The organism is Paenibacillus sp. JNUCC 34, from assembly GCF_058269055.1.
In genome coordinates this window covers 2,873,752-2,931,422 of the sequence record NZ_CM177770.1, presented here as the reverse complement: position 1 = coordinate 2,931,422, position 57,671 = coordinate 2,873,752, and the positions used below count along the sequence as shown (strand labels likewise).

The following is a 57,671-nucleotide window of genomic DNA, read 5'->3' as shown; positions in this document are numbered from 1 at the left end:
TGATTGAATGTAAGCATCTATGAACTTCCCTTCTGTCGGTACCATGTAGCGAAGAATGCGTCGATGTTGTCTTCGGAAAAGACAGGCTGAGGTTTTTGCCATTTTGTCACCTTAGAGCCGTTCACACCAAATATTTCACCTGTTAACTCTGGATCAGGCTGTGCTAATAAAGCGGCCACGAAACGAGCGATATCCTCTGCTTCTCCTACCCGCCAGAATTCTGGAAATGGCTCATTACGCTGGTTGTACTTTTTCGTTAGATGATCAATGATAGGCTTCGTCATATCTGTTAAGGCTGCTGGTGCAATGGCATTTACCCTGATCTGATGTTTCTTCAATTCGGCTGCGAGCGTCCACACGATGCCGAGTATTCCAGCTTTCGCAGCACTATAATTCACCTGCCCAACAGAACCTGTTAACCCCGCAGTAGAAGTCATCAGAATGATGTCTCCTCCGTTCTTCTGCATATGCGAAAGGACCCGCTGAATCGTATAAAAGGCTCCATTCAAATGAACATCCAGTACAGAATTCCACTCTTCATCGGTCATACGGACCATTTTTTGATCATGTAAATTGCCGGCATTATGGATCAGCACATCAATGCGTCCATATTCAGCGATAACAGTATCTATCATGGCTGTAACTAAGTTCGGATCAGCAATATCGGCACAGTAGCCCATCCCAACGCCACCCGCTTCATGAATTTCCTGTACGACTTGGTTGATAAACGTTTGATTGGTCCCATTCACAACAACCTTATAACCGGACTGCGCTAGATGTACAGCAATACTGCGCCCTATTCCCCTCGTTGATCCTGTTATGATCGCTACTTTTTTCATGGTAGCTTCTCTTTCACTGACAATGTACCGGATGCAATCATTTCGCCATCTACTTCTGAAACGGTTACTAGAATATGGCTTCTGACATCTTTAAAATCAAAAATCACTTCCGAATCTACTAAAAGTGGATTTAGAAATTTCAGTTCATACGTTGTGATCCATTGTTCTGGATGCTCACGAATATAAAGGGATTGCGCCAATCCCATGATATACATACCATGTACGATAGGCCGCTTAAATCCTGCATTTCCAGCGGCTTCAGCATCTAAATGAATATCTGCTGTATCTTTAGAAGCAGCAGCATAACGATGAATTGCTTCAACTGTTATTCGTTTCTTCAATGCTCATCACCTACCCGAATTAACACCGTTTCTGCTGTGACAATATGCTCACCTTCACATGTACATATAAGCGTATGTGTATACAAGGTCAATATCCCTTGTCTCCCGGATTTTCGCTCAACCTTTGTTAAGGCTAACTCACAGTCTAAGATCATGCCCGCCGTAATCGGGGCCTCATATGAAAAATTCTGTGAACCGTGAATGAAGGATTCACTCCCATCTATCCATGGAATATCAAATTCTTGCCAGAAAATGATAGGCATTGTCGCAGGAGCAACAAGATTACCCTGTATGCTCTGCAGAGGGGCTTCAATACTGTGTGCATACTGAGTAATCCACTCTGCTGTAATATATAGCTGATGCTGCAGCCTATTCATTCCATGGCCTCAACGATCGTAGCGATCCCCATACCCCCGCCAATACCGAGCGTGGCAAGTCCTCTTTTGTAAGGATTATATAGCATTTCAGCACATAAACGCGTCATTAATATAGCCCCTGACGCACCATAGGGATGACCAATAGCGAGTGCGCCGCCTCCCAGATTGACTTTCTCCTCTGGAATCTGAAGCTGATGAAGTGAAGCCAATACTTGTGAGGCAAATGCTTCATTAAATTCCACGATGTCAAGATCAGCCACCGACAGCTGTTGACGACCCAGCACCTTTTGAACAGCAGGAACCGGACCCATACCTAAAAGATTCGGATCTATTCCAGCCGCTTGAGCATCCACTATACGCAGGATAGGCTTTAGCTTATACTCCTCACATTTATCACGAGACATGATTAATACAAGAGCGGCTCCATCATTGAGCGGACAGGTATTTCCAGCAGTTACCGTACCCTGCTCCAGAAATATAGGTGGTAATTTTTGTAGCTTATCGAGGCTCGTATTGGCTCTTGGACATTCATCCTCGGTGATCCAATCGCCATGAACATGAAGAGGCACGATTTCCTGCTGAAAACGACCTGTTTGCTGAGCATGAATCGCTTTTTGATGACTTTTCAGGGCATATAGGTCTTGATCTTCTCTGGATATGGCGTATTTATTGGCGACATTCTCTGCGGCTATACCCATATCGGGATCGCCATAGGAGCTTGGGGTAAAATGAGCTCGTGTATAGAGCCTCGGCACACCCATTAGTGTTTCTGGCTTGGCCATTTTCCATGGTGCTCGGCTTGTGCTTTCCACACCACCTGCTAAATAAATCTCCCCTGCGCCACTTTGTATAAGACGTGCCGCTATATTTATAGCCTCAAGGCCTGAACCGCACTGCCGATCAACCGTAACTCCAGGCACAGAGACCGGCAGGCCTGCTTCCAGTGCTGCAACTCTTGCTATATTCCCACCTGGACCGACGACATTGCCTATGATCACATCATCAATGGATTCCTGAGGCAATTTCGTTTCTGCTACAATATGCTTAATAAGAGGTGCTAATAAGCCTTCCGGTTCAAGCTGACTTAGAACGCCGCCCATTCTGCCGATCGGCGTACGTTTTGCCATGACAATCACAGCTTCTGTCATACCATCACTCTCTTTATGTAATTTTTCATTGCTTGGCGAGCTAATTTGCCGCTGCTGGTGTAAATGAATTCATCTACTGTGATGAGCTGCTTAGGTGCTTTGTAACTTGCTAAATGCTGACGGCAATATTTTTTTATTTCTTCAATAGATAACCGATGTGGACCTTTCCATTTCACAAGTGCCGTCACCTGATCTCCCCAATAAGGATCTGACATTCCCAGCACCATGACTTCATGAATTTCCGGAAGTTGCAGCAGCAAAGACTCTATTTCCTCCGGGAATACGTTGAGCCCGCCGGTCACCATCATATTTTTGGAACGTCCCGCTAAATACAAATAGCCATCCCCATCCAGATATACATAATCTCCAAGGATAAGCCAACCGTCTTTAAAAACTTTTTTCGTTTCTTCGCGCAAATGATAATAGCCTGTGAACATCATCTCACTTCGTATGTAGAGCTGCCCAACGACCCCAAAGGGAACCTCCTGAGAATATTCATCCCGAATGGATATCTCCACACCCGAAAAAGGCTTGCCAATTGAATTCACTTTACGCTCGTCATGAACATCCAAATAACTAATGTAACTTGCTTCAGAAGAGCCGTAATATTCATAAATCTTAGCACCGCTAAACACTTCTTTACTCCTATGCTTGGATGCTTCGGTCCACTTCCCACCTGAACTAATGATGGCTTGAATTTGCGTCTTTCCCGGCAGTGCCTGCTGCAGCATAGATTCAATCATTGTAGGCACGACAAACAAGATTGTATTTGGAAACTTCCCGCACAGCTCTAAAACTTCTTTTGAGTCAAATTGTTGTACCATGTGAAAGGTCGCACCACTATATAAACTCTGCATTAATGCGAATAATGATAAGGAGTGAACGAGAGGACCTGGTGCGACTATATCCTCGATCGTATCCAGTTCAAATGCTTCGCTTGTTGCCTTAAAGCTTTTGATCCAGGACAAGTGAGTACGCATGAACCCTTTAGGCGTTCCAGTTGTTCCTGAAGTGAAACCAATGAACAATAATGGATTCGTTTCATCCATTTTAGCTTCCGGCTTTAAAGCTTCCATCCAGTCATCATAAGAACCAATATCTTTATCGCCAAAAGTTAGTATTGCTGGTTCTATAGCCTGAAAGACTAGATTCTTAATGAATCTAGTCTCTATAAACATTATTTTCGGCTGGCACTCTTGTATTATTGCATTTATTTCTTTACTGCTCCATTTCGGATCTAGAGGAATAGGTACGCACCCTGCATAAATAGCCCCCAGAAAAACTTCCACAAATTCGATGCGATTCCCAGACAAAATAGCTACTTTATCATGGATGAGACCATTTTGCTGTAGTCCCCGGGCGATTTGCTTCACTCGCTGCATTAATGCCGAATACGTACGACTCTCTTCACAATGAGATAACGCCACTTTATCCGGTTGCCTTGCTGCATTTTCCAGAAATTGTTCTACTAAATTCATCTCTCATCACACCCATTAACATTATGTAATTGAATGATTGGAAATCGCTTATCTAGGCGTTGTTTACCTTATCTTCAATCGGGCTAATAGCTTTCAATTGAAGCGCAATAATGGCTGCAATGACTGCTTTAATACAATCCCCTGGTAAGAATGCCGTAGCACCCACAAGTCCGGCCCAGATCGATGTACCTGTCATAAGAGCCATCACCGGAGCGCCAATTAAACTAATCAGTACTACACCAAATACAAAATTGATGATGATCAATTTCCAAATAGTTAACTTTGGCCATACCTTTTCCGTGGCATATCCAATACAGAATACGGCGAATGGCCAGCTTAGAAAATACCCGACCGTCGGCGCTACGAAAACCGAAGCTCCTCCACGGCCACCAGATAATAAAGGTAAACCAATAGCAACCAAAACGATAATTAAGATCAAGCTAATCGTTCCCGTCTTTTTCCCTAAAAAGCAGCCCGCTAACATGACGCCTAGCGTTTGTGCGGTTATTGGTACGGGTATAAAGCCTAGTGGAATCGGTGGAATCAAGCCCAATACCCCAATTAACGCAGCGAATAATGCTGCAAATACCATCTCTTTTGTCTTCACATTTCTTCCTCCATCACTATGTCTCGAGTTAAACATCTACAAGAGTCGACATCTATGTATGGATAAATCATATACTGATACCTCTACATTGTAAACCCGATATTTATATTTTTGGTTAACGATAATATCGAATGATACAATAACATCAGCTTCTTTATAACGTAATACAGATAACATCGTCAGGACGTGTGATATAATATTTTCACAAAATATAGTAATGCTTGTAGAAGGTGATTTGTTGAAGATTGATAGGTTGATAAGTATTGTTAGTGTATTAACAAATAAAGAACGAGTTACTATACAAGAATTAGCGGATAAATTTGAAGTATCTAAACGTACAATATTTCGTGATATAGATACATTAAACATGGCTGGAATTCCAATTGTTTCTTTTCCCGGGATTGGAGGCGGAATTTCAGTAGCAGAGGGATATAAGGTAAATCGAAGTATTTTATCAGAGGAGGATATTAAAAACCTATATGTCGGATTAAGTGGATTGAGAAGCATTAAAAGTGAAGGCTCAATACAATATTTAATAAACAAGCTTTTGCCTAAAGATGAAAGCTTGATACTTGCTGAAAGTGATATCATCATTGATCTGTCATCCTGGTTTGAACAAAGTGAAATGCATAAAAAGGTCAAGCAATTACATACCGCAATTTTGAATAGACAGTGCATTGAAATGGACTATATAACGAAGCATGCTCAATCCAAGAGAATAGTTGAGCCTCATAAACTTGTTTTCAAGCAGACATATTGGTATCTATATGCTTTTTGTTTGGAGAAAAATGATTTTCGCTTATTTAAATTGTCTCGAATCTTATCTTTTGAGGTATTGGACAGCACATTTAGCTATAGACCGAATTGTGAGATCGACTTTGATTTCATAAACACGATTTCTTCTACCTCGGAATACTCGTCGGAATACGCTATAGAAGTAATATTAGAGTGTAACAATGAGGACAAATTTTATATAGTAGACAAAATAGGTTCAAAATATTTACAGCCTTGTGATGACAGTGAAGTTAAAAAATGCTTGATTCGCTTTTATACGTCGAACATAGATTGGGTCGCAGATTTCGTTATTAGCCTTCAAGGAAAGGTTCGTGCAATTGAACCCGCTTCCCTACGTCAGACAGTGAAGAGTAAACTTGAAAACATGTATTCCTTCTATAAAGATGACATATAGCTGTCACCTATTGCCCTGTAGAATGACAATAAATAAAGAAAGGGAGCTGAGAGCATGAAAAAAGAAGTACTTGTGTTTATTTCAGAAAATTTTGCGGACTGGGAAAGTGCGTATATTTGTGCAGTGCTGAATAAACCAGAAACAGGATTCATCGTGAAAACGTTAGCAGTTAAGAAAAACCCAATAAAATCAATGGGTGGTTTCACGGTTATTCCAGACTACTCAATTGCTGAAATTCCAACACATTTTCATATGCTTATCTTAGTAGGTGGAACTTCGTGGATGAAGAGTGAGAATGATGATGTGAAGCAAGTAGTTGATTTGTGTGTGGAAAAAGGAATTCCGGTTGCGGCGATATGTGATGCAAGTACGTTTTTGGCGGATAAAGGATATTTAGATGATATCGAGCATACAGGCAATTCACTCCCCTATTTAGAGGAGTATGCACCAGGCTATAAAGGCTCAGAGCACTTTATTGAAAAACAAGTGATTTCAAAAGAAGGGTTCATTACGGCAAACGGAACATCAGCGGTTGAGTTTGCTAAAGAAATTCTGAAATATTTACAGTTTATGCCTGAAGACCAACTAGAAGAGTGGTATCACATGTTTAAAGTCGGCTTTTACAAATAAAGGTCGACAGTTACCAGTAAATAAAAATGGCTCATGATTGATTCGTGGGAATCAATCATGAGTTATTGTGCGGACTAATTTTGGCTTATAAATTCAAAAATCTCATCAACAGCCTGTACATACCCACCTGATTTTCGTAAGGATTGTTGCATATTTGCTGCAGCTTTCTTGAAAGATGAGACGCTTAACACATGATCTGCAGCCTCGCGTAGTTGATGTGCAGTCAAACTTTGCATTGGTAAGGTAATGCCCGCTCCGATATTGGCGACTTGTCCCGCAATGATCGGCTGATCCGCGCTTTGCGGGATTACAAGGAGCGGTACCCCATAATAGAGACCTTCATGGGCACTATTCATTCCACCATGTGTTATAAATAATTTAGCGTATTGCAATACATCTGTTTGCGGCACAACGTTGTTTACGATGAAGTTTGGAGGAATCTCCCCTAAATCAGAAATATGGGCTTTATCCCCTATAGACATGACAATCGTATGCTCCGTGTCCCCCAATGCCTCAAAACACAGCTTATAGAAATCAATCGCTTGGTTAAAGACGGTACCGAGTGAAATGTAAATGAGGCTTTTCCCCTCGATTGCCGTAAAGTCGAAGTCTTTCTGATTTACTCGTGAAGAGATGGATGGGCCTACAAATTTATAAGAATGATCGAATGCTTCTCCATCAAGTTGGAACTCCTTTGTTGTATACACGATAGTAAGCGGTGCCGGATTACAAAATACTTCGTAAGGAGAATGGATCTCCACATGATAGGTTTCCTTCACCTTTTCTGATAGACTTTGAAATGTATCATTGATAGGCTTAGCGATTTCTGCTGGGACACTTGTATGAAACTGTTCCAGCATGCTGTCGAATGATACCTTTGTCTGCGCAAAAGAAGTGCAGGAATTGATTGCAGGCAGCTTCAGCATTTGAGCAATTATACGTCCACAACCGAACATGGAATCATGAATGATGTAATCAAAATGCTCACCTTTGATCTGTTCAAGCACATTTGGTATGACGATATCTGACGTAAGTAACAGGCCGTTGATTCTTTCGAGTACATAATTTCGCCCGCCTGATATAAAGGCTTTAATCAATTTTTGACCATCAAATGTTCGTACGGTTGCTCCCGTTTCTTCCATTCGCTCCCGATAAGCTTCTATACAAAAGTATACGACCTCTTCACCACGCGAAATAAGTTCCTGCACAACTCCAATCGTAGGATTGATATGTCCCTCTGAGCCGCCATTTATAAATAAAACACGCGCCATTTCCATCACTCCTTAAGTATACGGTTGACTTACATTCACTCTTGATGTAATTAGTGAAAATCCTATTATAAATGAGCCGTAAGCAAAAACATGCAAAAGCACAAAAGCAAAAAAACATCTCCCCAAATGAATGGGGAGATGTTCAGATATGACTAGTGAGTAATGGATGATTTCGGATATAACGTTGTTCCCCAAATCGAAACGTTAGTATTGCTAGTTAACGGAACGTTATACTCATCAATAACTGTTCTCCACCATTCCCAAGCAAGACCTGTACATTCTCTCGCAAAAATTCTTATGTTCTTGGCATTAGGTGGAAGTGGAATCTCTGTCGAGAAATGCGCTGTTTTATCGCGCCAGTTTCCTTCCCAACCTTTACGAGTAATGATCTCTTGTCCATTTTCATCAAATGTGAATTCATCCCAATATACTTCGAACTGAGCAACATATGCACCACTATGATCAAGGGTTATTTTACCCTTCGTATATTCTGTCGTTTTCGTCTCGATATATTCTGTATTGTTATGAACCGCAGCTATGGAATTGTCTTTCAAGAAGACACTAGTATATGAAATCGGGTAACCTGGGTTTTTGCTGCTGAATTGTGCATTGTCTTTGATTACATTTTGAATAACATTGAAGTCTTTCGTGACGACTTGGTTATGTGTCTGTGCGTCGCCGCCTAATACAACCGCAGTAAACGAACTGTTTTCATAAATATCTTTGTACTGTCCGCTAGTTTGTACGCTAGGGTTATTGAGCAATAATTTAAATGCCGTTTGTACGTCGTTGCTCTTGGAGGTCGTCTCCAATTTTACGTAAATGGTTCTGCCATAAGCTACGTTAGATACCATCAGTGGCGGAGTCTCATTGCTTACCCCTTTGCGGGCTAACTCAGCAAACGTCACACTGTCATCAAACAAGTCCGATGGATTGTTAGGTAGTCCCGCACTTACGGTATAAAAGATTTGCTTATAAGCAGCAACCATCACTTTTTTCTCGCCGTTGGCAACCGCGTTAAAGTCGATTCCCAGCGTACCGTTAAGCACTTGTGCGTTTACATTCAGTGCGCTGGAAATTTGATTTTGGCTGTAAACCATAGATTCAGCGTACTGCAATCTCGCTGGCAGTGTATGCGTGCCGGAATACTTCTCGCCCCAAGTCGATATGAGCTGATCAACGGCACTAGAAACATTTCCGTAATTTGGATTTTGAACGGTAATTGTATTCTCATTCTTCAACCCAGGCAGATCAATGCTTATATCTAACGGTTTTCTCGCAGCCATAACCAGACTAGGCTGATTATCCGCAAAATCCTGATTTGCAAGCTGTATTGCACCTGGATAAGTGCGATTTGTGATCGAATCAATGATTGAAATATCTACGGGTGACGTTGTGAGTGATTTTTTGTCCCGTTCAACCACGATAAATTTACCATTGGATTGAATGCCTTCTTTGGGAACAAAACTACTGATTTGATCCCCTTGTACAGCCAAAACCTCATTGCGATTATAAGTCAGGCCTGCGATCCCAATATCAATATCATTGGGGCCGTTTGTTGCAGCATAGGAAATACTCGAAAAGGCGAACACTTGTAAACTCATTAATAGACTTACGAGTACTTTTGCTCCCTTCACATGTTTTGAATTCCTCATACAGATCTACCCCTTTTTATGTATAGTATAGTGCTATAGTACTATACTGATTTTATCGGTATTTTAGCGCGAAATTATTAGATTTATATGACAAAGAACTCCGTAATTTTTATAGCACAAGATATTTCTAGCATATTCCCCGATGGCTTTGCCCTATCGCTCAGGTAGGTTTCAATCCACTTACGTTTCTTTAAAAAACCGTCTTGTCAATTGATTGTCCGCTAGGGCATTATGTTCACCTACATACACTTTTTCTAAATTGTTACATAGGCTAACGGAAAGAAGCATTTTGGAGGGTTATTATGAGGTATCGTTGTCCCTTATGCGGCAATTGGCGATCTGACCATACAATCATCGATGAATGGAATAATGTTATCCCCCCACCTGCACCTGAGTTACAAGCAGTCTATATTAACCCTAGAAATACTGCACTCCTTATCTTAGATATGGAGAATTCTATTTGTAACAATCATCGCTGTATTGCGTCCATCTCTAAGATTAACAATTTATTGTCTGAAGCACGTGAGGTAGGTATGTTAGTCGTTTATAGTCTTACGCATGCAGGGAAAGCTTCCGATATAAATCATCAATTAACCCCTTCCCTGATTGATCCAATTGTGAAATCGAACGTAGATAAATTCTACAAAACCGATTCCTGTTGATGGAATGTCTGCTGCCAACCCGTATGCCGAACAATATACAGCATGGCATATGCTTAATAGTCCGGGAACACGTAACCGAGCAGTATTAACGAATACTGATTTCATAACACTTGTCCCAAGTTTATGTTAGATGGTACGACAAGAACTTGGAACATAATTAAAAGCCGCGTTTTCCGCGCCAACAAAAATCCCCCTGCTGCAACACGCGCGGTGTTACCGACAGGGGGAACGACTGATTCTCCAATGGAACAAGATTAGAATTTCGTTGTTGGTTCCTTCACTTTATCGAAGACGATGATGCCGTCGAACTGCTCTTTCGGAACGAATCGCATTGACATAGGAATGATAATCTCGGAGGTCATGCCATCCTCCGCTGCATAGATCGGCTTGAACATCCATGAGTTGCTCTGGTTCGGGGATTTGTGCTTGGATAGATCGGCAAAGGCAATTTTATAGCCGCTGCGCATCATCAGTTCCTCCAGACTTCCCTTCGGCATCGGCTTGATATCGAAGTTCTTTTGCGTCGTAATGGTGCTGGCCTTGCCGCTGTTCATATATAGTCCGACCACATAAGCTTTATCCTTCAGCTTCTTATGGAGCAGTTCGCCCATGCTGGTAAAGCTGCCGATCCATTTCCCTTGCTCTTTCGTCTGAATCTTGGATGTATTCTTCGCCAGATGATCATTATGTGCCCATAAAATCACTTTCTTACCAGGGTACATCACTTTCATTAACCACTCGACGTTGTCGGCCATAATCCGGTCGCGGAATTCATAGCTTTCCTTCGTATCGTACATTCCCATCTCGATGAACTTGATCCGATCTTCGAGCGTCTTGAACGCAATATCCACCATATGCGGGTTGGCTGGGTAAGCTGCGGCGAGTTCTTTCTTATGCTTTTGGATGAATTGGATCAATGCCTTATATTTCGGTTCGTACGCTTCCTTGACCTTCTTGATCTCCGCCTTCGCCTCCGGATGGCTATCGTCCATGCCGTATTGGTTAAGCACTTTATACAAATCCGTCATTGCTTGCATTTCGAAGTTGAAATACTGCTCGCCTTGCTCTTTGTCCACCTTGGCAATCCAACCGGCAATAAACTGCGTGAGATAACCCGAAGTGAATTGCATGTCATAACCCGCAAGATAGAGTGGATTTTTGGTTCCCTGCTGCTTCTTAATGTAATCGAATAGATTCAGCGTCTCCTTGGAATGCCAGATCGGGAAAATCGAACGCTGCATCATCTCTGCCGAGGTCAATGTGTCGACATTCTCGCTCGTCATGAAGGCATCCCCAAGTCCTGATTCAAATGCGATCACGTCAAAACCGAGCTCTTCGTGCAAATACTTGATCAGTCTCGTCTTCATGCTGCTGTATTCCGCAACACGGTGGAAGTTCTCGCCGAGGCTCACGACCGTCTTATCCTTCAATATCGGCTTCAAGAACGCCAAATCCTTGTAGTCTGAAGACGTGAGCGATGTAATCTCTCGTACATTCTCATTCATTCCGGCGTTCTTTTGTGGTGCTGCTGCTGATGCGTTGACTGGGGATAGAATAAGCGTAAATGCCAGTCCCAGAGCTATCAATCTTTTTAATCGTTGTACTGCTTGCATGCTGAATATTCTCCTCCTTAGAAGTCCATTATCGTTACTCTCTTATCTGCAGGAACATCGTAACAAGAATTTCTAAGGAAAGTATAAAGTTGGAGCTCTTTCTAATGACTTCTATATTCTGAAAGTTTTCATTAAACCGGCTGCATCACTTGCATAAACCTTCCCATCCGCTCCAGCGCTTTCTCCAAATCGACGAGAGAGGTTGCATATGAGCAGCGAATAAAGCCCTCTCCGCCTGATCCGAATACATCCCCGGGTACGACTGCCACCTTCGCTTCCTTCAGCAGTCGAAGAGCAAACTGCTCAGATGTCATACCAGTAGAAGTAATTGAAGGGAAGGCATAGAATGCCCCCTCAGGCTCGTGACAGGCCAGCCCGATTGCATTCAAGCCAGCCACAAACAGCTTGCGGCGTTCATTGTAGCTCGCCATCATCTCGTCTTTGGCAGCCAGGCCATGACGCAATGATTCGAGCGCGGCAATCTGTGCAATAGTAGGAGCACACATGGTCGTATATTGGTGGATTTTCAGCATGCCGGCAATCAGCTCACGCGGACCGCACGCATAGCCTACCCGCCAGCCTGTCATCGCAAAAGCTTTGGAAAAACCGCTGATGACAATCGTGCGCTCCTTCATGCCGGGCATAGAGGCGATACTGACATGTTTTCTCCCATAAGTCAGTTCGGCATAAACTTCATCCGAAATGACAACCAGATTATGTTTGATAATAAGTTCCACAATCGGCAACCAATCCTGCTCTGTCATAACTGTTCCGGTCGGATTACACGGATAATTGATCATCAAAGCCTTTGAATGAGGCGAAATTGCCGCTTGCAGCGCTTGAGGAGTCAGCTTGAACTGCTCTTCAGCAGTAGTCGTCACCTCCACAATTTTACCACCGTGCAGATGGGTAATTGGTTCATAGGCAATATAGCTTGGCGCCGGAATTAGTACCTCGTCACCAGGATCGATCACTGTCCGCAGAGCTAGGTCGACGGCTTGACTGCTTCCCACTGTCACGACAATTTCTTGCTCGGGATCATAGGAAAGCGCGAAGCTGCTAGAATAATAAGCCGATAGCTCCTCACGCAGCTCCATCAAGCCGGCATTCGAAGTGTATTTCGTCTTCCCTTCATGCAATGCCTGAATGCAAGCTGCACGTACCTGTTCCGGTGTAACGAAATCAGGCTCACCTACCCCAAGGGCGATTGTATCTCCGCCTGCTGCATTCAGATCAAAAAAAGCGCGAATTCCCGATGGCCGAATATCCCTAACGCGTGAGGATAATAATCGCCCCGTACCCTCTTCACTATACATATTGCACCATCTCCCATTCCAGTTTTCGCTCATGGAGTGAGCTGGCAATAATGCGGTCCAGCAGCTGTGAAAAGGTTATACCCGCAGCAGCTGCACTCTTCGGAAGCAGGCTGTTCGCGGTCATTCCTGGCAATGTGTTTACTTCCAGCACGTAAGGCGTATCCTGACATAAAATCAAATCGACCCTTGCATAGACTTTACATTGCAGCAGCCGGTAGCTGGCCAGTGCCGCCTCATGCACACGCTGCTCAATAACTGGAGGAAGAACGATCACATTCTCTTCAGCGCCACCGGCTTCATATTTTGCTTTGTAGTCGAACCACTCCGAATGAGCGGAGCGAATGCCGATAATTGGCAATACCTCGCCATCCATTATCGAGCAGGTGAGTTCCTGTCCTTTAATATAGGGCTCAATCAAGATCGCTTGATCCAAACTGCAAGCCTCCTGAACAGCCGGCAGCAGCTCCTTCTCATTCTGTACAAGCTGGATGCCGATACTTGATCCCCCTGTATTCGGTTTTACAATAACCGGGTAGCCCAGTCGCTCCACCATCTGCGGATCATAATCGTCCATGCCCTGCCAGCAAAGGCCAACAGGCGTATGCACACCCGCCGCCTTCAGCAGCATCTTGCTTAGCTTCTTATTCATGCATAGACTGCTTGCCAAGACACCGCTGCCTGAATACGGAATGCCCAGGGTATCCAGCGCTCCCTGTACCGTGCCGTCTTCGCCATATTGTCCATGCAGAGCCAACAGTGCAAAATCGATGCCAGCCAGTTGGACCTGCGAGATTAAATCCACTCGCTGCTCGATCACAATTGGAACCACTTCATAGCGGCTGTGATCCAAATGATTGATCATCTCTTGACCAGTTTTCAGAGAAACCTCACGCTCAGTGGATATACCGCCCATAATAACGCCAATTTTCATCATGACACCTCATTTTTCTTAAAAATCGTCTTAACCGTTATGCCTTAAGAAAGCTACGCGCCTGTTTACCGATTATTTTAATACCCCGTTCGATATTTTCATCCGATACTCGTGAAAAACCAAGCCGCAATGTATTCGTCCCTTCGCCTTCTTGAATAAAAAACCTGTCTCCCGGTGTGAAAATTACACCTTGCTCAATGCAGGCATCAAGCAGCTGGTGTGTATTTATGCCAGTTGGAAAGGTGAGAAACAAATGCAAGCCCCCGTCGCCAGACAGCTGCACCTCAGGAAGATGTGCTTCACAGCAAGCCTTTGTCAACTCATATTTGCGTTTATACTCCGTACGTGCTTTTTTTACATACTTATCGAAATTTCCGTTAAACAAATATTGGTATAAAATCGATTGATCGATTGTTGATGTATGAATAGTGCGTGCACGCTTAATGCTTACCAGAGTGTCGATTAGCTCTTGGTCTCCAAGCACCCAACCTACTCGCAAGCCAGGGAACAGCACCTTGGAGAAGCTGCCAATATAGATGACTCCGTTTCCTTGCCCTGCTGTCGCTATTAAGGGTGCAACATGCGCTCCCGAGTAGCGCAGTTCCTCATTGAATCCATCCTCGATCACCGGAATCTGATAACGCATCATTAGTTTCATAACGGTACTGCGCTTTTCCGGCGACATGACGATGCCTGTCGGATTGTGATAGGAAGGAGTTAAATAAGCCAGATCAAAGTTCTTGGTCTGCAGTGCCGCCTCTAGCTGCTCCACATCGATTCCATCATGCTCCATCGGAATGCCGGTAATCTCAAATCCTTGCAGCTTCAAATTTTTGATCGCTGTATGATGTGTCGGATTCTCACAAATTGCCGCTCCGCGGCGTGCAGAAGGACGTAATGCCGACAGCACAATGTCAAAGCCTTCTGTAAACCCGCTTGTAATCAGCATATCCTTGCCGCTTATATCGACGCCCTTATTTTCCATATAATGCATCAGGTAATCAATCAGCGGCTTGTAGCCCTTGGCATAGCCGTAGTTGAGCAGCACCTGCCCTTCGATTGCCATCCGGTCCATAAAGGCTCGCTTTACATTTCCGAGATCGAACAGTTGCTCATCCGGTGCGATGCTTGTGAACGAGATGGTTCCTTTTTTGGCACGAATGCCCTGTTTCATCATATCCAGCTCTACAGCCGATACAGCATATTCATTCATTCTTGACTTCCAGTCGATCTGCCCAGCAGCAGAACTGTCAGCTTCTCCGTTATTAACAGCTGCCTGGCCCACCATAGCAGCCACATAGTTGCCCTTGCCGGGAATAGCATACGTAAATCCGTCATCCTCCAAGCCTTCATAGGCTGCAATGACTGTATTGCGGCTCACCTTAAGCAGACCACTCATTTCACGTGTGGAGGGCAGCTTCTGATCCGCTTGAAGCGCCCCTTTTATAATTAAACGTTTGACGAATTCTTTCACTTGTATCGCGACCGGACGGTCACTAACGAACTTGAAATCCTGGAACATACTTCATCGCCCCCATATATAATGTGGCATAAAAAACGAGAGAAAAAAAGAACCACCCTACTTGATTTTTCATCCTTTGGTGGTTCTTCCACATTATTTCCTCTGTACGGCCTCATATCCTTACCTCGCATCATAAGTTCTTGTCCTCCGACATCAAAAGAAGAAGCGCCCCTAGGTTAATAAACCTGTTGGGGCGCTTCCTTATCCTGCAACCTTTTTTCTATCTTATTTTACCGGTCCGGCTTCATCAAATATTGCACTATTTTTTGCTCCTCCGGCCCTTGGCCGCTGAAAACGGCTTGATAACAAACCTTACCGTCAAGCCAGAAGTAGCTGACTAGTCTAAGATCATTAGGTCCTTTAGGTTTGCCATCCAGATTGTAAGGTTCAGTACGAAGTACTTCTTTCCCCTGCAGAGTTAGGGCCGTGAGCTTAACATTATTACCTTCACCGTCAATTTTCGAAAAAGAAACCTGGCCTTTCTTTTTCATCTCCTGATACATATCCCCGTTTAAGATCTGCTTAAATGAAACGTCTCGGATGCCGGAATCAGCTTTATTTTTCTGTTTGTGATCGCCTCGGCTATAAGTGACATTAAACAGTTTGCGCATGGAATCCTCATCATTCTCTACATGATTGAAATTCGCTTTACGGGAAACATAGGAACTGCTGGCGGCAAAATCCCCGAGCAGCTTGCGCGGAAAAGCGGCTTTAAAACCAACCAGCTTCTGGGCACGTCGGATATCCTCGGTATCATACAAATCGGTCAAGATTTTGCCATGATACTCATTGTCTTCATGAAGTTTGTTCAGCTCCGCATCGGGTAATTTCATGGAAGCGATCATTTGCTCCATTTCGTTGCTAGACAAGATGTAGGAGCTTAATTCATAGCTTATGCCTTGATCCTTCCAGATATAATAATATCTTTCAGGCTGTCCCTTCCAGGTGGTCATGCGAATCGTAATTTTATAGCCTTCATCTATGCCGGCTAAGGATAGGGATTCTTTCTCTATAACTTTCCCGCTATCCTTCTGATCGGTTCTGTCTTGCTCTCCCTTGAAAATTTGATCATATTGTTTCTGAAGATCAGTGCCTGGCTTGATTCTCAAGCTGAAGTTGCCACTACTTTTGCTTATTTTAGTGTCGTACGATAGGCGGACACTCGATGGCGAAGCATCGAACTGAATGCTCAAATCGCTAAAACCATAGCCCTCTGGCAGCAAGGATGGAACTTTAAATTTAAACGGTGCCACCTTTGCCCCTTTTTCAAGGTTATCATATACCCGAAATTCTTCATTCGGAAATAGCATTTCATTCCCGCCGTCTTCGGCATGAACCCAAGCGGAAGCTCCCGCTCCGGATGCTCGTGCATTGGTCAGCGTTGCCGTACCGATCAAGAGTACGAGAATGACCGCCATCATTGAAAATTTATAAGAACCCTTTTTAAAAGATTGGATCATTCTAATTCTCCTCATCATCTCTTTTTGATCGTTCGAACCCTTGAAATAAAGAAGATGCGCCTGGCTTCTTTCCGCAGCATACCGTCTCAGAAATCCGATAATCGTCATGCCGTAAGGCACAGCCTCCTCTTCCCCAAGCGCCTCCAGGACACAGGCGTCACAGGCCAGCTCCCGGTCGGCTTTCATCTGCCGCAGCATGAACCAAACGAATGGATTCATCCAGTGAACAGCAAACACCAGACTACCGACCATATTCCAGATCGTATCCTTTCGTTTGTAATGAGCCAGTTCATGAGCGATCACATGTTTCAGCAGCCGTTCATTGCCTGCTTCAGAAATAAGCGACTCAGGCAAATAAACCGACGGACGGAAAACTCCTGTGATATACGGACTCTGAACGGATGGATCCACGTAAATCCCCACAGGATGTTTAATGGAAAATAAGTTTCGGCATTCTTCAGTAATCTTCATTATCGCATCACTTTCGATAGGACTACGATATTTTTGTTTTCTTTGGAATCGCAGCCAGTAGGTCAGGGTATGTCCGAGCAAGACGGCCGCACCCGTCAGCCAAACTACAGCCAGCACACGAACAACGGGATGGCTTTCTCTCTCTATGCCCGCTTCGGCATGTTCTTCCGTGTCCTTCATGGTCATAAGAGGCTGAAAAACAGTATTCTTCTTAGCTTCATTTGTTGTATAATATGGTTGATATGTGTTTTTTATTTGGCTGTGTTCGGATATCGTGTCAGGCTTTCCCAGCTGGTACGAAAGCCCGAATACAGCATTTTTTATGTCTGTCAGTGTAGGAACTGCATTAAACAAGCTTACCGGACTTTGTGGCAGCACCGGTAGCATGAGCCTCAACAGTACAATTAGCCATAGCGCATGCCTCAAACGCGCATGGATGCGTCTGCGGAACAGATGCTGAACTGCCAGCACCACGACTGCAACTGCGCTTGCCATCAGCGTCGAGGCAACAAACCAATTGAAGAGACGTTCAGCTATATCCATGGTATAACCTCATTTGGTCAAATTTCACGCTTTTAGAGGTTGTTCAAAAAGTCCCCCTTTGATAAGAAAACCTCTAACGAGGCCATTCAAGGATGAGCGACCGCGACCCAAAGGTTTGTTTTCTTGCGATATAGAATTTCATCAGCGTAGCTGATAACTTATAAATTCTATATCTAACACGAAGTGAACCAGGAAGGAACTCGGCATCGAATCTTGAATTCAGCCGGGCCTAAGCGGATGCTTACGAAGTCGTTTTCTACGAAAACGTGTAGCTCCGCTCCTTACGCCCTAGCTTCATCCAACTGAAGCGTTTTGAAAAAAACGCACATCGGAAGCATAAGCTTCGGTGCTGAAAGTCTGACTTTTTGAACACGTACTTTTAAGGCTGTGATTAGTCTTTTGAATCTTTAGATTCTTTTCCTTGCTTCTCCAGCAAAATTTGCTGCAACCGCTCGATCTCCTGATCCGACAGCTGGGTCTCCTCCAAAAAATTGGTCATCATCAATCCGGCTGCGCCGTTAAAGACCCGGTTTAGAAAAGAACGGCTTTCCGCGCGCACGCACTCTTGCTCTGAAATTAACGGATAATACAGATAACTTCTGCCCGATTTCTGGTAGCCCAGCGCTTTTTTCTTCATTAACCGGTTAATAAAGGTTCTGACCGTCTGATCGCTCCAGTCCGTGCCCTCCGGCAAATGCTGCACAATTTGCTCGGCTGTCATCGGGTTTTCCCGCCAAATGACCTTCATGATTTCCCACTCAGATTCCGAAATCTTGGGCATTTTCTCCATTGTTTTTCCTCCCTTCTCATCTCAGATTAACTATTACATATGTAAATATAACCTATGCAAGAAACTATTACAACTGTAAATTTACGATGAAGGTTCCATGCCTTCACTATAATAGCCTAATGGAATCCTATTTTAATAATGTGAGTGTATTAGAGAGGAAGAAATAGAGGCCTTCGTAATCGAAAATATTAAAGAGTTTGTTCATTATTTTAAGGAAAATGTAAGTTTTAACTCAGACATCGCAGGATACCTAAAGGTGTAGCTGGATTTAGAAAAAGAAATCCCGTCCTCCTGACGGGAGAACGGGATCTTCATCACTCCTCTTCCACCGATTAATCAACACGGACGCGCTGACCTGCCGGATTGATCCGTTCGGTGAAGAAGACTTTAACCACAAATAGATTATATTTTAAATTTATTATTTTTGCGTCCACTTTTTAGGCAAGTATTTATTGATCGTATGAATTCCCTCATCGTTGATCGCATAGTACATACATAATTCCCCGTTAGCATCCAGCTCGTACCGGACCTCGTCAATCAGTCCGTTTGCCTGCAACGACAGCATATGATCTAGAAAGTTTGCTCTTGTAAATTGACGTTCTCCACCATATTCGCTTTTCAAAGCGTCCATTGCATCATCAATATTTGCTTGCTGCACAGTGGACATGAAAAGCAGCACCCGGGAGCGAATCGGCAACAATGGCATTTGCTTACGCCTCCTTCTTTTTGAACAGATCCATTGGATTCATCGAAACTAAAAGCGCTCCAAGTGTAATAATAACTGCGCCGGCAATTATTGTAGGAGTCAACGAACTACCGAGGAAGATAGCGGCAAAGACAACCCCCCACAGTACATAGGTAATGTTGAGCGACATTCCGACTGCAACGCCAACCATACTATTGGCCATATACCATGTCAGGAAAGAGATTGCCGTAAACAGGGCCGCAGCCGCGATAATGAGCATAGGCGACACGGAGCCAAGTACGGAAGTAAAGAGATCTGTCGCGCTGAAGATAGGGATCAGCACGGCAATGTAAACGATTCCGGAAACGCCCTCGCGAATGGTAATGGCGATATTGGAATCAAGCATGGACATCCCGAAAGTGGCAAATACGCCTTCCAATCCCCAGCCAAGTGCGGCCACCAGAGCAAAAATAATGCCTAGTGTGAAATTATCGACTCCACCTTCAGGCTTGACATAAGAAATGAGCGCCGCTCCGATAACACAGATGAACATGCCGAGGGCCACCCGTTTATCAATCTTCTGCTTTAGGAACATTCGCGCGAAAATAGCACCAAACATAGGACAAAGCGCCGAAATAGGAATAGCCGCTGCTCCAGCCATATCAATTCCAACTAGATAGGCCCCGTTAGCGATTGGACCGCCAAACACCGCGGCAATTGCGACCATCAACCCCGGTATTGTTACCAGACTGCGGCCGATTTCTTTGATCATCCCATTCTTGAAGTTCCAGATCAAAAGCCAGATTGCCGCCAAAGCATCATTGATCGCCGATGCCACTATAGGCGCCGCAAACGCTCCTACGACCCCCAGAAAAGGCTCCTTCATCATGGCTAGGGCAACGACGGTACTGTAAAGGCCGAACGTTAACCCGGAAATCAGCCCGTAAGCGATTCCATTTCTTCGGAAACGACTGTTCATCTTTTGTTTCAGCATGCCGGCCGTAGCCATGGGAGCTGCCACTGTTTCCTTCATCATCCATACACCTCTGTTTAAGTAGATTTATCTTAGTAGATGTATCTTCATTGTATAACAAAGCGGCCATTGCGCCTTTTACTAACCGTACCTCTTGTTGGACTCCCTGAATTACTTTTTCTCCATTCTTGTACTATTCGTACTTTTAGGACGATAAAGCCAATAAAATAACCCCAAAAAACTTATAAATTCTATAATGTCAAAAAAGCCTCCCACCGTAATCGGGGGAGACTTCTAGAACTCTATTTCGTGTTTTTTCTTTTGGCAAGTACGCTTTTTTTGTATTCCTTCGGCGTCATATCCATTTGCTTGTAGAATACCCGGTTGAAATAAGACGGATCGGTAAAGCCGCATTCTGTGGAGATGCGATAGGCGGGATACCCGGTAGTCTCAAGAAGCTTGCAGGCATGTGTAATCTTGAGCTTATTCACATAATCCGTATAAGTAACGCCGAGCTCCCTTTTGAATATGCGGCTAAAATATTGGGCATTCATGTACACATGACTCGCCACCATTTGCAGGGTCAGCTTATCTTTGTAATTCTGCTGAATATAATCGACTGCTTCTTTAATAAAGCGCTGACATTCTTGAGCCGATTCTATCTGATAAGTTTCTGTTAAATAATTATCTTCTGATTGAGAGGCCTTCTCCAGCCCCTTACGAATCATTTGCCGCAATTTTTCCGGCTTGACCGGCTTAAGCAAATATTCGTGTACCTGCAGACTGATTGCCGCCTGTGCATAGAAGAAATCCGAGCTGGCAGACAATATCGTCACGCATGCGTCAGGGAGAAAACGGCGAATTTCCTGTAACGAGGATATTCCATCCATTTCAGGTAGCATGATATCCATAAAAATAATATCCGGCCGATATTGCTTGGCGAGCTTAATCGCTTGCATACCCGTATCACAAATTAGAAGCTTATCTTCAGCACCCAGGATTTCCTGCGCGATGGATTGAAGAAATTCCAGTTCTATCGGTTCATCTTCAACAAACATAACTACGCTCATTGCATCACCTCGCATTTGGTTGGGTGGGGATGCGGATGTTAACCGTGCTCCCGCTATAATCGGATTTCACGATCGATAACCCATACTCTTCTCCGAAATAACGCTTCAAACGGCTATCGGTACTCCGGAAGCCCACGCCGATCTTGCTGTCCGGCTGATGAATGAGCTTTAGTACCTCTGGCGAGAACCCGTTACCGTTGTCAATAACAGAAATGGTGATATCATTTCTGTACTTTTCGGCAATCAGACGAACGGTTCCCCCGTCCCGCTTAGGGGTAATTCCATGAATTACTGCATTTTCCACGATAGGCTGAATCACCATATTCGGAATGCGATAAGCCTTTATTTCATTAGGAACAATGATTTCATACTGCAGACGATTCTTGAAACGCGCCTTTTGTATATACAAATACTTCTCAATGTTATCCATTTCGGATGCGATAGTATGAAGCTGATCATCCTGTTTAACATTGTATCGGAGCAAGTCGGACAGGCAATAGATCAATTCCTCCGTTGTATGGGAGTGTTCGAAATAGGCGATGCGGGCAATGGAATTCAACGTATTGAACAGAAAATGCGGATTGATGACTAGAGACATATTTTTTGCTTCTAAGTCAATCACTTTCTTCTCCAGTATTTCCTTTTCCGCAGATAGACGATTGATAATCCTTGTGTTGTCCTGCGAGCTTTCGGCGATGTCGAGCGCAATATTCCTTGCGATATGATGGCAAAGCTGCTCGTGAATATCTGCTTTTTCCTTGTCAATGGTTGGAAAAGCTGATATCGCCTTCGCGACAACTTCCAAATCCAACCCCTTCATTTCAGCCAATTCCGCCGTGTTAATCAGATACTTCTGAAATTCCCTCTCCTGGGAATATGCCTGCATCCCCGATATGAAGCCAACAACCTCATCTTTGACCATAATAGGTAGCAAAATATTCTCCAGGCCGTAACAGCAAACAAATCGCCCCTGTTCGCCGGTATTAAAGCGCTTCAAATAATCCGCGCAAGGTCGCGTAGGATTCTCCCAACAAAAATGCCTGCAGAAATCAGGGGACGGATTGAACTCCAGCAAAACGTCTCCATTGTGATCGTGCAGCAGCAGCGAGAACTTGGAAAGAGACAGGATGCCGCTGTATCGTGCGTATACTTTGGTTGCGATCGGACTATCGGTTTTCAGCATAATCTGGTTGCACCCTTTCACCGAGAATGAACGGGAAAATAGACGTTACATGCTAAATTTTTCACAATATATCATCTCTATTATAGCAATTTTCAACTTGTTTGGAAATAGTACTTCCCTCCTCCTCAAAGCCTTATTTATAGAAATACACCACTTCGACAAGCTTTCGAAAAGCGGATTCTTGCAGACAAAAATAAAAAGGCCAAAACCCGTTTTACTGAGTTTTGGCCTTTTGCAGAACATGAATATAAATTATTGCTTAGCAGCGGGAAGAATGGTTTCCACTTCACTGTGAGGACGAGGAATCACATGTACGGATAACAGTTCCCCTACACGCTGTGCAGCTGCGGCACCAGCGTCCGTTGCCGCTTTCACTGCTCCTACATCGCCTCGTACCATTACGGTGACAAGTCCGCCGCCTACCATCTCTTTACCGATCAAGGTGACATTGGCCGCTTTGACCATAGCGTCCGCTGCTTCGATGGAACCTACCAAACCTTTTGTTTCAATTAAACCCAATGCTTCCGATTTCATGTTACATTCCTCCTAAAAGTTTTGTGAGACTATAGCGCTAGCTTACCGAACAAAACTTACTTCGGAAGCATAGGCTTAGTTTTGTGAGACTAAAGCGCTAGCTTACCGAACAAAACTTACTTCGGAAGCATAGCCTTATTTTAAGATTATAGAATTTATAAGTTTTAAGCGGAGCTTAAGTAATTCTATAATCGCAAGGAAAACATCCGCTAAATGCGGTCTGTCTTCTTAGAAAGTACATCGATAGACGTTTTTCTTATAATTTGTTGAATTATTGCTTAGCAGGCGGAAGGATGTTTTCCACTTCGCTGTGGGGACGTGGAATTACATGTACCGACACGAGTTCCCCAACATTCTTCGCGGCCGCAGCGCCGGCATCCGTCGCCGCCTTCACCGCTCCTACATCGCCCCGTACCATCACGGTAACAAGGCCGCCACCTGCCATCTCTTTGCCGATTAGGGTGACATTGGCCGCTTTGACCATAGCGTCCGCTGCTTCGATAGAACCTACCAAACCTTTTGTTTCAACCAAACCAAGAGCTTCCGATCTCATGTTCATTTCCTCCTAACAATTTTTTATGATTTTTATAACAGACGCCGACGTCAGATCCATCGCGTTGGCCTCTTCAACGTCGATATGACAGTCGAGAGCGGCGTCACTGCTAACTCTGATTGCGACCTGATTGTACCCTCCGCCCCGGAGACCATCAAATTGAATAGTGACCATTTCTCCGTCGGTTACGCCAAAGAAAAGGGCATCATCAGGCGTCATATGAATGTGGCGCTGTGCAACCATCAATCCGCAGGTAATATATACACTTCCCTTGGGCCCGACCAACGTGACGCCCGGTGTGCCTTCAAGCTCCCCGGACAAACGCACTGGAGCTTTCACGCCCAACTTAAAACAGTCTCCCCGCATAATTTCTACCTGGGTCTGTTTCCGCACTGGGCCGAGAACCCGCACTTTTTCGATGGCCCCCTTGGGCCCGCAGACCGTAAGAGTCTCATTACATGCATACTGTCCGGGTTGGGACAAATCACGCATTTTGGATAGCGTATATCCGGCTCCGAAGAGCGTATCCACATCAGCCTGGGAAAGATGCACATGGCGGTTCGAAATCCCTAAAGGGATGGAGCGCGGCTCCTTTTCCGCCTTTCCAGCACCGGATACAACCTCCATTAACAATGAAAGTACTTGATCATAGTTCCCCACTAACAGTCACCGCTTTTCTGCAAAATAGACACCAACTCATCGACCAGATTCAACAGCAGCGCATCCTCCTGTTGCTTCGGCGGCTGCGGAGTTGGAACAGAATAAGGGCTTTGTGCCGTACAGTCCTTAATGCCATAAGCCACACGCTTGATATTAATCAAGTGCTGTGGTCCCACATTATCTGAAGTGGCGCTGCCGCCCCAGGTTCCACATCCCAAAGTGAAGGCCGGGGCAAGCCCGGTGCTTGCACCCACACCGCCCTGCGTGGAGCCCGTATTCACCAAAATGCGGAATACAGGTTTTTGCGCAAACTCCATGACCATATCGTGATTCTGCGTATGGATGGAGAAGCTATGTCCTATGCCGCCGTTACGCAGCAGCCCCACACTTAGATCGCAAGCCTCACGCCAGTCCTGTACGGTGTAAAACGCCAATACGGTAGTTAGCTTTTCGTAGGACAGCGGGAATTTCTCTCCTACGCCCTGCTGTTCGCCTAACAGCACCTTGACCCCTGTTGGAATTTGAATACCGGCCGCTTCCGCGATCACCTGAGGTGAACGTCCCACCAGTCTTGAATTCATGGCATGGCCTTTTACAAACAGCTTTGCCGCGACTTTAGCAGTTTCCTCCTGATTCATAAAGTAACCGCCCTGACGCTCAAACTCCGCGACCACCTGAGAACGGATGCATTCCTCCACGATAACAGCCTGTTCAGATGCACAGATTGTACCGTAATCGAAGGTTTTGCTGGCAATGATATTTGCCACCGCCTTTGGAATATCAGCGGTACGCTCAATATAGGCCGGTACATTGCCAGGTCCCACCCCCAGCGCCGGCTTACCCGCACTGTAGGCAGATTTCACCATCGCCGAGCCGCCCGTTGCGATAATCATGGCGATTTCATCGCACTTCATCAGTTCCTGCGTCGCCGGCATAGAAGGCTTGGTGACGCAGCCAATGATTCCTTCGGGAGCACCTGCCTCGACAGCAGCGGCATGCATCAATTCCGCGGCCCGCATGATGGATTTCTTTGCCGAAGGATGCGGCGAAAAGATAATTCCATTGCGAGCCTTTATCGCAATGATAGATTTGAAAATCGTAGTGGATGTCGGATTGGTTGATGGAATAATACCCATGAGCAGTCCGACAGGCTCGGCAATCTCTATTAATTGATTCGTCTTATCCTCACGGATAACCCCAATCGTTTTCGTATCCCGAATGGATTCATACAGCTCCGTGGAAGCCAGACGATTTTTGAAGATTTTATCCTCAATCTTGCCAAATCCGGTTTCCTCAACGGCCAGCGCAGCCAGTTCGGCAGCGTTGACCTCCGCAGTCCGCACCATGTTTTGTACAATTCTGTCAATCTGTTCAGCATCATACCCGGCAAGGATATCAGTGGCCGCTTTTCCTGCACGGGCCAAGTCCCGGGTTTCCTGAATCGATTGCAAGTCGTAATCATAATTTTCCAAGTGAAACATCCTCCTCTCGCTTACTGCTTACTGTTGATAATACTGGCGGAACCGCTTGAGCAGTTTCACTTTGTTTGCCTTGGAAATTGTCGTCATGCTCATCCCATACGCGGGACTGCACTCTCTGGCCAGTCCGCGCAGCTTCAAGACTGTCATCGTTTCCAGTAGCTCCATTGCTTTGTCAAGCCCAGATTCCTTTACCAGCACATCAATCTGATGCTTGAATGGACTGTCTAGCTTTGCCGGATCTCCATTGTCCATTTCCGGACTGGCGTCTTCAGCCGCAAGATCCTGATCAGGATCGGCCGCCAGTACAGGGAAGCCTTCTTCGCTACCGGTTTTGATTGAGACATCGGCCGCCGCTTCCAGCGAAACTTTAGGAGCCGCGTCCATTGGAACATCAGACACTGCGTCCAGTTCCGGAGTCTGCTCCGGCATCTGTTCTGCCGCCTGAGTATGCTGCACTTGCAGCGCCGGCTCGTCCTTCTCCTTGGCAATGTTCGAAACGTTGCCAAGGCCGATGATGCTCGCTATGTCGTTGTGGGGTCTTGGAATGACATGCCGGCTGATGAGCACATCACTGCCCAATTGTTGCGCCGCGGAGGCACCTGCTTCCACGGATGCTTGAACAGCGCCGACATCGCCGGTTACCGCGATCGTGACTAGCCCGCCACCCACATTGCACTTTTCTATCAGTTCTACCTGAGCCGATTTGAGCATGATGTCCAGACATTCAATCGCCGGAAGAAGTCCCCGCGTTTCAATTAATCCAAGCGCCTGCATGCTACCACCTCCTGTTACTGCAGCTTCCGATCAGGATCGCCCGCCGGAGAAGTCATATAAAACATTCTCGCGCAGTCCGTCGATCCCTTGGTCGCTTTTACCCCTTTGGGGATGAAGAGTACATCTCCCTCATGAGCAGTGAAGGTTCTCTTGTTCAAAGTGACATCGAGCGAACCTTCCAACACGATATAAGTTTCTTCGTGGGCCGTCTCCTGCTCGAAGCTATCATGATCGACAGTCAGAAACCCTGCGCTCATGGAACAATCCGGTTTCCCGATTACCTCTTGACGATATACCTTGGCACCGTATGTTCCCGTTTCGTAAGCTTCCATTTTTACCGTTCGACCCCGCACAAGTTTCAAGCCAGTCGGATCCGTCTCCGCCTGATAAGGTGGCTCAAGAGTCGTTCCCAACAGCTTTTCAACCAGTCCTTTTTCCGATAAAATCTTGAAAAATTTAAAAATAGCATTCATGTCGAGATCATTCTGAGTTTCGCAGCCTGCGGCCTCGGAACTCATAGTCCCACAAGGCTCATTGGTAAACTCTAACCCCAGCTCTATTGCCCTATCTCGGGCCGCCGGTGTCACAATCGTGTTACTGTCAATGCAGCACCGCTTCTGTCCGGAAGCCACCCATTCTTCCACATCCGCAGCGCATATCAGTTTTTTCACAGTTCTCGCCCCCTCTCGCTGCATTCGATTTCTGTTCGAATATTTATTCGAACACGCAGTTCGCGTCGATGATGCCGACGACGACGGCATCCACAGGAACATCTTCTGTTTGCAGCATTTTGCGGGCCGAAGAGCCGGTGCAGACAATCACTCGATCACCTATGCCAGCGCCGATCGTATCGACTACAATCAAACGGCGCCCATCGTCGCTTCCACCAATCACCTCGGCCAGCATCAGTTTCATTCCCACAAGGGAATCTGCTTTACGGGTAGACCAGATATTGTGAATCAATTCAGCCGCAATCATCGCATTCCTTCCTCCCCGCTTTTCCGCTCCTCTGCTTAATCTCGGCGATGGCGTCCTCTACGGAAGCCGTGTCACCAAAAATGGCGAGAAGAATCATGTTCTGCGGGCAGCTGCCGCGAATATCCTCCACTGTCACGCCCACCACTTTTTCAGCTACATCAGCGGCCCATACCATATCAATCAGCCTTCCCTGCACTAGTCCAACCGCGTCGCATTGGGGAACTTCCCGACTACTGGGCGCTCCTCTGCGGCGAAGCAAAATGTCCAGCGTCCCCTTGGAAGGAGATTTGATAATCCGAAATTCCACTCACATCGCCTCCCGCGTACAATTCAGAGCAATGCCCAGCGGCGTGACAAACAGAGGGTTGCTAGGCTTATAGGTAGCAATGCCAGTTTTCTGCTCAATGATCGTCTCCATACCGGACAGGCAGCATGTTCCGCCTACCAAGTACAATTCTTTGATCTCATGACCCACAACATGGTGGTTGATGATGGAGGAAACCTTATCGATGACCGGCCGGAGCAGCGGAAGCAATTCTTGGTGATGGGCAGGGTCGCGCTTGAAGCAGTCCGCTTCAGAAAAACTCATCTGGTACGCCCCGGCAACCACCAAAGAAAAGTGGGTGCCTCCCGTTGCTTCGTCGGCGACATAGACAACCTTGCCATCCTTCAGAATCGAAATGCCCGTCGTTCCGCCGCCAATGTCTACAATGGCTCCGTTGGATATTTGCAGCACGGCATTAGCCGCCGTAGGTTCATCCAGTAAAGCCGTAACTTCAAACCCCGCACCCTGGATCACATGCTTGATGGCGCCAGCATCCAGTAAATCGGTTCCCGGAGGAATCGCCGAAGCCGCATATTCTAGTTCTACACCTAATTGCTGCTCCAACTGCGCCTTAAGCTCCCTCACGATCTGAATCGCTCCTAAGTAATCCACCACCATTCCGTCGCGGACGACATCGGCGTAACGGTAAGCTCCCGCCACCGGCTTCCGAGAGTCATTGATAACCGTAAGTACCACACAGGCCGTTCCCAGATCCACACCGGTATAGTAGAACGAAGACCGTCCTAGAATTGGTTTCTGGATGACAGCTTCAAATTGCTTTACGAGTTGATCGCAGTATGCAAAGGGTTTTGTCTCTGGCATGTTCTACCTCCTGTAGTTCTGCAAATAAGCGAGCTCAATGCGTTAATCATATAGTTGATTTCAGGAATGATCGGTTTCTCCGCCTTTTCTTGGGGAACACCTTCCACGGCTTCCAACACCGCAAACCCAAGCTCGCGCAAAGCGCTGCGCAGACGGTGGAGCAAAGCAATTTCTCTGCCCTTTTCCAATTGAATGTGAAACTCGGTTACCTCAAAGCAATCTCCCGCATCCTCAAAAAGAACATCGGCAGTAATGCCGGTACAACCCTGGAAAGATAAATCGGCAGTGGATGTGCCGTCTCCTTCCCCTTTCTGGAGGGCCGAAAACAGCCTTGACAGCTCTAGCACCTTCTGGGCCAGCAGCACATCCCGCTCCAGCAACTCCTGCCCGGTTAACAAGAACAGGGCTGAGACGGACTGCATCTGACAGCGCAGCTTCCCACGCCGCCAATCCGGCTTTTCTGCCTGTCGCTCCGGATTCGGGTGTGATTCTTGCTTTTGTTCCTGATTTTGCTCTTGCGTCCCATAGGATACGTCGATCTGGCGATCCGTCAAAAATTGGCGCGCTTCCGGCGTCAATCGGCTTCCATGCTCCACCATGTATGTTGTAAAAGGCTCTAGCCTGTACACATTGCGCAATTCCATTTCGGTAATAAATTTCATGGTATCAACTCCACTCTTATTACCCGAACAAATAACGTTTCAATTCCCCGATTCCCCTTCCCACGGGAAGACTAATGCGGAAAAAGGGTTCGGTTATCCCGCTACGTTTTAAAACTTGTACACAGTAATTCTCATTTTCCAGCGCAAGATCGGCTTTCGTTATTACCCCGATAACCGGTTTTGTGAAAGAAGATGCAAAGCCGGGCGAGTATACTTCCTGATGCCGGGACTGATCCACCAATATCAAAATCTGGCTCGTGTTCTGCGCCGTTGCAATCAAATGGCTGTACATCCAGGTATTCTCGACATACGCGCCCGGCGTATCGATCGTCTTCGGCCCGTAGATAACATCCTGCGTCCGCCGCAGCGGGCGATCCGTACCGTCAAGCGCATGGGCCAGCGTCGTTTTTCCGCAACCTGTTGGGCCGATCAGCAAAATACGTTTTTTCATGTCCTTGTAATTTCCGCCGTCGCAAAGCCCAAACTATCGCCCAACGTCTTAATGATGGCCCGTAACGCCGTTTCCACACTGGCTATATCCCCAGTAAGAAGCACCGAACCGGTAAAGCGATCCAGAAAGCCGATTTCCACAACTGCCACCTTGGTGGCGATATCCGCGGCAATAATGGAGGTTTCAGTGGGCGACAGTGTTAAAATGCCGATAGCCCCCGCATCATCGATGCCTAGTCTTTCATAAATGTCAGACACGGGTGAAGCAATGATATGGGCCAGCGTCACTTGTTTGCCCGGCACCGACTCCTGAATAATCCGCCCGAGATCAGGCCCAGCAGGCTGCTGCATAAGCGTCCTCCTAAAAGTTTTGCGAGTTTTTAAAGCGCTGGCTTTACCCAAGCGTAAACGGCTTTGTCGTCTTTGACAGGTGAAGCATACTCTTAATGTTTGATTACCCGAACCGGGAAATCGTATTGGCTGATTTGACGTTCAATACGCTCCAGATCGGCTTCATTAAGGCTTAAATCGCGTTCAACGGTGTAAACCATATCCAATTGCCTGTATTTGTTAATCCCCAGCTTGTGATAAGGGAGCAAATTGATGCCTTGAAAATTTCGGTATTCCTTAAAGGGAAGCAGAAACTCCACCGTTTTGCGGATGGTGTCCTCATCATCATTGAGCCCCTTCATTAGCGGCATCCGCACCTCTACGTTATGTTTGCGAGTGATCAGTTCCCGTAAATTTTCGAGAATGCGCTCGTTGCGTACACCAGTCAGTTGATAATGGCGGTCTGAATCCATATGTTTCAAATCGTACAATATCAGATCGGTATATTCGGCCATGGCCAAAATCGCTTCCGGTTTGGTATGCCCAGAGGTTTCAATGGCCGTATGGATTCCGGCGCGCTTGCATTCCTTAAGCAAATTGACCGCAAATTCAGACTGCGCACATACTTCGCCGCCGCCCAACGTGACGCCGCCGCCGGACGTAGTGTAGAACAGCATATCTTGCTCTACAATTTCCACAATTTCCGATACCGTCATATTCATCCCGACGATAGAGAGTGCCCGTGCGGGGCAAACCTTCTCACATTCCCGGCAGCCAATGCACTCGATCTTCCGGTCAACCACATGCTGCGGCTTGGACGGATCCTGCGAGCCGGAAGTGGCAAAACGGTGGATTTCCCGGGGACACGCCGCAACACATGCACCGCAATCGTTGCACAGATCCCGTTGGTACATCACCTGATATTTCTTTTCCAGACCCTCCGGGTTAGCACACCACTGACAGCGCAGGGGACATCCCTTGAAGAAAACAAGCGTCCGGATACCGGGGCCGTCGTATATAGAATATTTTTGAATGTTGAAAATACGTGCCTGCCTTTCCGGCATACCTAACTCCATAGCTGTGGCTCCTTCCTTTGCCGCATATCTAAATGCCTGAATGTCTCTTCCCCGGTGTACAGCACCGGAGAAGAGGCACGGGGCTATTTTAGAAATGCTCAATCATTGTTCTGCTGATGATCTCATCCTGTACTTCTTTACACAACTCCACAAAGTATGCGCTATAGCCAGCGACCCGAATGATTAAATCACGGTATTGATCAGGATTTTGCTGCGCTTTAATCAGCGTTTCATTATCCACATAACTGAACTGCATTTGGCCGTTTCCGAGAATGGAGGCTGTCCTGAGCAGATTAATCAGTCCGTTCTCTCCTTCAGGTGTTTCCAGCAAACCGCGCAAAAGCTTGAAGTTATGCACCATACCAATATTCATGGCCTCGACATCTATCTTGCTCACCGATTTGATGATAGCCGTCGGTCCTTTTTTGTCATGGCCCTGGGTAGGGCTGATACCGTCGGACAGCGGCAACCAAGCTTTGCGCCCATTGGCGGTAGCACCGGTCATCTCACCGAAAGGCGTATTGTTCGAAATAGATAGTGTGCCGTGGCTGAAGGTAGAGTACAACGTTTTAAACTTTTGGTGATATTTCTCAGTCCACCCGGTGATATCGGCCGCGATGCGATCGGCATAATCGTCGTCGTTGCCGAATTTTGGCGCGTCCAGACAATCCTTGTAGATCTGCTCATAACCTTCGAAATCGGCAAGCAACGCGTCACGGATTTGTTCGAGCGAATATTTTTTGTCATCGTAAACCAGCTTCTTGATGGCAGCCATCGAATCGGCGTAAGTTGCCAGACCGGACCAAATCAAGCCAGGTCCCCAGTTATACATGGCGCCGCCGGCGGAAACGTCGCGACCACTTTCCATCGTGCCTTCATACATGATTGACATAAGCGGCTTCGGCGCATAATCGCGGTGAACGCGCTGGCTGATTACAGTACCCACTGCGGAGAGCTCGGTGATGTATTCTACCTGCTTCTTAACCGCCGCTTCAAATTCATCATAGGTCTTGAAGTTGCTCAAATCGCCCATGTCCAATCCTGGATTGCTTCCGTGCCAGAGCATTTTGCCACGGTTAAGGACGAACTCAATGGCAATCGGCCACTGGGTGTATCCGGTGGAGGTCCACTGATACAAGCGTCCGGATTTTTGCGGTTCCACACAGCCCATCAGACAGTAATCACGGGCATCTTCGATACTGCAGCCCTTCATCAGCATCATCTTGATGTGGGAATCGTCGAAATGGCAGGCCGGGAAGCCCAAACCCGCACGGACAACATCCACAATCTTCTTCAAGTATTTTTGAGGAGAACTATTGTGGATACGGCAAGCGAGCGAAGGCTGATAAACGCCGACATGACGTACTGCATCCATGAGCAGATAAGTCAAGTCGTTGGTGGCGTCGCCGCCCTCTCGTTTTTGCCCGCCAACACACATATTGACGAACGGCTGGTAGCCGGCAAAAAACTTGGAGCCGCCCGCGCTAGAAACCCACATCATCTCAGAGCATTTGATCAGGAAACAACCTGCAATCTCGAATGCTTCAAACTCTGTCAGACGGCCGGCTTTTCTGTCCGCCTCATAGAAAGGATACATATATTGGTCCACACGGCCGACAGACATGCCTGTCTGATTTTCTTCCACCACGAGCAGAGATTCTACGGTCCAGACCGATTGTACTGCCTCATGGAATGTAGTCGGTGCATGAGCCGGCACGCGAGCGTTGACCTCGCCGATTTTTTGCAACTCTGCCTTGCGCTTCGGATTTGTTTCTTTAGCAGCCAGCTGGTATGCGTATTCAGACATCCGTTTGGCATACGCCATCACGCCTTCAGTCGTATCCAGCACGGATTTATAGTAATAGATTTTGTCGATGTCTTCAGGGTTTTGCATGGACAGCTTCGCAAGATGCTCCTTGGCTTCCCGCTGGATATCCAGCATCCCTTTCTTCATTAGAATGACATCGTAGCCTGGGTTGGAGTCTCCGCCGCCGTTGATCTGATGATAGGAAAGATCGCTGACGAACGCTTCGCCGGAAAACTCCCAAAGACCAGCATCCCGGTATTGCTGTTCACATATTTCATCTACCGATTTACCTTCCCAGAACGGGAACAGCTCCTCGTGCATGATCCGTTTGTCTTCCTCGGAGACGTAGAACGGATCCTGAGGACGGTTGTGAATGGTATCGAGCTCATCCCGAGTCCAGCGCCAAGCAATGTCAGGCGAGAAAGCACCCGCACGCGGAGCACCGCAAGGATGACCAACGATCAACTCGTTGTCCTGGATGAGCAGCGGAGCCTCTTCACACGCTCTACGGAAAGCCTTGGCACGTAGCATAATCTCTGGCAGACCTGGATTTTCCTTATATACCTGAGTAAAGGCTTTAGCACGGTAGGTTGTAATGCTTGGCTTAACGGTCAGATAATGTTCTTTCAAAGCCCGCAAACGCTCGGTCATTCCTTCCGGGTATGCGCACTCTTCCTTACGAAGCTGGCCGGAGCCGTCTGCTGCCAGCGGCTGAGCTCCCTTATCCGAAAGTTCTTTTGATATTCCCTGGAACAGCTTCATGATGGCTTCTCGTTCTTGTGGAGCCATGGCCTTCGTTGCTTTGGCAAATTTGCTTGAAAACTCATGAATATCCAATATTTTTCCCTCGCAATCTAGTTAAATTTAAATTATTTAAAGTGCGTGTTCAAAAAGGTCGGTTTTCAGCACCGAGAAAGTTGGATGAAGCTAGGGCCTGAGGAGCGGAGCGTACGTTTTGGGTACATGAGCACCTGAGATGTTTCCGGAGGAAACATACTTCGTAAGCATCTGCTTAGGCCCGGCTGAATTCAAGATTCGATGCCGAGTCCACTTCATGATTCACTTCGTGATCAAAAGCGGACTTTTTGAACAACCTCTTAAAAGCTTTTACGGTAAATGTGCTCCAACTCTTCTTCTGTTGGCTGACGAGGATTGGTTGGCGTACAGCGGTCAGCCATTGCGGTCCGCGCCATGCGGGACAGCGCCTCATCAAAAGCATCCTGATCAACGCCAAGCTCACGAATTCCGTTTTCGATATCGATGGATCGTTTCAGCTTTCCGATCGCCTGGATCAGACTTACGGTTCCTTCACGGGCGGTTCGGGCCGGCAAGTGCAGCAGCGAAGCGAGCCTAGCATAGCGTTCACAAACCCTGTCTATCGCTTTTCCGCCCAAGTTGGCGTTATACTCCATTACCGCCTCTAGAAGCAATGAATTTACACGTCCGTGAGCAATGTGAAATGTTCCGCCAAAGGCGTGGGACATACTATGAATGATACCAAGACCGGCGTTAGTAAACGCCATTCCCGCCATACAGGATGCATTCTGCACCCGATCCCGCGCCTCTGCATCTGCCGGATCATGGTAAAGCGTTTCCAGATGAGCAAATACCAATTGAACGGCCTTTTCGGCTAACGCATCGGTAAAGTCGGTCGCTTTAGTAGAGACATAAGCCTCCAGCGCATGGGTCAGAACATCCATCCCGGTGTCCACCACCACTTTGTTTGGCAATTGCTTGGTAAGGGTGGAATCGAGAATCGCTATGTCCGGTGCGATAAAATCGTCCACTATGACGATTTTGTCTCCGTCCACCGTAATCACCGAAAAGTCGGTCACTTCCGATCCGGTGCCGCTGGTGGAAGGAATGGCGACAAACAATGGTTTGATAAAAGGCGCGTCTTTCTCCTGTGCATATTGCCGAGCGAAGTACAGAACGCCCTTCGCTGTATCAATCACGGAGCCGCCTCCCAGCGCCAGTAACACATCAGCGCCGCTTTCCCAATACACTTGAAGCGCTTCGGCCACAATACTCACGCCCGGATCGGGCTTAACACCGGTAAACACTGCAGTGGAGATTCCTCCGCTTTGCAGTAGATCAACTACCTGCCCCAGATAACCCAGCTTCTCCATCATCTGATCGGAAACGATACAGGCTTTCGTGCCTTGAATTTCCGCCAGTCTCTTCAGTGATTGTTCTCCTGAATATACCTTCGATTTAATAACAAAGATGTCGTTTATCACGGTCACCTCCCTTGAATTTCTGTCGATAACCTGCCCCTAAGAAGGAAGGGCATAGCGGGCTATGATCTTTTCAATGTCTGGGTGTGGGTTAGGAATAACGTTTGAACTGTACACCTCTGCCCCCATCGCCTGTACAGCGGCGACGCCAGTATCTACTGCAGCCCTTACAGCCCCTACATCTCCGCGAACAAGGACAGATATATAACCGGACGCCACGTTTTCGTAACCGATCAAATCTACATCGGCCGCTTTGCACATGGCATCCGCCGCTTCCATGACGAATACAATTCCAAAGGTTTCAATGAAACCCAGTGCATCATGCTTGCTCATGACCTCTCTCCCTTCCCGGCAATTATGCGTGAATTGCATGCGCTTTCACAATTCCTGCAATAGAACTGAGCGGACGCGGCATCACATTATGGGCAGTGACTTTGCCAATCTTCGCTGCCGCTTCAGCGCCGGCCTCTACTGCCGAACGAACCGCCGCGACATCACCTTTTACCATTATCGTTACGAGCGTGGAACCAACATTCTCGTACGATACCAGAACAACATCTGCTGCTTTAAGCATAGCGTCCGCCGCTTGGATGGCAGGAACCATGCCCAATGTTTCCACAAGCCCGAGAGCTTCTTCTCCCCGGTATTCCATTCGAACCTCACCTCACCTGGGTATTTGTATTTGTGAATTTGCTGTAATACAGATACTCAACTCCTACTAGCAGGTTAACATAGGTTCTCCCCGTGATTATGGAGGATTCGGTAGCTGATTTTAGGATTCTAATGCCCCCTTTACCGACAATCTGGTACAAAAACGTCTTTCTTGCATCACAAGTACCAGAATGTCCTCAAACTCGTTCATTTCATTGAATTTATCCTCCTATCTTGCTATAATTGTGGCAAAATCTGTACGGCGAATGTGTGCCATGTTAACGCATGCATATGGAATGCCGAGAAAAGGCTATCATGAAACCTCTAACCGACTTTTCATCCAAACAAATGAATATGGAAGACCTGGTGCAGCAAAAACTACGTCTTTTTTTTGAAGATGAGAGTATTGTTTTTGACAAATCTCGTTTTGCGGGTGGGTTGACCAATTATAACTACATTATGAGTATCCACGGAACGGAGTATGTGATTCGCAAGCCCGGTAACCTGACGGATCAAATGATCGACCGCAGGATAGAGCGTGTGAACAACGGCATCGCTTCGGAGTTTGGCGTGAATTCGGAATGTATCTATTTCGATGAGGAAAGCGGCATTAAGATCAGCAAGTATATAACCGATAGCAAAACGCTAGCCACTGCAGGCCCCTTGGCTTTGCAAAGCTTGCAGTCTGTTTCTTCTTTACTGAAGAAGATTCACGGTAGTCCCAAGCACTTCCCTAACAAGTTTGATTGGCTCAGTGAACTTGCCAAATATGAAACCATTGTCGCGCAGCTCAACGGAGAATTGTTTTTTGACTACGCCTCCTTGAAAGAGCAATTGCTTCGTTTCATGCAAGACCATGTCAAACATGTCATTTCCGTACCTTGCCATAATGATACGGTTCCAGAGAATTTTCTCGTAGATGGGGACGGCAGCGTCTATTTGATAGATTGGGAATATTCCGGAATGAACGATCCGGCCTTTGATATTGCCGCGTATATCATCGAATCACATTTGACAGCAGAGGCGATTGACCAACTGTTTGAAGCCTATTACGGCAATGCGTTTACGCAGGATGATCTGATGAAGATCAAATGCTATATGATGGCCCAGGATTTGTTATGGACGGTATGGGCCCTGCCGCGTCATTATACGGGGGATGATTACCTGGATTACTTCTCGCTGCGCTATAACCGCCTGCGTCGAAATATTCAAGTATTAAGCATGCAACCGGATTACCCTATTGCTGACATGGTGATGCGCTAGTACTAGCCGTCGCTTGCGCTGGAATGAGAAACTTTCGGATGTCTATCCAGTCCTTTTAAAAACGAATGACCGGTTAGATAATATACAAAAACCTGTACTTTCTTATCTAAAAGGATAAAAAAGTACAGGTTTTTGTAAGCCTATAAACACGTTTATGGTTAACATGAAGCCCTTCGCGTTTCAGGACCACTGGCATCAAAGTAAGGATGTAAGTCAGTTAGTTGCAATGATCTGAATCCCTTCATTCCATTAACAATTTCTAATTTGGCTGCTGCGATTTCTTCTCGTGATCCAAGACTTAATAAATGTGATTCACCTATCATTGTAATTACGGCTATGTCAGGCTGCGCAATATGAGAAAGTCGATCGATTTGACCACGCTCACTCATCCCCATCTCGATTACGGCAACCTCCCATATCTTTTGTGGTCGTCTTACCATTACTGCCTGTGACACCTATTACTTTTATTTGATAATTCCCTTCGATAATTAGCGGCTAGAATTTGAAGTGCTTGCAAGCAATCATCAACATAAATTAGCGGTAAATGAACAGGGGGATGATCCTTTTGCCATAAAGAGGCGATGGCCCCTTTGGATAATGCTTCTTCCACGTAATCATGACCATCCAATTGTCTTACAAGTGGGATAAATTACGTATCTTTACTGTTCTAGAATCAATGGATACCCCTTGAATGATGAGGTCCTTATATTCATTAGATATGCTTCCAAGGCACATATCCTAATACGCTGGCCTCGCCTGCGGAAGGATACAAAATACCAAGTATATGGTTGCATAGGAGATAGATTTGTAAAAAACAAAAAAAGCGGAAAAACCCTGCTAAGGGCTCCGCTTCGGCTCAAGATAAAGATAACCTTGCGTTTCGTAATGGTCAAAATAGGCAGACGAATCACTTGGTCTAAAATAGGACTTTTCTGCACTATTCAATAAGATCGACCATTACAGGTCAGCTGGCATAAAGATTAGCTCCCCCTTGATAAAGCTCTGTCCCTATGTCAATTGTTTTGCAATCTCCCAGGCATGTCCTGCCGGATCGATGAATGAAGCCGTACGCACTCCCCATGGCCGGTCAATTGGACCGTGAAGTAGAGCAACCCCGCGTTTTTTCAATTCATCACAGACCGCATCCACGTCATCGACCCAAATGGTTAGCAAGAAACGGGATCCGGATTCACGTGTTGCGACTGACCTCGGGGTTATCAATTCGTGTGACTCGGAAATATCCAAGAGGTTCACGCTCATATTCCCGAAATGAAACACCGACGAGACCTTGTCTTCATATACGGCTTGAAATTCGAATACTTCCTGATAGAACGCCTTCACCTTCTGATAATCCTCAACAAATAGCGTAATGACATCCACATTTCATAGACCCTAAATTCTTCATGTGCTCACCCTCACCTTTCCGTTTATAGATTGTTGCTATTCATACACTCATAGTAAATATGAAAATGAATATTTCTAGACAGCTTGTCAAGACTTTGGAATCGAGCACGAACGCATTCCGCCACGAACGCCAAATATGAACGCACATATTGAATCTTTTCACAGGCTGCTACAAGACGAGTGCCTAGCTCGTTATGATTTCGAAACATAAAGTGAAGCCTATGAGGCAGTTACAGAATTCATTCAATTCTACAATGAACAAAGAATTCATTCGAGTATTTGTGATTTACCGCCGTCACAATTTTATGAAAACAATCGTGTGGAACCGATCGCCATTAGTTTAAAAAACTAAGACCGATTGAGTAAGAGTGAGCTAGTGTCCAATTTTAAGGGGTTAATCCGGTATTTTTAATCAAACACTTGACCTTAGGTCTGACCTAGGGTGTATCGTTAAAGATATTCCAAGCCTCAATTCATAAAATAAATAAAACTTTTCACAAGGAGAATTAGGATGAAAAAGAAAATAACGATTTCCATAATAATCATCGTCCTGCTATTTGGCGGTACGGGACTTTATATTTTGAAGCAACACAGCTTTGACATGGCCCAGCAAGCTGTTGAAATCCAGACACCGCAAGGCAAATTGGCCGGTACGTTTGTACTTCCTAAAAATCACACCGGAAAAGTAGGTTTAGTGTTGTTCATCCATGGCGACGGCCCGGCTGATTCGACCCTCGACGGGGGTTACAGACACATCTGGGAACGGTTAGCTTCCGCTGGCTACGCTTCCTTGTCGCTGAGCAAGCCGGGCATTAACGGCTCGGAAGGAAATTGGCTGGATCAAAGCATCGATGATCGCGTGGAAGAAGCGCGTCACGCTATCGCCTGGGCAAAAGCACAGCCGATGATTGACTCGACAAAAATAGGAGCATGGGGAGCAAGTCAAGCAGGATGGGTTATTCCAAAACTGGCCGGTAAAGAACCGCTTGCCTTTAGTATACTCGTAGGACCTGCCATAAACTGGCTGAGTCAAGGGGAGTACAACACGCGTATGCAAATGCAACATGATGGCTATGCAGAAGCTGACATTGAAAAAACAGTGGCAACAGGCAGGGAAGTAAGGAAACTTTTAAGGGAAAATGCGTCCTATGATGAATATTTGAAGCTAGTTGGCGAAAAAGATGCAATGTCAAAAGAGCGGTGGGCTTTTGTCGGCAAAAACTTTTTGTCAGATGTAACCGATGATCTTCGCCTTTTCCGTTCTCCTGTGTTGCTGCTATTAGGTGATAAAGATATCAATGTGGATTCGAAAGAGACGGAGCAAGTATATCGCAGTATCGTGCCGCCGGAATTATTGACTGTAACCGTCTTCCCTGACACGGAACATAGAATGATGAGCAAGAAAACGGCGGATTCAGAGATTCGAGCTTTGATGATAAGCATATTCGCGCCCCGGCAAATTACGGTGCCAGAATATTTGGATGAAATGGAGACGTTCCTGAAAGTAATTCCGCAACCATAGTAACATAACGCCTCAAGGCAACTGGCTGTATAATCGCTTGAGAAATGTATGATTTAAAGTCGGCGGTGCTGGAATACCCAAAGGGATTACGTGAAAAAGCAAGTGTATTATCAAAAAAAGGGTGAATTTATATGAACGACAATCATACATTGTTAAATTTTTCCAAAACGGATAAGGTTATCCTGTGGCTTGGTTTCCCTCTCATCGGTCTAGTGTTTGGTTGGTTTCTACCGGGTATTGCTAAATGGGGTAGTTCTTTGCCGTGGCTACCTTTCCAAGGACCCTTAAAACTAGTTGCATCCTATAATGGAGCATGGGTAGGTATTGTTACAATGATCCTTGGTTTGATTGCGGGGATTGCATTGACTTTTCTATCTTTTCATGAAAGCTTAGAAATGTCTATATACGATGATAAAGTGATATTAAAACTTAGAGATGATGAAATTATCTTGAAAAAGAAAGATATCTCACTCGTATTTATGGATAAAAAGCAATTGGTATTATTAGGCAGTGATGAGAAAGAACTATTCCGTTGTAAACAGGAACTTAGTAAAAGTACAGTAGGTAATACATTTTTAAAACATAATTATCTTTGGAGTGATACGGATCCATTCAAAAAGGATTATAAAACATGGGTTGTGGATTCTCCTGATCTATCCACTGCTGCTAATGCTTTATTAAAAGCAAGGAAAATAGCAATTGAAAATGGCGATGATAAAGAAGCTTTTCAGTTGGCTAAAGAACTTTGGAAACTAAGAGTATCAGTAAAAGAAATCGATAATAGGCAATTTTATCGATAAAAATCAGTACATCTTTTCATCATAATCTGGAAGCCAAAGCAAGGGCATCGGTCACCTCTACCCTTGCTTTTGGTTTTGTTCGCTTGTTAATCACGGCCATTAAAGTTCTAAATTCGCTGAATGACCCAAACGGTAGTCGGACAAATTGTAATCACGAAATGCTTTGCCCCTGGTTTGTAACACCCTTCGCTTAGCGGACAGGTCTTACACTTCTCAACATCAAAATAAAACACAAGGAAACAGGGTTTAGTTCGCTGCTGCCAGGCGTGACTTCAACCGCTGTAATAATCTCTTCTTCCATCATAGCTAAATGCTCTTCGAAGCCTTCCATAAATAACTCATTTCTCGTACTTAGCCAGGATTCTACCAACATAGTCTCTGAAACCGTCCCGTACTTCAGAAGGTCCCACAATTTCACATTTATCTCCAAACCTGAGCAGCGTGTCGTAGCCATATTCATTGTGAATAATGGGATACGTAGCCAAGCAAGTATCCCCTTCTACTCTTATTACATTTCCTTCGCCAAATCGTTCAATCACTTTATCCATTACGGATAGGTCTATACGGATCGTAACCACAACCCAATCTTGATTCATCCAATCCATTCCATCCATCGGCAGCGGAGAGAAATCCCGTGACTCAAATGTTTCTCGCAAAACTTGTAACTTGCTCATGCGAGCCAATTTGAATATCCGGTAGTCCATTTTTTCAACACAGTAACCTTGCAAATACCAACTGCTTTCTTTGAAAACGACCCGATAAGGCTCGATCTTTCTGGAACTGATATGGCCTGCCCTATCCACGTAATCAAAACTTAGATACCGCTCTTCATTCAAAGCTGTTTCCACGTGACTAAGCAAAGATCGCAACGATTCATTGCCCTGATTCAACGATAAATCGACAACAAACTTTCCTTCCGGGATCGAAGTTCCTCCGTTATGAGCGATGGCGCTTACTTTCTCCAGCAAATGGACAATATTCTTATGGTTGAAAAGCTGCTTGTAGCTCTTCAGACTGGTCACCAGTGCTTGAATGTCCTGGTGTGTGAGCAACTTTTTGTCCACTTTATACGATTTCATGAGACCAACGCCTCCCGATGCTCCTTGCTGGGTAAAGATGGGGAGCCCGGCAAACGTTAACGTATCAATGTCGCGGTAGATGGTTCTTCTGCTAACTTCAAGCTTCTGAGCTAACTCTCGAGCATTAATGACCTCATATTCCAAGAGAATGACAATAATCGCAATCAAACGATCAATTTTCATGCCGCACCTCCACCTCAAATATGCCATACTGCTGTCATATTTGACATGCTACGATAAACATGAATTCAAAATTAAACAAATTGGGAGGCAGTTAAAATGAACAATTTCAAAGTAGAAAAAAAAGAAGCTTTTCGAATCATCGGATTCAAAACCGCATTGACAGGTGGGACAAGCATCCACTCGCCGCATTATTCAAACAAAAAAACAACGTTTTTCAAAAGTATGATTGACAACGGGCAAATGGCGAAGCTCCGTGCATTGGCAGAAAACCCGTATGGCTACGCTGTGGTAACCAAGGACCACGAAACCGTGTTTTATTACTCGGGCGTCCAATCTTCCCGGCCTTTGCCGGGTCATGCCGAAGAAGTATGGTTTCCGGAAAGTGAGTATTTGATACTATCGGGCAGCGGCGGTTTGTCGCGCCTGGCCTTCGATCAGCTGGAGGACCAGGCTTTTGGAACCCTCTTAACCGATGCGTTTGAGTGGGAATATTCCGGCGCACCTGTCGCGGAAATATTACTGAATGGAAATCCGGCAGACGCGGAAGTGGAAGTGTGGGTACCTGTACTGAAGCGAAAATGATCGGTAAGCAATTACCGGTCTGAAGTCTTCGCTTTTCAGGATCTGGATCGAAAACTGTAAGCCTACTACAAACCCCCACAGTGGACTTTCACCACCTAGTTAATCGCCATGCACGCCACACTGAGAATAAGCCGCCCTGACGTGGGCGGCTTATTTTGCACCAATCGTATGCATCCCAGAGGATCTTCACGCCGGAGAACTCCTATCATGAGACCGAAGCCGATATCGCCGGAACGAATCGATCGGTCAGCTATTCGCCTCTTCTCCCTTCAATATCGTAAGCGCTTGTTCCGCCGCTGCGCCTTCATGCACGATCGACATTAACGCAGCCGTCATGCCGGTAGGATTCGGATGCTGAATCACATTGCGTCCGTATACGATTCCTGCAGCGCCCTGCTTCATTAGCTCCGCTGTGCGATGCATGATCTCTTCGTCGCTTGCGCGGCCACCACCTCTTACGAGCACGGGAACGCCGGAGGCCACCTCAATCACCCGATGATATTCAGATACATCATCGCAAGGATCCGCCTTAATGACATCCGCACCGAGCTCGACGCCCTGACGGACAAGCGCAGTAATTTTACGGATGTCGCCATCTACCATATAGCCGCCGCTCGCTTCATTCGGCAGCATGACCAGCGGCTCGACCATGAGCGGCATGCCGTATTTCTCGCACTCCGTCTTCAACCGGGAGACGTTCGCGACGCATTGATGATGCAGCTCCGGCTGGCCCGGAAGCAGCAGCAGATTGACGCATACGGCAACCGCGTCCAATCGCACGGCATGCCAGATCGCCCGATCGGCCAACTCGCTGAACAGGTGCCGCGGCAGCTCCTTTCCATAAATGTTGGCCGCATCCGTCCTCAGAACGAGACCAGGCTTTGTCTTCCCAGGGATTTGCTGATATTGGCGGGCTTGCCCGACGCTCAGCTGCACACAATCTGGATTCGCCCGAATCACGGTATCGATCGCGCGCTTCATGTTTTCAATCCCGGACAAAAAAGAAAATTCATTAAAAAATCCGTGATCGATCGCGACATCGAAGCATTTTCCATCTTGAGCAAACATTCGATTCAATCTTGCGGTGACCGACACTTGCTTCACTCCTTCGGAATATTCGTTTTTAACTATTTTAGTGATAATTACAACTATATTAATGCCTATAAAATGGTTATACGTCTACATATAACAGCCCTAGAGCATGGAGTTAGGGTAGAGTTGCCATGAAGCTTCATGCGGACTGCTCCCAGCGCGCGATGCGAAGACCTCCGAATCGCCGCGGTCAGCCTTTGACCGCCCCCGCCGACAATCCTTTTATGAAGAAACGCTGGAAACTCAAGAACAAGACCAGAATGGGCAGCAGCGTGATCGTGATACCTCCGAACAGCAGACTCAAGTCCGCCATGCCGCGTCCGGCGAAAAACTTGTACAAGCTGATGCTGATGGTGGGGTAATCCTTGGCATTGACGATAACGAGCGGTAGCTGCAGGTCGTTCCACACATAGATGAATTGCAAAATAATCAGCGATGCCGTCACCGGCTTGACGAGCGGGAAGATGATGCTGAAGAACGTGCGCGCCGGCGAACTGCCGTCGATATAAGCCGACTCTTCCAGATCGAACGGCAGGCTGCGCATGAATCCGCTGAACATGAAGATGCAGAAAGGCGACAATACGGCAACATAGACCAGCGTGATGCCCATAATGGTATTTTGCAAGGATAGGCTTTTCAAGAGAAATACGATCGGAATGAGCACCGATTGCACCGGGATCAGGATGGCCGATGTGTACACCCAATACAGCGTATTGAAAATCGGGTGTCGGATACGGGCCACGGCGTAAGCGGCCATCGCGGACAGGCTGATAATAAAAATCAGAGCGATGCCGCCGATCGAAAACGTGACGCCGTATGCTTTGAGCGTGTTCATCTTCTCGAAAGCTCTTGCGATATTGTCGAAGCCGACGGAGAAATCGGGCAACGCAAGGGGTGCGGTTACGATTTGCATATGGCTCTTGAACGCATTGATCATGATTAGGTACAAGGGAATCGACATGATCACGGCGAGTAAACAGGCGAACAGCTCGATGGCGGTTTTTTTCGCTATTTTCACCTAAGACACCCCCTGTTCATATCTTCGGGTCATCGCGAGGAAAAATAGCGTCACGACCAGTGCGACAAGAGTCAGGACGAACGACGACGCCAAGCCGTATGACAATTCGCTTGAAGCGAACGCGTAGCGGTAGATCCGGATGGCGAGTGTCTCGCTTGAATTTGCCGGACCGCCGCCCGTCAGCGCAAACGGCAAGTCGAAGATGCGAATGCCGTTGGCGAGGCCGATCAACGCATTCACGGTAATGCCCGGCGCGATCATTCGTAAGGTGATCGAGAAGAACGCTCTAACCTTAGAGGCGCCGTCGATGCTGGCCGCTTCCTTGAGTTCGGCGGGAACACCCTGCAAGGCGGCCAGATAAATGATCATGACCGGACCGATCCCTTGCCACACGGCAATGAAAATAAGGGAGTACACGACATAGTCGGGCGAATCGATCCAAGGAATATTAACCTTTGCGTCACTCAGCTTTGTCAGAAGCGCATTCAGCAACCCGGTGTTGGCATCGAATATATACCGCCAAACAAACGAAGCGACGACAATCGGGATGATGTTCGGAATATAGAACAAGGCGCGCAATATGTTTTTGGTCTTGAGCGCCTGATCCAGCATCATCGCCAGCAGCAACCCGACGCTATTTGCCAGGAAAGCGGTGGAAATACCAATGATGAGCGTTCGGGTCAGCGACTCGGTGAACACCTTGTCCTGGAAAATATCCCGGTAATTTTGGAAGCCGATGAACCGGTAGGCCCCGACCCCCTTCCAATCTGTGAAGCTGTAATAGAAGGACTGGACGATCGGGAATAGCAGAAAGATCGCGATGACGGCTGTGATCGGGATGACGAACGCAACGCCTGTGACAAACATTTTTCTCTGCATAGGGTAACCCTCTATTCATTCGAATTCATTGTTGGCCCATAGTCGCATTTGTGAATAGCTCCTAACCTGTCATTTCGCTTTTGTCTTGTTATATTCGGAAATAAACTTGTCGATCGCATTGTCGAGATCGCCTTTGAACGTATATTCTTGCGCTGCATTGCCGAGCGCAACCCAGGTCGCACCTGGGATGGGGCCTGTATTGGCAAACGAGATCACCTGATCCGTCTTCAACCAGCGCTGCACGTCGCTATACGCTTCGTCGGACTTGCCCACTTCGGGCTGAGCCGAAAGCGAACCTTTGGCCACCGAGATTTTTCCGTAAATCTCCTTGCTGAAGAGCCAATTCAAGAACACTTTCGCTTCCTCAATGTGCTGACCCTTGGCGTTGATGGCGAACCCGTCTTCCGGTATGAACATATAAGCGTTCTCCTCGTCAGGCGCGTAGGGCAAGTTGATAAAACCGAAATCGAGGTTCGGCCCAAGCTCGTGCAAGGTTCGCGCTTCCCATGTGCCCCCCAGCAGCATAGCAGCATCTTCATTAGCGAACGATTGCTGCGCGATTGCGTATTCATTCGTGAAGCTGCCCGTGCGCACAAATTCGTTCAGTTCTTTGAAGCGCTGGAATCCTTCCGCTAGGATGGCACGGTTCTCCGGCAGGCTCCAATCGATACTGTTGGACAGATAGGCTTGCTTGAACGCGTCATTTTTGACCGCATGCATGCCGAACGTCCAATGGAACACATTGCCGATCCCGGTCTCCCATTTGGAGGAATATACGAGAAGATCCTTACCTCTTTCCTTCAATTTCTTACCGGCATCCAGCAGTTGATCCCATGTATGGGGAGGTTCGTTGTAGCCGACGTCAGCCAGCATCGCTTTGTTATAGGATAATCCAAGCACGCCGAGGCCGAAGGTGAAGATCGCCTGCTTGTCTCCTAATGAAGTTGCTTGACGGATGGATTCGGAGTAGTTCCGGCTTGCCTCCAGCCCACTCAGATCGTAGATATATCCTTCCTTCTCGGCCATTGCGGTTGTGTCGTGGCCGATATTCAGTTGGTAGATGTCCGGCAATTCGCCGGTAGAGATGCGTGTACGCAACGTATCGAAGAGACTGCTATCGGGAAGGGTTTCCGCCTTGATTTTAACACTCGGATGGTCTTTCTCGAACTCCTCAATCAACTGATTGTGGATGTTGTTGAACACTGATTCCGCGAACAGCATGGACACTTCCACTTGACCGTTCCCGTGGCTTGCCGTACCGCCGTCTTTGCCGCCTCCCGAACAAGCGGCCAGCACGCTGACGAGCACAACGAGGGCAAAGCCGGCGCACGTCATCTTCTTCAACCTCATGGTCACATTCCTCCTGGTCATCATTCTGTATCCGCTTACAATTTGATGATTTGATCCGCATACGAGTCGCTTTTGCGGAAATCCGGCATATCCATCACCCGGCCACCATTCATAACGGACAGCTCGGACAGCAGCGCCACCGCCGTCCATTCGCAAGCGTCGTACACATCAATGGCAGGCTTCTGCAAGCCCTTGATAGCATTCACGAAATCCTCCACGATAAAGAAATCGCCGCCCCAATGCCCGGCATTTTTCTGCTCCTCGGTGGCGTCCTTGTATCGTTCTGGCAAATAGTCGTTGAAGTCGCTCAGCGGGCGCCATGTGCGTTGTTCGGGTTCTCCGCCCATGGACTCCAGCCAAATACGGTGCCCGTCCCCCAGGAAGCTCGGCCCTTCAACGCAGCCCTTCGTTCCCTGTAGCGACTGGGAGGCGTTCAGCGGCCGGTTCGAAATGCAATCCGTGCGCAGCTTGATCAGTTTACCGCTCTCCATCTGGCACAGCGTAATGGTGGTGTCTTCTTGGCGAAAACGGGAATCGGTGTGCCATCCGGAGCCGAAGCACGACACCGAGCGAATCCGGTCGCCTTCCATCCACTTCATGATGGGGCCGAGGCTGTGGGTCGGGTAGAAATTGCCTCGCTTGCCGAGCTGCCAATATTTGCGCCAAGTCGGTGCGGCGCGCTCTCCCGCTCCGGCTCGATTGAATTGAAAAGCTAATCGGCGCACGTCGTGCACATATTCGCCTTCTCCGTAATAAATGTCCCCCAGCAGCCCCTGCTTCACCAGATTGTTGATCAACTGGTTTTGGGGAATGTAACAGTAGTTTTCGGCGAACATGTACACTTTGTCCGATGCTTCGACGGTCTCCTTTAACCACCATAATTCATCCATCGTAACGCCCGCTGTCACTTCGCACAACACATGCTTTCCAGCGTGCAAGGCGGCGATCGCCTGCGGGACATGAAGCTGCATGGGCGTGGAAATGACGACGGCATCGATGTCCGACTCCAGCATATCCTCGTAAATTCGATACGTCCGGGGTATGCCGTGCTCGCGCGCCGCTTCCTGAACGTAATCTCCGTCCAAATCGCAAAGCGCCGTGATTTCGGTATCGGGAAGGCTCCGGAAGCCTTGTAGGGTGCTCAGTCCCCTTGCCCCGACAATTCCAACTTTAATGGTCATACCGCTCCCCCATTTCCAGCATCTTTAACGAAATTTGGTTGCCTGATGATGATCGTGTGCCACCCCATCGCCTCTCCGAACTTCTCCAGCACGTGCATCGCGTCGCCGTAGACGATGACGCCGTGATGAGTGCCGCCCAACCGGCTGTAATCGGCGAGAAAGCGTTCGATGGGAACGGGGGGGCGGAACCAGCCGCGAATCGCGTCCGTCATCCGGTCTTCACCGTCGGGCTCGCACATCTCGATCGGCGCCAAAATGAACGTAAATGTCCCCTGGCGCCCCGGCGCCAGGTTCACGTAGACCGCCTGCCCGCTGCGGAAACGACCGTAGGCGACGACGGGCGTCTCGGCGTCAGCGAACGGGAACGCTTTTTCCTTCAACACAGGTCTGCCCGCCGCGACACGCACATTCATCTCGCCCATGTGACTCAGGAAGATGCGATTATGCTTCCAATCGGGACAGAACATCTCCGTGAACGAGCTGTCCGGGTAGACGGACAAGAGCGCGCTCGTCAACGCAGCCGTCAGCACGTCGCCTTCTCCCGCATAGCCGACGCCGCGCGCCATCGCTTTGCTCGCTTCCAGGAAAGGCATGCCGGGCAGACCGGATCCCCGGCCGACGTCCAGGAAGTTGACGGTGAAGGCCGCGAGCCCGTTGCGCTCGATCCAGCGTCTCACCGTCAGGTCTGACCGGATCGATTGCCGCAGCGTATCGCGATCGACTCTGTCCGCATCGTACCGCTCAGCGTCCTCGGCGATTTCCCGCTCGATCCACTCGTCGGGAATCGGGTCGGCTTCGGATGCGTCGGCGTCCAGGAGGTCCCACGCGACTGTCTCGATACCGATCGACGAACGCAATTCGTCCGCCGGCACCTGGAAATCGCCCATGCCGGGGAACGGCCGGCCGATCGCGCCGACGCGGGCGCCACGCAGCCGCCCGGCCAATCGGGCGGCTTTCACGCCGTCGACCACACGGTCGAGCACGTCGGATTCCACCCAGTGTCCCGCTTCAATCTGAAACCGCTTCCCATTTCGGAGAAGCAAGTTGCACATATCCTGTACGCCGTGTATGCCGTGGTTGTACATGATCTCGTCCGGGTGCTGCGCCGTGCCGAAATCGAAAGTCGGCGTCGTGTCCAGCACGATCAGCGGCAGCCCGGTGGCGGCCAGCGCGTCAGCGGACTCCAACGAAGGCGAGTATGCCAAATGCAGCGTCACGATAGCGTCCGCTTCCTCCCGTTCGAACGCTTGCACTGCCACCGTAAATTCCGGCTTGACGGCGCATACCGGCGAGAGTACGACCTCAAGCCCCCGGTTCTCGAATTCGTCGGTGATCGTGCGATAGAACGCGTCCACACGCTCCCGTAATTCTGGCCAATAGTCGTCATACAACTTCACGTACAGCGGCAGCAGCCCAATTTTCAGCTTCTTCATCGGTGCGGCACCTCGATTCCGTCGATCATCGTCTGGGCGTTGTTGTGGAAAATATCCTCGATGTCGGCCCGCGTCAAGCTCTCAGCCTCCGCAGCGGCGCGGAAAGATTCGATCTCTTCGTAGAGGAAGAAGGAGATCGAATCCGCCTCGGCCCCGGTCACTTCCCGTATATGCGAATCACCGGACACGTCGCCGTACAAGCCAGCGGGCACCAGGTTCACATAGCGGCCGTTCTCGCAAATCCGTCTCGTCCGCATGCGCAAGATCGGCAGATCACTGCCGAAAACGATGCGCTTCGGCCCCACGGCCCGAATCAATTGTCTGAATACGCAAGCATTTGTATTCGCGCTGAAGTCGAACACCATATTTTTCGTCTCCGCGAGAATGTCGAAGGCGTCGCCCACGTCTTCAGGGCAATACGCGCGCCCCACATGGGCGATGATCAGTTTCAGCGACGGATAGCGGCGCTCGATCTCCAGCATTTGTGCCAGATTGACAGGATCTTTCAGTCGGCCGTCACGGGGAATGTGCAGCATGGCGATCCAGCCGTGCCGGTTCAACACTTCCAATTGATGAGGCGGCAGAAAATCGTAAATGCGGATCTCTTTCTCCGGGATATAGGGAGCGGAGAAGTTGAGATATACCTTGCAGCCCAGGAAGCCGCCCCGTTCGATGCCTTCTTCGAATTCGGAAGCGCTCTGCTCTGGCCTGGCTATCATCAGCGACGGCAGCCGGTGCCGTTCGGCGCATTGACGGACATACTCGTTCCCGGCCGCGATGTCGTAGTCCATACTGACTTGGGAGAAAATGAGCGGCGTCACGTCCTTGCCGGGGAACATTAGCCGGTAGGTCTCGAACAGATCCTCGATCGGATTGTCCTTGGCAACGAGAGACGGCCATATAACCGCTCTCACGGGCGCGCCAGACGAAGCCAGCCGGATGCGGTCCGGCCATACGTGCGTATGGATGTCGATGATCCGGTCCGGGAGAAAAGCTTGCAGTTGCCGCTCGTAGAAGTGCCGATCGACTTCTTTTACTTCGAACAAAGCTTTCATCATTTACCGCCTCCGTAATTCGTCATGTGTATGAATCCTGGAACTTGCCGTATCTTTCGCGATAGACCGCCGCCGCCGACCGGTCCGGCACGCGGACCAACTTGGGAAAAGCCAGTTGCCGCAACGCGTCCCGCTCGTCAGCATATTGCCCCGCACCGATGCCGGCCACTATCGCTGCACCGACGGCGCCTGCGCAGGAACCGTTGACCGTACGAACTTCCATGCCGAGCACGTCGGCCACGATCTGCGGCCACGGGTGCGTCTCGGAAGGACCGCCCACGAGCGCGGCCGACGTGAAGTGCATGCCAGCAGCCTCCAGCCGGTCCAGCTCCCGCTTCAATAGATAAGCGGTGCCTTCCATCAGCGCTCTGGCGATATCCGCCTTGCCGTGCCCTTCCCGGTTGTCGAACCCGTCTTGCTGGGTCGGATCGAGGACGAGCCCGCCTGCGCCATGTTGAGCGGAAGCGGCCAGCCGATTGAACTCGTGGTACCGATCCGGGCCGTCGGACAAGTAGCGGCGGATGTAAGAATCAATTGAAACTGCGATCGCTGACAGCGAGAACATGCCACCCCAGGCGCCTGCGGGATGAAGATAAGGATCGGTCAGCAGCCGCAGCTCGATGGAGCGCTGCCGGTCGTTCACCGGACAGAAGCCTACCCAGGACGTGCCGCAGGACAGAAGCAACTGACCTTCGTCGATCACTCCCGCTCCTCTGGCCGCGCACGGATGATCGAATGTGCCGAGAACGACGGGCGTGCCGTGCGCCAGCCCCGTTTCGCGGGCGGCTTCGGCCCCGATTTGCCCGATCACCGTCCCCGTGGGACGGATGGGCGGGAGCTTACGTTCGGGTATGCCGAGGGCATGCAGGGTGGGCAGGTGCCACTGCCCCGTCTGTTGATCCTGCAAATACATGGAGGTGGCGGTTGAGGGATCGACAGCCCAGTTGCCTGTCAATTTGAAAAGAATATAGTCCGTGCTCATGCAGATGACGGCCGCCGCGTCCAGCAACTCCGGCGCATGGCATCTCATCCAGGCCAGATGGGCGAGTGGAAACGCCTTCAATAACGGCCAGCCGACACGCTCGTGCACCTCGCCGGTGTCCATCCGCCCGAACACCGTTTCGATCTCATCGCGAACGCGCGTATCCATCCAACTGATCGTCGGCAACAGCGGCTCGCCCCGCTCGTTTACCAGCACCGTGTTCCCGCTGGCCGAAGCGATGCTGAGCCCGGCGATGGTGCCGCCAGGAGGCAGCGCAAGCGTCAGCCGGCGGATGACGTTCGCCACCGACTGGTACAATCGGTCCGCGTCAAACTGCACCCGATCGCTCTCGGCGGGCAAGTAGGCCACTTTGTGCGTCTCGCGGGACAGGATCGTCCCTGCGGCAGACATCAACACGCCTTTGACGGCGGACGTTCCTATGTCAAGTCCGATGAAGCCGATTTGCTCGCGGTTTAGTCCACCCGGCATCGCGTTCATCCTCTCTCGTCAAGTGTTCCGCTTGCAGCAAGCTTGCGGAATCGGAATTTCCAACCCGATGCTGACCGCGACCGACCAGCATTGCCAGTCCAATAAACATCAACAATACTCCCTTTGTGTTTAGACGAGCCGGACTTCGACGCCCTTTTCCTTGATGGCTTCGATTTCATCCTTGTTAGCGTTATGGTTGGAGATCAGGCAATCGATCTTGTCGATGGCCTCGATGCGCGCGAAGTTGGCCCGGCCGATCTTCGTGTAGTCGGAGACCAGAATTCTTTTGTCCACGAGCGCAATCATTTTCCGGTACAGCTCCGCTTCCAGGTGATGATAGGTCGTCACCCCGAATTCGGAGCTGACGCCGTCCGACGACAAAATAAGTTTGTCAGCTTTATACCGATTCAACTGGGTAATGGCGTCGTCGCCGGTAATGAACTGGTACTCCAGATTGATATTCCCGCCCAGCATTACTACAACATTAAGGTTGCGATGAAATCCGGCTTCATGGACCACGGGCAACGAATTCGTAATGATGATCAGGTTCTTGTGATTTTTCAGCTCCTGCATCACATATAGCGGAGTCGTGCCAGAACCGATGATGACCGTGTCACCATCCGAGATCATGGCGGCCGCTTCCGCGGCGATTCTCCTTTTCTCCTCGCCGTTAGCCGCCGATCGGTCGTGAAACGTCATATTGTAGTAGTTTTTGTACGTGCTGATCGCTCCGCCATGTATGCGTTGCAGCGCTCCCTGCTCTTCCAGAAGGTCGAGGTCACCCCGGATCGTCACTTCGGAAATGCCGAACAGCTTGCTTAAGTCGGCGACTTTCACTTTGCCCTCGCTCTGCAACAGCTCCAGGATCCGCTTTCTTCTTTCGTCGATGTCGATCTCTCTCGCATCGTGCTCGGTCATGAATATTCCTCCAGTATCAGATGATAGGATGGACCGATTCGCCGGAACGGCCGCACTTCTCCGCGCGGATCGCCCGCAGCGCTTCGTCCATGCTGCACAATACGTAGTCTATCATTTCCCTGGTGGCGATTATAGGGGGCTTCGTAAGCGCCGCGGGCGGACAGCTCGCTTTGTACGTCTGGGCGCTAACATCGATGCACGCTTCGTTCAGCTTCTTCGTGAACCGCGTGACTGTCTGCGCTTCGCGGAAGAAGATCGTCGACAAGTGACCAAGCCCTTCCGTCCGTTCGATGAAGTCTGGATAGCATGCCGCCAGCTCCCGCAGCTTATCTTCATAGTATTGACCCACGCCGCGAATGTGGCTGCCGTTCGCTTCCGTAAACTTCATCGTAATCAGATAAGCCAGCGCCGCCAGTTCCTCCTGGCCGTTGGTGACCAGTGCGCCGAATTGGTTAAGCGTATCCATGGCCGCTGTCGTAATGATACGGGAAGCCGGATATTGGCCGCCCGGGAAGCCTTTGCCGATGACAACGAAGTCGGGATTCAGCCCGTATTCACGGAACAGGAACATCGGCGGATACCACATGCACGATTGAATTTCATCGCATAGGATCGGAGTATCGTGCTCGTGGCACAGCGCATAAACTTGCTGCAAATACTCCGGTTCGAGCTTAATGCCCCCGTAATTCATCAGAATGATTTCGTGCATAAACCCCGCAGCCTTGTAGGGCGGCTTGTTGTACTGTTCGAATTTCGTCCGGAAATCGTCCCAGTCATTGATTCGTACCGGACAAACCTTCAAGATCCCCGCCCGCTCCAGCTTCTCGCCCAGGCCGGGCCACATGTCGCGCATGATCTGGGCAAAAATCGTCGTTCCATGGTAGTTCGCCTTGCTCCCGCCGTCATGGTCCGCCATCACGAAAAACACCGGCGTGCAATTCCCGTACTTCGGCTGTTGGAAGGTTTCATCCAATGGATAAAACCGGGCCAGCATCATCTTGATGCCCGCTTCGCAAGCCAACGTTCCGGTCTCGAGATTGATGACCCGGTTCAGCACATGCGGTTCTTCGGAAGCGAGGATGGCATCTAACGCGTCCGTCTCCTCCGGACGAAGCCCATTGATCGTCCGCACGAGCTCCCGTTCAAGCAGGCGGGTAATGTAGCCGCGCGTGTTGTTATGGGTCGCATTCGTAATGCCGAGCGCTCTGGCGTTGTCGATCAGCCGGTAACCGGGAAAATTGTGGCCGAGCGGGGTATGGTAGTGCTCACTCTTGGCCGCCAGGTACAGCCTGCCGTCTTCACCCAGGCGTAGATACCCCAGGCCGCCGATCGGACTCGCTTTCGTATTGGTTGCGTTTCTGAACGCATTCGTAGGCGCCCCGTCAAGCGACGATTCCAGAGCCGGGACGAACGGCTTCCCGACATGCGCCAACAAGCGATTTGCATGGCTGACGCATTCCTCCGGCAAAAATTCAACCTCGTCGTGTGCTAGCCGCTCAGCCTCTTCGGGGCTGAGCCCCGACAGCGAAGTTGCTCCGGCAATGACGGCGTTCATATAGGACGCGCCTAACAACTGGAACAGAGACATCTTCACGGAATTCAATCAATCCACCTCGCCTTCCGAGTAGTCAACTTTCGTTATTGTTTCGTTTAAATTTTATTTAAATTTCGAATTGGTGTCAATATTATTATTTATTATTTTCGTTTGTATTTCATTATTTTGTTGGGAGAGGTACTGAGAACTTATCATTGTAAAAATCATGAAGGCATCCAGTTCAGGAAATGAGGCTGGAAAAAATACTGGAAAGCGTGAATTTGATGCGTACGGTGATCTCCGCCTTTAGGGAAATACCTTCTTCATAGGGCACTTCGAAAGTCGGAATATTGTGTTAATGCCAAAATATTGTAATAACAGTTCGAATCTAGTTGACTTTGTCAACTAAAATCATTATTCTATTTTTAATTAATAGTTTTGATCATATCAGGGGGATTAATGATGGAATCGATTCAATATGTTGAAAAAATTCGTAAATTCAATAGGTATTATGCAAATGTGCTTGGTAAAATCGATCAAGAAATATATAATAAAACTTTTCCATTAACAGAGGCACGGGTAATAACAGAAATCCATCATAGAAGTGGCTGTACAGCAACTGAAGTTAGAGAAAAACTTGGGATTGACCGAGGATACATCAGCCGTATTATTCAACGATTTGAGGATGAAAACATGATCTTCAAAAAGCAGTCAAAAGAGGATAAACGTCAGTATTCTCTTTTCTTAACCCAAGATGGCGAGAATATTTATAAGGACTTGGTTGAAAATGCACGTCGCGGAGTTGATAACATGATTCAACCCCTATCGAAATATGATTTGTCTAGACTTGTCGCAGCCATGGAAATCATCGAATCCATTTACTCGAAGGAAGTTTTAGCCGGTTCAGAAGTCTTCATTCGGCCATTTAAACCTGGGGATGCTGGCTATGTGGCACACCTACATGGAAGAGTATATGATAGGACCTATAAGTTTGACCAAATGTTTGAACATTATGTCATGAAAGGTTTAGCAGAATTTATGATTGATGCCGATGGAGGGGAACTATGGGTTGCTGAAGTCAATGGCAGAATTGTCGGTTCAATTGCAATTACAAAGTCTAGCGATACAGTTGCCCAACTTAGATGGTTTATATTAGATGAACCTTTTCAAGGGAGAGGAATAGGAAAAAAACTTATCGAAACTGCCCTCAGCTTCTGTAAAGAACAAAACTATGAACATGTGTTTTTGTGGACAGTAAGTACGTTAGAACCTGCTCGCCATCTATATCGAAAATATAACTTTGAATTAACAGAAGAAAAACCAAACGAAGAATGGACCGAAACGAAATTAATTGAAGAACGATGGGACCTTGATTTTACCCGATCAATAATCAGATGAATCGAGTGGCGTTCCACGAATTGCAGATATATTCACAAACTCTTCGCTGCTTCCCATAGATGTAGCTATGATACTAATTTTGGGAAAGAAAATGCTTCGTATTGGGATATCTATTCGATCTCCAGAACTTGCTCCAAACGTAACGATCCAACCGTTTGGCTTTATGACATCAATAAGCATAACCATTTTCCAAAGCTAGTTGTTGAAGGTGCTTAAATGTCATTCGATATGTAGGTTCCTAAAACCCATTCATCTTCCGGAATTTGAAATCGGATTGGATATTATATATGAAGAAAAAGTATCCGCTGCGACAAAGGAGCACGAACAACTTCAAAAAATGTTAGAGGATTTACAAGAAGGTGACATCATTTATGTTACAGACTTAACCCGGATCACTCGTAGCACACAAGATTTGTTTGAATTGATCGATGACATACGAGGTAAAAAAGCAAGCTTAAAACAACAAGGCATTAAGACAAGTAGTGGAGTGAGCTAAGATATACAGCCCACTCCTTTTTGCTAGCTAAATAAATATTTAGACACTACTCTATTTAAGGTCTATTTATTATATCCCAAGCATTGGTAGATGCTTTCGAGTATGATAAGTAAGTGCCATTGCAATGCAATGTTTTAATTCATCTACTGGTATATCATCATTAGCAGCAAATACAATCGCTCGATTACCTTCATAGTTGAATAAATCTCTATAAACCTCTTTAAACGTATCAACTAGCTTTGTATTACAGTTAAAATACATGGCGTATTGATCTGGGTTTGACTGTTTCCAGCCTATTCTAATTGTACTCCCTTTTTTTGTGATATAACTAGGCTCTCCCCATTTTAGCGTTTCATCCACATGATCATCGCCTTCTATCTCTATTGCCGTATCCAAAATTAACTGACGAAGAATCAATAGTCTCGACTGAATGTGTTTAGGATACTGTTCGAATACTTCCTCCACCTTGGTATTTTCAAATGCACTCATATTGATCATTCCTTTTTAAAAATAACAAATTAGTCAACAAGTTGTCTGGTACAACATGGAAGCTATTTTATCGAAATATAAATTTCTGCTTGTCCGTCCTCTGGATTAATATCCTTGCTATAATATTCAAAATCACCTGTGAATGCTCGGTCATCGCCTGGCTGTTGTGACCATTGCCAAATATCAGCCCAAGTACGCTGCACCATCTCTATAATTGGTCCACGTTCTGTGACGAATACAGCATATTTTGCAGCAGGAACAGTAAATGCTTTTATCATATCTAGGTGTTGAAGCTGTAATGTTTCCTGTACATGTACGCTGACCATTAATTCATAAAGTCCCGCATCTCCCTGTTCATAGTTGGAGTAACAGCTATAATGACCATCCTCTTGTATATTAACACCTAGCTTCTTACCGATATTTTGAGAAT

59 protein-coding genes and 3 pseudogenes (2 of these 62 only partly in view) are annotated in these 57,671 nt (G+C 47.6%); 10 read left to right on the top strand and 52 right to left on the bottom strand.

Annotated features, from left to right (window positions below):
* The 7 genes in view from AC2TF5_RS13770 to AC2TF5_RS13740 are tightly spaced (at most 52 nt apart) and all read right to left on the bottom strand, a layout consistent with a single transcriptional unit that may run on beyond the window.
* Window positions 1-17, bottom strand: partial view of an energy-coupling factor transporter ATPase gene (locus AC2TF5_RS13770; protein ID WP_491302685.1) — the beginning only. It extends 784 nt beyond the left edge of the window; 17 of the gene's 801 nt are visible here — the first part of the coding sequence; the start codon lies at window positions 15-17; the stop codon falls past the left edge of the window.
* On the bottom strand, window positions 18-839 hold the full coding sequence (locus AC2TF5_RS13765; protein ID WP_491302684.1) for an SDR family NAD(P)-dependent oxidoreductase: 822 nt from the start codon (window positions 837-839) through the stop codon (window positions 18-20).
* Entirely contained in the window at window positions 836-1,180 is a 345-nt protein-coding gene (locus tag AC2TF5_RS13760) for a MaoC family dehydratase (protein WP_491302683.1), read from the bottom strand. Before AC2TF5_RS13760 ends, AC2TF5_RS13765 begins: the two co-directional genes overlap by 4 nt.
* Entirely contained in the window at window positions 1,177-1,557 is a 381-nt protein-coding gene (locus AC2TF5_RS13755) for an FAS1-like dehydratase domain-containing protein (protein ID WP_491302682.1), read from the bottom strand. Before AC2TF5_RS13755 ends, AC2TF5_RS13760 begins: the two co-directional genes overlap by 4 nt.
* Complete coding sequence (locus AC2TF5_RS13750) at window positions 1,554-2,705, bottom strand: thiolase family protein (RefSeq protein WP_491302681.1); 1,152 nt, start codon at window positions 2,703-2,705, stop codon at window positions 1,554-1,556. Before AC2TF5_RS13750 ends, AC2TF5_RS13755 begins: the two co-directional genes overlap by 4 nt.
* The gene (locus AC2TF5_RS13745; RefSeq protein WP_491302680.1) at window positions 2,702-4,183 is read right to left on the bottom strand and encodes an AMP-binding protein; all 1,482 of its coding nucleotides are present in this window, start codon (window positions 4,181-4,183) and stop codon (window positions 2,702-2,704) included. Before AC2TF5_RS13745 ends, AC2TF5_RS13750 begins: the two co-directional genes overlap by 4 nt.
* Window positions 4,184-4,235: 52 nt before the next feature.
* Window positions 4,236-4,790, bottom strand: coding sequence for a biotin transporter BioY (locus AC2TF5_RS13740; protein ID WP_491302679.1), 555 nt, complete (start codon window positions 4,788-4,790; stop codon window positions 4,236-4,238).
* Window positions 4,791-5,028: 238 nt separating this feature from the next.
* On the opposite strand from AC2TF5_RS13740, the gene AC2TF5_RS13735 reads away from it, so the two are divergent.
* Both AC2TF5_RS13735 and AC2TF5_RS13730 read left to right on the top strand, forming a co-directional pair.
* Window positions 5,029-5,979, top strand: a complete 951-nt coding sequence (locus AC2TF5_RS13735) for a helix-turn-helix transcriptional regulator (protein WP_491302678.1) — start codon at window positions 5,029-5,031, stop codon at window positions 5,977-5,979.
* A 54-nt stretch (window positions 5,980-6,033) separates the two neighbouring features.
* Entirely contained in the window at window positions 6,034-6,609 is a 576-nt protein-coding gene (locus AC2TF5_RS13730; RefSeq protein ID WP_491302677.1) for a type 1 glutamine amidotransferase family protein, read from the top strand.
* Between the two features lie 74 nt (window positions 6,610-6,683).
* Here the strand turns inward: AC2TF5_RS13730 and AC2TF5_RS13725 are convergent, their stop codons facing one another.
* Window positions 6,684-7,880 carry a macrolide family glycosyltransferase gene (locus AC2TF5_RS13725; protein ID WP_491302676.1) on the bottom strand — a complete coding sequence of 399 codons (1,197 nt, stop codon included), beginning with the start codon at window positions 7,878-7,880 and terminating at the stop codon, window positions 6,684-6,686.
* Between the two features lie 152 nt (window positions 7,881-8,032).
* Window positions 8,033-9,535 carry a thiol-activated cytolysin family protein gene (locus AC2TF5_RS13720; RefSeq protein WP_491302675.1) on the bottom strand — a complete coding sequence of 501 codons (1,503 nt, stop codon included), beginning with the start codon at window positions 9,533-9,535 and terminating at the stop codon, window positions 8,033-8,035.
* Window positions 9,536-9,837: 302 nt separating this feature from the next.
* Between AC2TF5_RS13720 and AC2TF5_RS13715 the strand changes: the two genes are divergently transcribed.
* Window positions 9,838-10,197, top strand: coding sequence for an isochorismatase family protein (locus AC2TF5_RS13715; protein ID WP_491302674.1), 360 nt, complete (start codon window positions 9,838-9,840; stop codon window positions 10,195-10,197).
* A 254-nt stretch (window positions 10,198-10,451) separates the two neighbouring features.
* Here the strand turns inward: AC2TF5_RS13715 and AC2TF5_RS13710 are convergent, their stop codons facing one another.
* The 27 genes from AC2TF5_RS13710 to AC2TF5_RS13580 all read right to left on the bottom strand — a co-directional run bounded on the left by AC2TF5_RS13710 (window position 10,452) and on the right by AC2TF5_RS13580 (window position 36,095).
* On the bottom strand, window positions 10,452-11,810 hold the full coding sequence (locus tag AC2TF5_RS13710) for an erythromycin esterase family protein (RefSeq protein WP_491302673.1): 1,359 nt from the start codon (window positions 11,808-11,810) through the stop codon (window positions 10,452-10,454).
* 131 nt (window positions 11,811-11,941) lie between these two features.
* Window positions 11,942-13,126, bottom strand: a complete 1,185-nt coding sequence (locus AC2TF5_RS13705; protein ID WP_491302672.1) for an aminotransferase class I/II-fold pyridoxal phosphate-dependent enzyme — start codon at window positions 13,124-13,126, stop codon at window positions 11,942-11,944.
* Window positions 13,119-14,057 (bottom strand): D-alanine--D-alanine ligase, encoded by a 939-nt coding sequence (locus AC2TF5_RS13700; protein ID WP_491302885.1) that lies wholly within the window; start codon window positions 14,055-14,057, stop codon window positions 13,119-13,121. Before AC2TF5_RS13700 ends, AC2TF5_RS13705 begins: the two co-directional genes overlap by 8 nt.
* A gap of 37 nt (window positions 14,058-14,094) precedes the next feature.
* A complete protein-coding gene (locus tag AC2TF5_RS13695; RefSeq protein WP_491302671.1) occupies window positions 14,095-15,579 on the bottom strand; it encodes an aminotransferase-like domain-containing protein in 1,485 nt (494 codons plus the stop codon).
* Between the two features lie 230 nt (window positions 15,580-15,809).
* On the bottom strand, window positions 15,810-18,053 hold the full coding sequence (locus tag AC2TF5_RS13690) for a M56 family metallopeptidase (RefSeq protein ID WP_491302670.1): 2,244 nt from the start codon (window positions 18,051-18,053) through the stop codon (window positions 15,810-15,812).
* Window positions 18,054-18,444: 391 nt separating this feature from the next.
* Window positions 18,445-18,843 (bottom strand): BlaI/MecI/CopY family transcriptional regulator, encoded by a 399-nt coding sequence (locus AC2TF5_RS13685; RefSeq protein WP_491302669.1) that lies wholly within the window; start codon window positions 18,841-18,843, stop codon window positions 18,445-18,447.
* Between the two features lie 418 nt (window positions 18,844-19,261).
* Window positions 19,262-19,549, bottom strand: coding sequence for a hypothetical protein (locus AC2TF5_RS13680; protein ID WP_491302668.1), 288 nt, complete (start codon window positions 19,547-19,549; stop codon window positions 19,262-19,264).
* Window positions 19,550-19,553: 4 nt separating this feature from the next.
* The gene (locus tag AC2TF5_RS13675) at window positions 19,554-20,564 is read right to left on the bottom strand and encodes a DMT family transporter (protein ID WP_491302667.1); all 1,011 of its coding nucleotides are present in this window, start codon (window positions 20,562-20,564) and stop codon (window positions 19,554-19,556) included.
* 239 nt (window positions 20,565-20,803) lie between these two features.
* Window positions 20,804-21,571 (bottom strand): response regulator transcription factor, encoded by a 768-nt coding sequence (locus AC2TF5_RS13670; RefSeq protein ID WP_491302666.1) that lies wholly within the window; start codon window positions 21,569-21,571, stop codon window positions 20,804-20,806.
* 4 nt (window positions 21,572-21,575) lie between these two features.
* Window positions 21,576-22,754: a histidine kinase gene (locus tag AC2TF5_RS13665; RefSeq protein ID WP_491302665.1), complete on the bottom strand. Its 1,179-nt coding sequence runs from the start codon at window positions 22,752-22,754 to the stop codon at window positions 21,576-21,578.
* A 252-nt stretch (window positions 22,755-23,006) separates the two neighbouring features.
* Window positions 23,007-23,288 carry an ethanolamine utilization microcompartment protein EutM gene (eutM, locus tag AC2TF5_RS13660; protein WP_491302664.1) on the bottom strand — a complete coding sequence of 94 codons (282 nt, stop codon included), beginning with the start codon at window positions 23,286-23,288 and terminating at the stop codon, window positions 23,007-23,009.
* A 271-nt stretch (window positions 23,289-23,559) separates the two neighbouring features.
* Window positions 23,560-23,841 (bottom strand): BMC domain-containing protein, encoded by a 282-nt coding sequence (locus tag AC2TF5_RS13655; RefSeq protein WP_208920378.1) that lies wholly within the window; start codon window positions 23,839-23,841, stop codon window positions 23,560-23,562.
* Between the two features lie 12 nt (window positions 23,842-23,853).
* Window positions 23,854-24,501, bottom strand: a complete 648-nt coding sequence (locus tag AC2TF5_RS13650) for a phosphate propanoyltransferase (RefSeq protein ID WP_491302663.1) — start codon at window positions 24,499-24,501, stop codon at window positions 23,854-23,856.
* Window positions 24,501-25,973 (bottom strand): acetaldehyde dehydrogenase (acetylating), encoded by a 1,473-nt coding sequence (locus tag AC2TF5_RS13645; protein WP_491302662.1) that lies wholly within the window; start codon window positions 25,971-25,973, stop codon window positions 24,501-24,503. The genes AC2TF5_RS13650 and AC2TF5_RS13645 overlap by 1 nt, the downstream gene beginning before the upstream one ends.
* Before the next feature lie 27 nt (window positions 25,974-26,000).
* Window positions 26,001-26,756 (bottom strand): BMC domain-containing protein, encoded by a 756-nt coding sequence (locus AC2TF5_RS13640; RefSeq protein WP_491302661.1) that lies wholly within the window; start codon window positions 26,754-26,756, stop codon window positions 26,001-26,003.
* A gap of 14 nt (window positions 26,757-26,770) precedes the next feature.
* A complete protein-coding gene (locus AC2TF5_RS13635; RefSeq protein WP_491302660.1) occupies window positions 26,771-27,427 on the bottom strand; it encodes a cupin domain-containing protein in 657 nt (218 codons plus the stop codon).
* Between the two features lie 43 nt (window positions 27,428-27,470).
* Window positions 27,471-27,734: a EutN/CcmL family microcompartment protein gene (locus AC2TF5_RS13630; RefSeq protein ID WP_491302659.1), complete on the bottom strand. Its 264-nt coding sequence runs from the start codon at window positions 27,732-27,734 to the stop codon at window positions 27,471-27,473.
* The gene (locus AC2TF5_RS13625; RefSeq protein WP_019419489.1) at window positions 27,721-28,041 is read right to left on the bottom strand and encodes a microcompartments protein; all 321 of its coding nucleotides are present in this window, start codon (window positions 28,039-28,041) and stop codon (window positions 27,721-27,723) included. The genes AC2TF5_RS13630 and AC2TF5_RS13625 overlap by 14 nt, the downstream gene beginning before the upstream one ends.
* A complete protein-coding gene (gene eutJ, locus AC2TF5_RS13620; protein WP_491302658.1) occupies window positions 28,042-28,881 on the bottom strand; it encodes an ethanolamine utilization protein EutJ in 840 nt (279 codons plus the stop codon).
* Complete coding sequence (locus AC2TF5_RS13615; RefSeq protein WP_491302657.1) at window positions 28,839-29,543, bottom strand: cobalamin adenosyltransferase; 705 nt, start codon at window positions 29,541-29,543, stop codon at window positions 28,839-28,841. Before AC2TF5_RS13615 ends, eutJ begins: the two co-directional genes overlap by 43 nt.
* A gap of 19 nt (window positions 29,544-29,562) precedes the next feature.
* The gene (locus tag AC2TF5_RS13610; RefSeq protein WP_491302656.1) at window positions 29,563-29,994 is read right to left on the bottom strand and encodes a EutP/PduV family microcompartment system protein; all 432 of its coding nucleotides are present in this window, start codon (window positions 29,992-29,994) and stop codon (window positions 29,563-29,565) included.
* Entirely contained in the window at window positions 29,991-30,344 is a 354-nt protein-coding gene (locus AC2TF5_RS13605) for a BMC domain-containing protein (RefSeq protein ID WP_491302655.1), read from the bottom strand. Before AC2TF5_RS13605 ends, AC2TF5_RS13610 begins: the two co-directional genes overlap by 4 nt.
* 92 nt (window positions 30,345-30,436) lie before the next feature.
* Window positions 30,437-31,501, bottom strand: coding sequence for a choline TMA-lyase-activating enzyme (cutD, locus tag AC2TF5_RS13600; protein ID WP_491302654.1), 1,065 nt, complete (start codon window positions 31,499-31,501; stop codon window positions 30,437-30,439).
* Window positions 31,488-34,043, bottom strand: coding sequence for a choline trimethylamine-lyase (gene cutC, locus AC2TF5_RS13595; RefSeq protein ID WP_491302653.1), 2,556 nt, complete (start codon window positions 34,041-34,043; stop codon window positions 31,488-31,490). The genes cutD and cutC overlap by 14 nt, the downstream gene beginning before the upstream one ends.
* A 260-nt stretch (window positions 34,044-34,303) precedes the next feature.
* On the bottom strand, window positions 34,304-35,446 hold the full coding sequence (locus AC2TF5_RS13590) for a 1-propanol dehydrogenase PduQ (RefSeq protein WP_491302652.1): 1,143 nt from the start codon (window positions 35,444-35,446) through the stop codon (window positions 34,304-34,306).
* 36 nt (window positions 35,447-35,482) lie between these two features.
* On the bottom strand, window positions 35,483-35,776 hold the full coding sequence (locus AC2TF5_RS13585) for a BMC domain-containing protein (protein WP_241929058.1): 294 nt from the start codon (window positions 35,774-35,776) through the stop codon (window positions 35,483-35,485).
* Window positions 35,777-35,798: 22 nt separating this feature from the next.
* Window positions 35,799-36,095 carry a BMC domain-containing protein gene (locus tag AC2TF5_RS13580; protein WP_208919810.1) on the bottom strand — a complete coding sequence of 99 codons (297 nt, stop codon included), beginning with the start codon at window positions 36,093-36,095 and terminating at the stop codon, window positions 35,799-35,801.
* Window positions 36,096-36,409: 314 nt separating this feature from the next.
* On the opposite strand from AC2TF5_RS13580, the gene AC2TF5_RS13575 reads away from it, so the two are divergent.
* The gene (locus AC2TF5_RS13575) at window positions 36,410-37,357 is read left to right on the top strand and encodes a phosphotransferase (RefSeq protein ID WP_491302651.1); all 948 of its coding nucleotides are present in this window, start codon (window positions 36,410-36,412) and stop codon (window positions 37,355-37,357) included.
* Between the two features lie 239 nt (window positions 37,358-37,596).
* Here AC2TF5_RS13575 and AC2TF5_RS13570 read toward each other — a convergent pair.
* Window positions 37,597-38,092 (bottom strand): annotated as a pseudogene (locus AC2TF5_RS13570) (Mur ligase family protein); the annotation flags it as partial.
* A 273-nt stretch (window positions 38,093-38,365) separates the two neighbouring features.
* A pseudogene (locus AC2TF5_RS13565) lies at window positions 38,366-38,762 on the bottom strand (VOC family protein).
* 135 nt (window positions 38,763-38,897) lie between these two features.
* Between AC2TF5_RS13565 and AC2TF5_RS13560 the strand changes: the two are divergent.
* The 3 genes from AC2TF5_RS13560 to AC2TF5_RS13550 all read left to right on the top strand — a co-directional run bounded on the left by AC2TF5_RS13560 (window position 38,898) and on the right by AC2TF5_RS13550 (window position 41,083).
* Window positions 38,898-38,972, top strand: a complete 75-nt coding sequence (locus AC2TF5_RS13560; RefSeq protein ID WP_491302884.1) for a hypothetical protein — start codon at window positions 38,898-38,900, stop codon at window positions 38,970-38,972.
* Between the two features lie 300 nt (window positions 38,973-39,272).
* Window positions 39,273-40,283 (top strand): alpha/beta hydrolase family protein, encoded by a 1,011-nt coding sequence (locus tag AC2TF5_RS13555; protein ID WP_491302650.1) that lies wholly within the window; start codon window positions 39,273-39,275, stop codon window positions 40,281-40,283.
* Between the two features lie 131 nt (window positions 40,284-40,414).
* The gene (locus AC2TF5_RS13550) at window positions 40,415-41,083 is read left to right on the top strand and encodes a YqeB family protein (RefSeq protein WP_491302649.1); all 669 of its coding nucleotides are present in this window, start codon (window positions 40,415-40,417) and stop codon (window positions 41,081-41,083) included.
* A 338-nt stretch (window positions 41,084-41,421) separates the two neighbouring features.
* Here the strand turns inward: AC2TF5_RS13550 and AC2TF5_RS13545 are convergent, their stop codons facing one another.
* A complete protein-coding gene (locus tag AC2TF5_RS13545) occupies window positions 41,422-42,345 on the bottom strand; it encodes a helix-turn-helix transcriptional regulator (protein ID WP_491302648.1) in 924 nt (307 codons plus the stop codon).
* Between the two features lie 96 nt (window positions 42,346-42,441).
* Here AC2TF5_RS13545 and AC2TF5_RS13540 point away from each other — a divergent pair, with 96 nt between their 5' ends.
* Window positions 42,442-42,927: a GyrI-like domain-containing protein gene (locus tag AC2TF5_RS13540; RefSeq protein ID WP_491302647.1), complete on the top strand. Its 486-nt coding sequence runs from the start codon at window positions 42,442-42,444 to the stop codon at window positions 42,925-42,927.
* Window positions 42,928-43,173: 246 nt separating this feature from the next.
* Here AC2TF5_RS13540 and AC2TF5_RS13535 read toward each other — a convergent pair whose 3' ends face one another.
* The 11 genes from AC2TF5_RS13535 to AC2TF5_RS13485 form a co-directional block, all read right to left on the bottom strand.
* Window positions 43,174-44,022, bottom strand: coding sequence for a class I fructose-bisphosphate aldolase (locus tag AC2TF5_RS13535; RefSeq protein WP_491302646.1), 849 nt, complete (start codon window positions 44,020-44,022; stop codon window positions 43,174-43,176).
* Window positions 44,023-44,209: 187 nt separating this feature from the next.
* The gene (locus AC2TF5_RS13530) at window positions 44,210-45,037 is read right to left on the bottom strand and encodes a carbohydrate ABC transporter permease (protein ID WP_491302645.1); all 828 of its coding nucleotides are present in this window, start codon (window positions 45,035-45,037) and stop codon (window positions 44,210-44,212) included.
* Window positions 45,038-45,916 carry a carbohydrate ABC transporter permease gene (locus AC2TF5_RS13525; protein WP_491302644.1) on the bottom strand — a complete coding sequence of 293 codons (879 nt, stop codon included), beginning with the start codon at window positions 45,914-45,916 and terminating at the stop codon, window positions 45,038-45,040.
* A gap of 69 nt (window positions 45,917-45,985) precedes the next feature.
* The gene (locus AC2TF5_RS13520) at window positions 45,986-47,266 is read right to left on the bottom strand and encodes an ABC transporter substrate-binding protein (RefSeq protein WP_491302643.1); all 1,281 of its coding nucleotides are present in this window, start codon (window positions 47,264-47,266) and stop codon (window positions 45,986-45,988) included.
* A 35-nt stretch (window positions 47,267-47,301) separates the two neighbouring features.
* Complete coding sequence (locus AC2TF5_RS13515) at window positions 47,302-48,447, bottom strand: Gfo/Idh/MocA family protein (protein WP_491302642.1); 1,146 nt, start codon at window positions 48,445-48,447, stop codon at window positions 47,302-47,304.
* A complete protein-coding gene (locus tag AC2TF5_RS13510) occupies window positions 48,444-49,880 on the bottom strand; it encodes an L-arabinose isomerase family protein (RefSeq protein ID WP_491302641.1) in 1,437 nt (478 codons plus the stop codon). The genes AC2TF5_RS13515 and AC2TF5_RS13510 overlap by 4 nt, the downstream gene beginning before the upstream one ends.
* Window positions 49,877-50,938, bottom strand: coding sequence for an amidohydrolase family protein (locus AC2TF5_RS13505; RefSeq protein ID WP_491302640.1), 1,062 nt, complete (start codon window positions 50,936-50,938; stop codon window positions 49,877-49,879). Before AC2TF5_RS13505 ends, AC2TF5_RS13510 begins: the two co-directional genes overlap by 4 nt.
* Window positions 50,939-50,957: 19 nt before the next feature.
* Complete coding sequence (locus tag AC2TF5_RS13500) at window positions 50,958-52,406, bottom strand: xylulokinase (protein WP_491302639.1); 1,449 nt, start codon at window positions 52,404-52,406, stop codon at window positions 50,958-50,960.
* Window positions 52,360-52,515, bottom strand: a complete 156-nt coding sequence (locus AC2TF5_RS13495; protein ID WP_491302638.1) for a hypothetical protein — start codon at window positions 52,513-52,515, stop codon at window positions 52,360-52,362. Before AC2TF5_RS13495 ends, AC2TF5_RS13500 begins: the two co-directional genes overlap by 47 nt.
* Window positions 52,516-52,535: 20 nt before the next feature.
* Complete coding sequence (locus AC2TF5_RS13490) at window positions 52,536-53,324, bottom strand: DeoR/GlpR family DNA-binding transcription regulator (protein ID WP_491302637.1); 789 nt, start codon at window positions 53,322-53,324, stop codon at window positions 52,536-52,538.
* A gap of 16 nt (window positions 53,325-53,340) precedes the next feature.
* On the bottom strand, window positions 53,341-54,918 hold the full coding sequence (locus tag AC2TF5_RS13485) for an aminotransferase class III-fold pyridoxal phosphate-dependent enzyme (RefSeq protein ID WP_491302883.1): 1,578 nt from the start codon (window positions 54,916-54,918) through the stop codon (window positions 53,341-53,343).
* Between the two features lie 399 nt (window positions 54,919-55,317).
* Here AC2TF5_RS13485 and AC2TF5_RS13480 point away from each other — a divergent pair, with 399 nt between their 5' ends.
* Together AC2TF5_RS13480 and AC2TF5_RS13475 are read left to right on the top strand one after the other, a co-directional pair.
* Window positions 55,318-56,256, top strand: coding sequence for a bifunctional helix-turn-helix transcriptional regulator/GNAT family N-acetyltransferase (locus AC2TF5_RS13480; protein WP_491302636.1), 939 nt, complete (start codon window positions 55,318-55,320; stop codon window positions 56,254-56,256).
* 265 nt (window positions 56,257-56,521) lie between these two features.
* Window positions 56,522-56,716 (top strand): annotated as a pseudogene (locus AC2TF5_RS13475) (recombinase family protein); the annotation flags it as partial.
* A gap of 105 nt (window positions 56,717-56,821) precedes the next feature.
* Here the strand turns inward: AC2TF5_RS13475 and AC2TF5_RS13470 are convergent.
* Window positions 56,822-57,241 (bottom strand): DUF1801 domain-containing protein, encoded by a 420-nt coding sequence (locus AC2TF5_RS13470; protein ID WP_491302635.1) that lies wholly within the window; start codon window positions 57,239-57,241, stop codon window positions 56,822-56,824.
* 62 nt (window positions 57,242-57,303) lie between these two features.
* Window positions 57,304-57,671 carry the 3' portion of a GyrI-like domain-containing protein gene (locus AC2TF5_RS13465; protein WP_491302634.1) on the bottom strand. It continues 136 nt past the right edge of the window, so 368 of the gene's 504 nt are visible here — the last part of the coding sequence; its start codon lies off the right edge, out of view — the gene reads right to left on this strand; its stop codon occupies window positions 57,304-57,306.

What these genes read in the sequence shown, in the direction of transcription:
- AC2TF5_RS13765 (WP_491302684.1), bottom strand. Translation starts at nt 839, where the DNA reads ATGAAAAAAGTAGCGATCATAACAGGATCAACGAGGGGAATAGGGCGC.
- AC2TF5_RS13755 (WP_491302682.1), bottom strand. Translation starts at nt 1,557, where the DNA reads ATGAATAGGCTGCAGCATCAGCTATATATTACAGCAGAGTGGATTACT.
- AC2TF5_RS13750 (WP_491302681.1), bottom strand. Translation starts at nt 2,705, where the DNA reads ATGACAGAAGCTGTGATTGTCATGGCAAAACGTACGCCGATCGGCAGA.
- AC2TF5_RS13745 (WP_491302680.1), bottom strand. Translation starts at nt 4,183, where the DNA reads ATGAATTTAGTAGAACAATTTCTGGAAAATGCAGCAAGGCAACCGGAT.
- AC2TF5_RS13730 (WP_491302677.1), top strand. Translation starts at nt 6,034, where the DNA reads ATGAAAAAAGAAGTACTTGTGTTTATTTCAGAAAATTTTGCGGACTGG.
- AC2TF5_RS13725 (WP_491302676.1), bottom strand. Translation starts at nt 7,880, where the DNA reads ATGGCGCGTGTTTTATTTATAAATGGCGGCTCAGAGGGACATATCAAT.
- AC2TF5_RS13720 (WP_491302675.1), bottom strand. Translation starts at nt 9,535, where the DNA reads ATGAGGAATTCAAAACATGTGAAGGGAGCAAAAGTACTCGTAAGTCTA.
- AC2TF5_RS13715 (WP_491302674.1), top strand. Translation starts at nt 9,838, where the DNA reads ATGAGGTATCGTTGTCCCTTATGCGGCAATTGGCGATCTGACCATACA.
- AC2TF5_RS13710 (WP_491302673.1), bottom strand. Translation starts at nt 11,810, where the DNA reads ATGCAAGCAGTACAACGATTAAAAAGATTGATAGCTCTGGGACTGGCA.
- AC2TF5_RS13705 (WP_491302672.1), bottom strand. Translation starts at nt 13,126, where the DNA reads ATGTATAGTGAAGAGGGTACGGGGCGATTATTATCCTCACGCGTTAGG.
- AC2TF5_RS13700 (WP_491302885.1), bottom strand. Translation starts at nt 14,057, where the DNA reads ATGAAAATTGGCGTTATTATGGGCGGTATATCCACTGAGCGTGAGGTT.
- AC2TF5_RS13695 (WP_491302671.1), bottom strand. Translation starts at nt 15,579, where the DNA reads ATGTTCCAGGATTTCAAGTTCGTTAGTGACCGTCCGGTCGCGATACAA.
- AC2TF5_RS13690 (WP_491302670.1), bottom strand. Translation starts at nt 18,053, where the DNA reads ATGGATATAGCTGAACGTCTCTTCAATTGGTTTGTTGCCTCGACGCTG.
- AC2TF5_RS13685 (WP_491302669.1), bottom strand. Translation starts at nt 18,843, where the DNA reads ATGGAGAAAATGCCCAAGATTTCGGAATCTGAGTGGGAAATCATGAAG.
- AC2TF5_RS13680 (WP_491302668.1), bottom strand. Translation starts at nt 19,549, where the DNA reads ATGCCATTGTTGCCGATTCGCTCCCGGGTGCTGCTTTTCATGTCCACT.
- AC2TF5_RS13675 (WP_491302667.1), bottom strand. Translation starts at nt 20,564, where the DNA reads ATGATGAAGGAAACAGTGGCAGCTCCCATGGCTACGGCCGGCATGCTG.
- AC2TF5_RS13670 (WP_491302666.1), bottom strand. Translation starts at nt 21,571, where the DNA reads ATGAGCGTAGTTATGTTTGTTGAAGATGAACCGATAGAACTGGAATTT.
- AC2TF5_RS13665 (WP_491302665.1), bottom strand. Translation starts at nt 22,754, where the DNA reads ATGCTGAAAACCGATAGTCCGATCGCAACCAAAGTATACGCACGATAC.
- eutM (WP_491302664.1), bottom strand. Translation starts at nt 23,288, where the DNA reads ATGAAATCGGAAGCATTGGGTTTAATTGAAACAAAAGGTTTGGTAGGT.
- AC2TF5_RS13655 (WP_208920378.1), bottom strand. Translation starts at nt 23,841, where the DNA reads ATGAGATCGGAAGCTCTTGGTTTGGTTGAAACAAAAGGTTTGGTAGGT.
- AC2TF5_RS13640 (WP_491302661.1), bottom strand. Translation starts at nt 26,756, where the DNA reads ATGCAGGCGCTTGGATTAATTGAAACGCGGGGACTTCTTCCGGCGATT.
- AC2TF5_RS13630 (WP_491302659.1), bottom strand. Translation starts at nt 27,734, where the DNA reads ATGATTGCGGCTGAATTGATTCACAATATCTGGTCTACCCGTAAAGCA.
- eutJ (WP_491302658.1), bottom strand. Translation starts at nt 28,881, where the DNA reads ATGCCAGAGACAAAACCCTTTGCATACTGCGATCAACTCGTAAAGCAA.
- AC2TF5_RS13615 (WP_491302657.1), bottom strand. Translation starts at nt 29,543, where the DNA reads ATGAAATTTATTACCGAAATGGAATTGCGCAATGTGTACAGGCTAGAG.
- AC2TF5_RS13610 (WP_491302656.1), bottom strand. Translation starts at nt 29,994, where the DNA reads ATGAAAAAACGTATTTTGCTGATCGGCCCAACAGGTTGCGGAAAAACG.
- AC2TF5_RS13605 (WP_491302655.1), bottom strand. Translation starts at nt 30,344, where the DNA reads ATGCAGCAGCCTGCTGGGCCTGATCTCGGGCGGATTATTCAGGAGTCG.
- AC2TF5_RS13585 (WP_241929058.1), bottom strand. Translation starts at nt 35,776, where the DNA reads ATGAGCAAGCATGATGCACTGGGTTTCATTGAAACCTTTGGAATTGTA.
- AC2TF5_RS13580 (WP_208919810.1), bottom strand. Translation starts at nt 36,095, where the DNA reads ATGGAATACCGGGGAGAAGAAGCTCTCGGGCTTGTGGAAACATTGGGC.
- AC2TF5_RS13575 (WP_491302651.1), top strand. Translation starts at nt 36,410, where the DNA reads ATGAAACCTCTAACCGACTTTTCATCCAAACAAATGAATATGGAAGAC.
- AC2TF5_RS13555 (WP_491302650.1), top strand. Translation starts at nt 39,273, where the DNA reads ATGAAAAAGAAAATAACGATTTCCATAATAATCATCGTCCTGCTATTT.
- AC2TF5_RS13550 (WP_491302649.1), top strand. Translation starts at nt 40,415, where the DNA reads ATGAACGACAATCATACATTGTTAAATTTTTCCAAAACGGATAAGGTT.
- AC2TF5_RS13545 (WP_491302648.1), bottom strand. Translation starts at nt 42,345, where the DNA reads ATGAAAATTGATCGTTTGATTGCGATTATTGTCATTCTCTTGGAATAT.
- AC2TF5_RS13540 (WP_491302647.1), top strand. Translation starts at nt 42,442, where the DNA reads ATGAACAATTTCAAAGTAGAAAAAAAAGAAGCTTTTCGAATCATCGGA.
- AC2TF5_RS13525 (WP_491302644.1), bottom strand. Translation starts at nt 45,916, where the DNA reads ATGCAGAGAAAAATGTTTGTCACAGGCGTTGCGTTCGTCATCCCGATC.
- AC2TF5_RS13520 (WP_491302643.1), bottom strand. Translation starts at nt 47,266, where the DNA reads ATGAGGTTGAAGAAGATGACGTGCGCCGGCTTTGCCCTCGTTGTGCTC.
- AC2TF5_RS13515 (WP_491302642.1), bottom strand. Translation starts at nt 48,447, where the DNA reads ATGACCATTAAAGTTGGAATTGTCGGGGCAAGGGGACTGAGCACCCTA.
- AC2TF5_RS13510 (WP_491302641.1), bottom strand. Translation starts at nt 49,880, where the DNA reads ATGAAGAAGCTGAAAATTGGGCTGCTGCCGCTGTACGTGAAGTTGTAT.
- AC2TF5_RS13505 (WP_491302640.1), bottom strand. Translation starts at nt 50,938, where the DNA reads ATGATGAAAGCTTTGTTCGAAGTAAAAGAAGTCGATCGGCACTTCTAC.
- AC2TF5_RS13500 (WP_491302639.1), bottom strand. Translation starts at nt 52,406, where the DNA reads ATGCCGGGTGGACTAAACCGCGAGCAAATCGGCTTCATCGGACTTGAC.
- AC2TF5_RS13495 (WP_491302638.1), bottom strand. Translation starts at nt 52,515, where the DNA reads ATGTTTATTGGACTGGCAATGCTGGTCGGTCGCGGTCAGCATCGGGTT.
- AC2TF5_RS13490 (WP_491302637.1), bottom strand. Translation starts at nt 53,324, where the DNA reads ATGACCGAGCACGATGCGAGAGAGATCGACATCGACGAAAGAAGAAAG.
- AC2TF5_RS13480 (WP_491302636.1), top strand. Translation starts at nt 55,318, where the DNA reads ATGATGGAATCGATTCAATATGTTGAAAAAATTCGTAAATTCAATAGG.
- AC2TF5_RS13470 (WP_491302635.1), bottom strand. Translation starts at nt 57,241, where the DNA reads ATGAGTGCATTTGAAAATACCAAGGTGGAGGAAGTATTCGAACAGTAT.